The organism is Candidatus Uhrbacteria bacterium, assembly GCA_016187485.1.
Taxonomy (GTDB): Bacteria; Patescibacteriota; Patescibacteriia; order UBA9934; family UBA10169; genus JACPJO01.
In genome coordinates this window covers 1-56,277 of the sequence record JACPJO010000001.1, presented here as the reverse complement: position 1 = coordinate 56,277, position 56,277 = coordinate 1, and the positions used below count along the sequence as shown (strand labels likewise).

At 54.9% G+C, this 56,277-nt stretch carries 59 protein-coding genes and 4 tRNA genes (1 of these 63 only partly in view); 15 read left to right on the top strand and 48 right to left on the bottom strand.

The genetic code is table 11. The features are described 5' to 3' along the window. On the top strand, positions 1-380 hold the end of the coding sequence (locus HYW18_00315; protein MBI2484593.1) for a hypothetical protein. 583 nt of this gene lie to the left of the window's left edge; 380 of the gene's 963 nt are visible here — the last part of the coding sequence; its start codon lies beyond the left edge, outside the window; the stop codon is at positions 378-380. A 321-nt stretch (positions 381-701) separates the two neighbouring features. Here HYW18_00315 and HYW18_00310 read toward each other — a convergent pair whose 3' ends face one another. From HYW18_00310 to HYW18_00290, 5 genes are all read right to left on the bottom strand, one after another. Beyond that, a complete protein-coding gene (locus HYW18_00310) occupies positions 702-1,274 on the bottom strand; it encodes a nucleoside monophosphate kinase (GenBank protein MBI2484592.1) in 573 nt (190 codons plus the stop codon). A 143-nt stretch (positions 1,275-1,417) separates the two neighbouring features. Further along, positions 1,418-1,984, bottom strand: coding sequence for an MFS transporter (locus HYW18_00305; GenBank protein MBI2484591.1), 567 nt, complete (start codon positions 1,982-1,984; stop codon positions 1,418-1,420). A gap of 125 nt (positions 1,985-2,109) precedes the next feature. Beyond that, the gene (locus HYW18_00300; GenBank protein ID MBI2484590.1) at positions 2,110-2,460 is read right to left on the bottom strand and encodes an inorganic diphosphatase; all 351 of its coding nucleotides are present in this window, start codon (positions 2,458-2,460) and stop codon (positions 2,110-2,112) included. After that, complete coding sequence (locus tag HYW18_00295; GenBank protein MBI2484589.1) at positions 2,457-3,074, bottom strand: class I SAM-dependent methyltransferase; 618 nt, start codon at positions 3,072-3,074, stop codon at positions 2,457-2,459. Before HYW18_00295 ends, HYW18_00300 begins: the two co-directional genes overlap by 4 nt. 49 nt (positions 3,075-3,123) lie before the next feature. Continuing rightward, positions 3,124-3,197 (bottom strand) — tRNA-Trp (locus HYW18_00290). 347 nt (positions 3,198-3,544) lie between these two features. On the opposite strand from HYW18_00290, the gene HYW18_00285 reads away from it, so the two are divergent. After that, the gene (locus HYW18_00285; GenBank protein MBI2484588.1) at positions 3,545-4,264 is read left to right on the top strand and encodes an aspartate/glutamate racemase family protein; all 720 of its coding nucleotides are present in this window, start codon (positions 3,545-3,547) and stop codon (positions 4,262-4,264) included. Here the strand turns inward: HYW18_00285 and HYW18_00280 are convergent. Both HYW18_00280 and typA read right to left on the bottom strand, forming a co-directional pair. Next, on the bottom strand, positions 4,221-4,919 hold the full coding sequence (locus HYW18_00280; GenBank protein MBI2484587.1) for an rRNA pseudouridine synthase: 699 nt from the start codon (positions 4,917-4,919) through the stop codon (positions 4,221-4,223). The two genes, HYW18_00285 and HYW18_00280, sit on opposite strands and share 44 nt — an antisense overlap. A 4-nt stretch (positions 4,920-4,923) precedes the next feature. Next, positions 4,924-6,744, bottom strand: coding sequence for a translational GTPase TypA (typA, locus tag HYW18_00275; protein ID MBI2484586.1), 1,821 nt, complete (start codon positions 6,742-6,744; stop codon positions 4,924-4,926). A gap of 70 nt (positions 6,745-6,814) precedes the next feature. Here typA and HYW18_00270 point away from each other — a divergent pair, with 70 nt between their 5' ends. Together HYW18_00270 and HYW18_00265 are read left to right on the top strand one after the other, a co-directional pair. Continuing rightward, positions 6,815-7,216, top strand: a complete 402-nt coding sequence (locus HYW18_00270) for a hypothetical protein (protein ID MBI2484585.1) — start codon at positions 6,815-6,817, stop codon at positions 7,214-7,216. An 8-nt stretch (positions 7,217-7,224) separates the two neighbouring features. After that, the gene (locus HYW18_00265) at positions 7,225-7,989 is read left to right on the top strand and encodes an SIMPL domain-containing protein (GenBank protein MBI2484584.1); all 765 of its coding nucleotides are present in this window, start codon (positions 7,225-7,227) and stop codon (positions 7,987-7,989) included. 42 nt (positions 7,990-8,031) lie between these two features. On the opposite strand, the gene HYW18_00260 is transcribed toward HYW18_00265, so the two are convergent. From HYW18_00260 to HYW18_00245, 4 genes are all read right to left on the bottom strand, one after another. Next, positions 8,032-8,871 (bottom strand): hypothetical protein, encoded by an 840-nt coding sequence (locus HYW18_00260; GenBank protein ID MBI2484583.1) that lies wholly within the window; start codon positions 8,869-8,871, stop codon positions 8,032-8,034. A 92-nt stretch (positions 8,872-8,963) separates the two neighbouring features. Beyond that, positions 8,964-9,710: a hypothetical protein gene (locus tag HYW18_00255; protein ID MBI2484582.1), complete on the bottom strand. Its 747-nt coding sequence runs from the start codon at positions 9,708-9,710 to the stop codon at positions 8,964-8,966. 73 nt (positions 9,711-9,783) lie between these two features. Next, positions 9,784-11,532, bottom strand: a complete 1,749-nt coding sequence (locus HYW18_00250) for an ABC transporter ATP-binding protein (GenBank protein MBI2484581.1) — start codon at positions 11,530-11,532, stop codon at positions 9,784-9,786. A 33-nt stretch (positions 11,533-11,565) separates the two neighbouring features. Then, a complete protein-coding gene (locus tag HYW18_00245) occupies positions 11,566-12,849 on the bottom strand; it encodes a hypothetical protein (GenBank protein ID MBI2484580.1) in 1,284 nt (427 codons plus the stop codon). 94 nt (positions 12,850-12,943) lie between these two features. On the opposite strand from HYW18_00245, the gene HYW18_00240 reads away from it, so the two are divergent. The 5 genes from HYW18_00240 (at position 12,944) to pilB (ending at position 17,556) form a co-directional block, all read left to right on the top strand. Next, on the top strand, positions 12,944-13,228 hold the full coding sequence (locus tag HYW18_00240; protein MBI2484579.1) for an HU family DNA-binding protein: 285 nt from the start codon (positions 12,944-12,946) through the stop codon (positions 13,226-13,228). 52 nt (positions 13,229-13,280) lie between these two features. Further along, positions 13,281-14,375: a GTPase HflX gene (hflX, locus tag HYW18_00235; protein MBI2484578.1), complete on the top strand. Its 1,095-nt coding sequence runs from the start codon at positions 13,281-13,283 to the stop codon at positions 14,373-14,375. Positions 14,376-14,449: 74 nt separating this feature from the next. Beyond that, the gene (locus HYW18_00230) at positions 14,450-15,118 is read left to right on the top strand and encodes a TIGR00730 family Rossman fold protein (protein ID MBI2484577.1); all 669 of its coding nucleotides are present in this window, start codon (positions 14,450-14,452) and stop codon (positions 15,116-15,118) included. Between the two features lies 1 nt (position 15,119). Further along, positions 15,120-15,782, top strand: a complete 663-nt coding sequence (locus tag HYW18_00225) for a hypothetical protein (protein ID MBI2484576.1) — start codon at positions 15,120-15,122, stop codon at positions 15,780-15,782. A gap of 58 nt (positions 15,783-15,840) precedes the next feature. Next, positions 15,841-17,556 (top strand): type IV-A pilus assembly ATPase PilB, encoded by a 1,716-nt coding sequence (gene pilB, locus HYW18_00220; GenBank protein MBI2484575.1) that lies wholly within the window; start codon positions 15,841-15,843, stop codon positions 17,554-17,556. A gap of 210 nt (positions 17,557-17,766) precedes the next feature. Here pilB and HYW18_00215 read toward each other — a convergent pair. The 10 genes from HYW18_00215 to HYW18_00170 all read right to left on the bottom strand — a co-directional run bounded on the left by HYW18_00215 (position 17,767) and on the right by HYW18_00170 (position 24,961). Continuing rightward, positions 17,767-17,842, bottom strand: a tRNA-Thr gene (locus HYW18_00215). Between the two features lie 248 nt (positions 17,843-18,090). After that, a tRNA-Tyr gene (locus HYW18_00210) sits at positions 18,091-18,175 on the bottom strand. Positions 18,176-18,242: 67 nt separating this feature from the next. Beyond that, positions 18,243-18,318, bottom strand: a tRNA-Thr gene (locus HYW18_00205). Positions 18,319-18,340: 22 nt separating this feature from the next. Continuing rightward, on the bottom strand, positions 18,341-19,135 hold the full coding sequence (locus HYW18_00200; protein MBI2484574.1) for a tetratricopeptide repeat protein: 795 nt from the start codon (positions 19,133-19,135) through the stop codon (positions 18,341-18,343). Continuing rightward, complete coding sequence (gene tpiA / locus HYW18_00195) at positions 19,132-19,875, bottom strand: triose-phosphate isomerase (GenBank protein ID MBI2484573.1); 744 nt, start codon at positions 19,873-19,875, stop codon at positions 19,132-19,134. Before tpiA ends, HYW18_00200 begins: the two co-directional genes overlap by 4 nt. Continuing rightward, a complete protein-coding gene (locus HYW18_00190; GenBank protein MBI2484572.1) occupies positions 19,872-21,137 on the bottom strand; it encodes an insulinase family protein in 1,266 nt (421 codons plus the stop codon). Before HYW18_00190 ends, tpiA begins: the two co-directional genes overlap by 4 nt. After that, a complete protein-coding gene (locus HYW18_00185; GenBank protein MBI2484571.1) occupies positions 21,134-22,459 on the bottom strand; it encodes a glycine--tRNA ligase in 1,326 nt (441 codons plus the stop codon). The genes HYW18_00190 and HYW18_00185 overlap by 4 nt, the downstream gene beginning before the upstream one ends. Before the next feature lie 2 nt (positions 22,460-22,461). Next, entirely contained in the window at positions 22,462-23,016 is a 555-nt protein-coding gene (frr, locus tag HYW18_00180; GenBank protein MBI2484570.1) for a ribosome recycling factor, read from the bottom strand. A 5-nt stretch (positions 23,017-23,021) separates the two neighbouring features. Then, positions 23,022-24,071, bottom strand: a complete 1,050-nt coding sequence (locus HYW18_00175) for an exo-alpha-sialidase (protein ID MBI2484569.1) — start codon at positions 24,069-24,071, stop codon at positions 23,022-23,024. Positions 24,072-24,073: 2 nt separating this feature from the next. Further along, on the bottom strand, positions 24,074-24,961 hold the full coding sequence (locus tag HYW18_00170; GenBank protein ID MBI2484568.1) for an AAA family ATPase: 888 nt from the start codon (positions 24,959-24,961) through the stop codon (positions 24,074-24,076). 122 nt (positions 24,962-25,083) lie between these two features. Between HYW18_00170 and HYW18_00165 the strand changes: the two genes are divergently transcribed. From HYW18_00165 to HYW18_00155, 3 genes are all read left to right on the top strand, one after another. Beyond that, on the top strand, positions 25,084-25,524 hold the full coding sequence (locus HYW18_00165; protein ID MBI2484567.1) for a hypothetical protein: 441 nt from the start codon (positions 25,084-25,086) through the stop codon (positions 25,522-25,524). Between the two features lie 449 nt (positions 25,525-25,973). Continuing rightward, a complete protein-coding gene (locus tag HYW18_00160; GenBank protein MBI2484566.1) occupies positions 25,974-27,257 on the top strand; it encodes a hypothetical protein in 1,284 nt (427 codons plus the stop codon). 343 nt (positions 27,258-27,600) lie between these two features. Next, a complete protein-coding gene (locus HYW18_00155; GenBank protein MBI2484565.1) occupies positions 27,601-28,392 on the top strand; it encodes a hypothetical protein in 792 nt (263 codons plus the stop codon). A 158-nt stretch (positions 28,393-28,550) separates the two neighbouring features. On the opposite strand, the gene HYW18_00150 is transcribed toward HYW18_00155, so the two are convergent. The 10 genes from HYW18_00150 to HYW18_00105 all read right to left on the bottom strand — a co-directional run bounded on the left by HYW18_00150 (position 28,551) and on the right by HYW18_00105 (position 38,775). After that, positions 28,551-29,390 carry a helix-turn-helix domain-containing protein gene (locus HYW18_00150; GenBank protein MBI2484564.1) on the bottom strand — a complete coding sequence of 280 codons (840 nt, stop codon included), beginning with the start codon at positions 29,388-29,390 and terminating at the stop codon, positions 28,551-28,553. Positions 29,391-29,393: 3 nt separating this feature from the next. After that, positions 29,394-30,545, bottom strand: a complete 1,152-nt coding sequence (locus HYW18_00145; protein MBI2484563.1) for a glycosyltransferase family 4 protein — start codon at positions 30,543-30,545, stop codon at positions 29,394-29,396. Positions 30,546-30,562: 17 nt separating this feature from the next. Continuing rightward, positions 30,563-31,579, bottom strand: coding sequence for a rod shape-determining protein (locus HYW18_00140; GenBank protein MBI2484562.1), 1,017 nt, complete (start codon positions 31,577-31,579; stop codon positions 30,563-30,565). Continuing rightward, a complete protein-coding gene (locus HYW18_00135) occupies positions 31,542-33,554 on the bottom strand; it encodes a DUF4012 domain-containing protein (GenBank protein MBI2484561.1) in 2,013 nt (670 codons plus the stop codon). Before HYW18_00135 ends, HYW18_00140 begins: the two co-directional genes overlap by 38 nt. A gap of 29 nt (positions 33,555-33,583) precedes the next feature. Then, the gene (locus HYW18_00130; GenBank protein ID MBI2484560.1) at positions 33,584-34,387 is read right to left on the bottom strand and encodes a glycosyltransferase family 2 protein; all 804 of its coding nucleotides are present in this window, start codon (positions 34,385-34,387) and stop codon (positions 33,584-33,586) included. Between the two features lie 6 nt (positions 34,388-34,393). Then, a complete protein-coding gene (locus tag HYW18_00125) occupies positions 34,394-35,443 on the bottom strand; it encodes a glycosyltransferase family 2 protein (GenBank protein ID MBI2484559.1) in 1,050 nt (349 codons plus the stop codon). Further along, on the bottom strand, positions 35,440-36,918 hold the full coding sequence (locus tag HYW18_00120; protein ID MBI2484558.1) for a glycosyltransferase family 2 protein: 1,479 nt from the start codon (positions 36,916-36,918) through the stop codon (positions 35,440-35,442). The genes HYW18_00125 and HYW18_00120 overlap by 4 nt, the downstream gene beginning before the upstream one ends. A gap of 95 nt (positions 36,919-37,013) precedes the next feature. Then, on the bottom strand, positions 37,014-37,697 hold the full coding sequence (locus HYW18_00115) for a hypothetical protein (protein ID MBI2484557.1): 684 nt from the start codon (positions 37,695-37,697) through the stop codon (positions 37,014-37,016). Positions 37,698-37,774: 77 nt separating this feature from the next. Beyond that, positions 37,775-38,137: a hypothetical protein gene (locus HYW18_00110; GenBank protein ID MBI2484556.1), complete on the bottom strand. Its 363-nt coding sequence runs from the start codon at positions 38,135-38,137 to the stop codon at positions 37,775-37,777. Further along, positions 38,134-38,775: a hypothetical protein gene (locus HYW18_00105; protein ID MBI2484555.1), complete on the bottom strand. Its 642-nt coding sequence runs from the start codon at positions 38,773-38,775 to the stop codon at positions 38,134-38,136. Before HYW18_00105 ends, HYW18_00110 begins: the two co-directional genes overlap by 4 nt. Before the next feature lie 55 nt (positions 38,776-38,830). On the opposite strand from HYW18_00105, the gene HYW18_00100 reads away from it, so the two are divergent. Further along, the gene (locus HYW18_00100) at positions 38,831-40,933 is read left to right on the top strand and encodes a hypothetical protein (protein ID MBI2484554.1); all 2,103 of its coding nucleotides are present in this window, start codon (positions 38,831-38,833) and stop codon (positions 40,931-40,933) included. Between the two features lie 34 nt (positions 40,934-40,967). Here HYW18_00100 and rplL read toward each other — a convergent pair whose 3' ends face one another. Both rplL and HYW18_00090 read right to left on the bottom strand, forming a co-directional pair. Continuing rightward, the gene (gene rplL / locus HYW18_00095) at positions 40,968-41,369 is read right to left on the bottom strand and encodes a 50S ribosomal protein L7/L12 (protein MBI2484553.1); all 402 of its coding nucleotides are present in this window, start codon (positions 41,367-41,369) and stop codon (positions 40,968-40,970) included. 3 nt (positions 41,370-41,372) lie between these two features. Continuing rightward, positions 41,373-41,891 carry a 50S ribosomal protein L10 gene (locus HYW18_00090; GenBank protein ID MBI2484552.1) on the bottom strand — a complete coding sequence of 173 codons (519 nt, stop codon included), beginning with the start codon at positions 41,889-41,891 and terminating at the stop codon, positions 41,373-41,375. Between the two features lie 270 nt (positions 41,892-42,161). Here HYW18_00090 and HYW18_00085 point away from each other — a divergent pair, with 270 nt between their 5' ends. Continuing rightward, complete coding sequence (locus tag HYW18_00085) at positions 42,162-42,926, top strand: hypothetical protein (protein ID MBI2484551.1); 765 nt, start codon at positions 42,162-42,164, stop codon at positions 42,924-42,926. An 854-nt stretch (positions 42,927-43,780) separates the two neighbouring features. Here HYW18_00085 and HYW18_00080 read toward each other — a convergent pair. The 12 genes from HYW18_00080 to HYW18_00025 form a co-directional block, all read right to left on the bottom strand. Next, a complete protein-coding gene (locus tag HYW18_00080) occupies positions 43,781-44,425 on the bottom strand; it encodes a hypothetical protein (protein ID MBI2484550.1) in 645 nt (214 codons plus the stop codon). Positions 44,426-44,468: 43 nt separating this feature from the next. After that, positions 44,469-44,888 carry an NUDIX domain-containing protein gene (locus HYW18_00075; protein ID MBI2484549.1) on the bottom strand — a complete coding sequence of 140 codons (420 nt, stop codon included), beginning with the start codon at positions 44,886-44,888 and terminating at the stop codon, positions 44,469-44,471. Between the two features lie 2 nt (positions 44,889-44,890). Then, positions 44,891-45,571: a UMP kinase gene (locus tag HYW18_00070; protein MBI2484548.1), complete on the bottom strand. Its 681-nt coding sequence runs from the start codon at positions 45,569-45,571 to the stop codon at positions 44,891-44,893. A 2-nt stretch (positions 45,572-45,573) separates the two neighbouring features. Continuing rightward, complete coding sequence (locus HYW18_00065) at positions 45,574-45,924, bottom strand: phage holin family protein (protein MBI2484547.1); 351 nt, start codon at positions 45,922-45,924, stop codon at positions 45,574-45,576. After that, positions 45,896-46,114, bottom strand: a complete 219-nt coding sequence (xseB, locus tag HYW18_00060) for an exodeoxyribonuclease VII small subunit (GenBank protein ID MBI2484546.1) — start codon at positions 46,112-46,114, stop codon at positions 45,896-45,898. Before xseB ends, HYW18_00065 begins: the two co-directional genes overlap by 29 nt. Further along, positions 46,111-47,286, bottom strand: a complete 1,176-nt coding sequence (gene xseA, locus HYW18_00055; GenBank protein ID MBI2484545.1) for an exodeoxyribonuclease VII large subunit — start codon at positions 47,284-47,286, stop codon at positions 46,111-46,113. Before xseA ends, xseB begins: the two co-directional genes overlap by 4 nt. A 6-nt stretch (positions 47,287-47,292) precedes the next feature. Then, positions 47,293-48,804 (bottom strand): hypothetical protein, encoded by a 1,512-nt coding sequence (locus tag HYW18_00050; protein ID MBI2484544.1) that lies wholly within the window; start codon positions 48,802-48,804, stop codon positions 47,293-47,295. A gap of 16 nt (positions 48,805-48,820) precedes the next feature. Further along, positions 48,821-49,294: a hypothetical protein gene (locus HYW18_00045; protein ID MBI2484543.1), complete on the bottom strand. Its 474-nt coding sequence runs from the start codon at positions 49,292-49,294 to the stop codon at positions 48,821-48,823. Next, positions 49,281-50,102, bottom strand: a complete 822-nt coding sequence (locus tag HYW18_00040; GenBank protein ID MBI2484542.1) for a C39 family peptidase — start codon at positions 50,100-50,102, stop codon at positions 49,281-49,283. The genes HYW18_00045 and HYW18_00040 overlap by 14 nt, the downstream gene beginning before the upstream one ends. Further along, positions 50,099-51,484, bottom strand: coding sequence for a TM0106 family RecB-like putative nuclease (locus HYW18_00035; GenBank protein ID MBI2484541.1), 1,386 nt, complete (start codon positions 51,482-51,484; stop codon positions 50,099-50,101). The genes HYW18_00040 and HYW18_00035 overlap by 4 nt, the downstream gene beginning before the upstream one ends. Positions 51,485-51,488: 4 nt before the next feature. After that, positions 51,489-51,974, bottom strand: a complete 486-nt coding sequence (locus HYW18_00030; GenBank protein ID MBI2484540.1) for a peptidylprolyl isomerase — start codon at positions 51,972-51,974, stop codon at positions 51,489-51,491. A gap of 109 nt (positions 51,975-52,083) precedes the next feature. Further along, a complete protein-coding gene (locus tag HYW18_00025) occupies positions 52,084-52,386 on the bottom strand; it encodes a hypothetical protein (GenBank protein MBI2484539.1) in 303 nt (100 codons plus the stop codon). A gap of 172 nt (positions 52,387-52,558) precedes the next feature. Between HYW18_00025 and HYW18_00020 the strand changes: the two genes are divergently transcribed. Further along, positions 52,559-53,578 (top strand): MFS transporter, encoded by a 1,020-nt coding sequence (locus HYW18_00020; GenBank protein ID MBI2484538.1) that lies wholly within the window; start codon positions 52,559-52,561, stop codon positions 53,576-53,578. Here the strand turns inward: HYW18_00020 and HYW18_00015 are convergent. From HYW18_00015 to HYW18_00005, 3 genes are all read right to left on the bottom strand, one after another. Next, positions 53,568-54,290 carry a hypothetical protein gene (locus HYW18_00015; GenBank protein ID MBI2484537.1) on the bottom strand — a complete coding sequence of 241 codons (723 nt, stop codon included), beginning with the start codon at positions 54,288-54,290 and terminating at the stop codon, positions 53,568-53,570. The two genes, HYW18_00020 and HYW18_00015, sit on opposite strands and share 11 nt — an antisense overlap. 30 nt (positions 54,291-54,320) lie before the next feature. After that, positions 54,321-55,367 (bottom strand): methionine adenosyltransferase domain-containing protein, encoded by a 1,047-nt coding sequence (locus HYW18_00010; GenBank protein MBI2484536.1) that lies wholly within the window; start codon positions 55,365-55,367, stop codon positions 54,321-54,323. A gap of 234 nt (positions 55,368-55,601) precedes the next feature. Continuing rightward, positions 55,602-56,277: hypothetical protein (locus tag HYW18_00005; GenBank protein MBI2484535.1), on the bottom strand; the 676-nt coding region annotated here is incomplete at its 5' end.

The following is a 56,277-nucleotide window of genomic DNA, read 5'->3' as shown; positions in this document are numbered from 1 at the left end:
ATCACGTTCGGTGGACTCAAGCACCCTTCATTCGATTCAGCAGGGAACGTGCGCCGTATTTCGAACCAAATGTCGTGGAGGAGCGCATTTCCATACAAAACCAAGAAAACGGCGTTGTTGCTCTCGGTATAGATCTCAAGAATCTCCCGGAACAGGTAATCACGGACGTAGACATCAATGGGAAAGGCGCGGGAAATTCCGACTGGTTGTGCGAACCGTTCGGTGGGTATCTTGTCTGTCGAAGTATTTCTGGGTCAGATCCCCTTCGTGCGGGAAAAACAAGCACATTTTCCCTTTTGTTTCATTTGCACGAGCTGGAAGTACAAAGATTCCTGCTTACTAAATCGGGGACACGCCGTCTCTACTACCTCCTCCCTTGACTCTCGTCTTTGATGAATGAAGAGTATAATGGTTCTTATTCCACTCTCTTATTCATTTTTTCACATCTCTATGATGAGTTTTTATTCAAACATGATGGGCTTTGGTTCCGGGTTCGGTTCACTCACGATTCTCTTGCTTTGGATCCTCGTCGTCCTCGGCATCATTGCACTGGTGAAGTATATTGGGAAGAAGTAACTTGGCCTCAAACATCTCATTTCATTAAACAAGAGACTCTGGCAACAGAGTCTCTTGTTTAACATGCCCTCTACTACACACATACCAACGTTTGCACAGATGACCAGCTCCTGGACGTTTTAAAATTACTCTTTGGTAAACGATTCGGAGACCATCTCAAGGATTGTCTTGTGCACGTGTTTCACAGACAAGGCACCATTGACCTCAAACACCGGAATAGCGGTATGTGTTTTGGCCCACGCAATGGTCTGCTCGTCTACTTCTCGAAACAATTCTAAGCGTTTGTTGATTGCCTCCTCGTAATCATCGTGTCGCCTGCGAGCGATCAGTCGATCGCGTGCGACTTCGTCGGGCACGTGTAATACGACGAGTGCCGTGGGCGCATCAAACGCCAGGTAAGTTTGGAAGCTGTCCAATGTGCGTGGAAAACCCGACACAACATATCCGGACCGCTGCGTGGTCTCTTCCAACACATGGGACCTCATCAATCGCGGGCCGATATCATGAGGAATGATCTCACCTCGCTCCAAGTAGTGCGCGATTTTCTTGCCGGTCTTCGATCCGCCTGCCACTTCGGCGCGCAAAATGCCTCCCATGGAGAGATTGACTAACCCAAGCCGCGCGGCCAACAAATCTGCCTGCGTGTCTTTGCCTGACCCTGCTTTGCCGAACAAGAGTATTTTGTGTGTGGTAGCCATACACGAGGTTAAATCCAATCGAAGGGTAGCAACCTGAAAACAAAAACACCAGACTGGTTGAGCTGATGCTTTCGTGGCAGGGGTTCGCAAGCGAGGTGAGAACCATCGCCATGTCTTCACAGAGTGATGTAATCGGTTTCCATCTATACATCTTTCCGGATTTTCGAGTAATAAAAAATGATCATCCCAAGAGAAACAGTCGCTGTCGCAACCATGAGATAAATCAAAACCTGAAAACTAAATAAAGAAACGATGAGTCCTCCAATTACAGCGGCTACCCCTTGAATGATCGATTGGCTACCTTCAAAAACTCCCCATTCAAATTCTTCATTTTTATGGTCGGTGTGGCGAGCTAATTCTTTGTCGAATATCGGATCGGCAATGGCGTTTCCTAGGGCGATAAATATTTGGGCAATAAACAAAGTCAAGACGTTGGAAACCATGAGGTACATAGCAATCCCGGATACCCACACCGCCCAGCCGCCGACCATCACGGGAATGCTGTGCCGATGAACCCAGAAAAAACGATGGGTAACAATCGTGAATAATCCTTGTGTAATCAAAAAAACAGCCATCGCCCCGGCTGCATCCAAAATATCACCGCCAATGCCCTGCACAAACACCGCATAAATGGGTAAAATAACCGCCTCTGAAAATATTGAAAATGAGTAACCTGTTATCAAGATTTTATACAATAGGTTGGTTCGCATAGACGGGAACATTCAGATAGGAAACTTTGCAGCTATGCTAACACAAAACCGCCCGTTTGAAACGGCCGGCTTCGTAGCGGGCTACGTCGGTCGCGACCAACGTGACAGGGGCTTAGTGAGTGAGGCTAGAACTCTTGCGTGCGAATAATTTCGGAGTGGAAGTACTGTTCTTGAAAATGAGTCGCCTGACGGATTTGGTCATCGGTGATCGTCATGTCGCTCGGTACGACGATCAGCTTGTCGTCATCGTCGTTGGTTCGGTGGATAATAGCGACACACCGACCACGGAAGTTTTGAAGTGGCTTATCGATACCCAAAAGATACGCATCGAGTTCCTCTCCATCGGGCGATTGCGTCCCTGGGACGAAGCCGTAATTCACTAGGTACGTAAAGTCGTGCGTTGGGTGTTTTGATCCGAGAGGACGGTCGACTATGACGTCGACTATATTACCGAGGAGATCTTTTGCGCTGGTCATGTCGCTATGATCAACAACTTGTTATAAGCAAATTCCATTGCATACATGGGTTTTTTTCTTTTCACTTCAACAACGGTAAAGCCATGCCTTTCCAAAATCTGTCTGAGACTTTCTTCTGTATACAGGTGAATGTAAATTTTTGCTCCTCGAAGAAGTGGTTCGTCCGCTTCCAGCTGTCCCTCGCCTTCCTGCATCACAAGGCCGAATACACCTCCCGGTTTTAGGTAGGATCGAATGTTAGCGAGCGTTTTTTCAAAGTCGTCTTGTTCAAGATGAAAAAGGCAGTACCCGGCCCAGACTGCGTTGACAGATTTTTTCGGCATCCAGAGTCTTAGATCTTGAACCGAAAAAGAAATCTCTGGATAATTTCTTTTTGCAATGGCAATCATGCTGGAGGACAAGTCAATGCCCTCGGCGCTCATTCCATGCTTGGTGAAGTATCCAGTTGAGTAGCCAGTTCCACAACCGATATCGGCAACATAAGAGCCGGGTTTCAGATGGTCTAAGAATGTTTTTAGAAAGACAAGGTCCTCTTCGGATTCAATCGGATCGTATCTCCGCGCATATTCTTCCGCGATCTTGTCGTAGATTTGGATCACCCGCTCATTGTTCATACAGGAAACAGTCTATCATAAAACTCCGAGTCAAGGACTCGGAGTTTTCTGGCAGGGGCGCTGGGGCTCGAACCCAGAATAAAGGTTTTGGAGACCTTCGTGATACCATTTCACTACACCCCTATGCGTGTTTGCGCAAGAAAGGTAACATAAGAAAGTATGCAATGTCCAACCTGCAGTCGCACTATGGCTTTCGACCGCCAAGATACGAGCACGGGCGGCGGGAATACATATGATCGCGTCGTGTATAAATGTGCGGAAGATGATACGTGGGTAACGGTGGAGACGCCAAAAGAGAAATGACAGCGCTCCTGGCTTGGAGTTTTTAAAGTGTTTGTGTTAAAGTCCATGTAGTATGTTCGTAAATTGTCACCAAATATTCTATACCTCGCCCTGATTGGGCGTTGTTTGCGTTCCTGCAAGCCAGCGCCCAATTGGGGCGTTTTTGTTTTGCATGAACATCATTACCTATGAAAAAACCTATCGTTGGCGTCTTAGGAGGCCTCGGCCCAGAAACAACCGCCAAGTTCTACCAATCTCTCATCCATAAAGCTACTACGACGTCGCGTCCCGCCGTGTGTATTTGGAGTTTGCCGCTCAACCTTCAAAAAGAAAAAGAATACATCGCGAGCGGACAACACACGTCCTACTATTTTCATCGCCTCTCTCAAGGACAAGAACGGCTTGCACGTGCTGGCTGCACGCACATTGTTATTCCTTGCAACACGGTGCACGAGTTCTACGAATCGCTGCAAGCGACAAGTCCCATCCCTCTCACGAATATCATTGAGCTGACCGCCGCCGAAGTTGCGCGGCGCGGGTGGACATCGTGTACCGTTCTTATGACCAGCCGCACCAGAGCGACCGGATTGTACCAACATGCCTTAGCCAAACATCACGTCGCGGTGTCTCTTCCCCACCCGGCCGATCAGTGTCTGTTGGATCAGGCAATCATGGGACTACTCGGCAAGCATGGAGGGGGTATGTGTGGAGAATTTCTGCAAAATATGCTTGCGCGTATCGGTAACACGCACATAGTCTTGGGATGCACGGATCTCCAACTCGCCTGCATGTCCGGGGAGAACATCGTTGACAGTATGGATGTCCTCGCGAGCCATACGGCAGGCCTCGCAAAAGCCACTCACGCTAGACCACGCGCGCGAGGAGTTTTTGGCGCTCTTCATCGGTGAGCATGCGCCACTTGCCGGGCGGGAGGTTGTCGAGCGTGATGTGCATCACACGGATGCGCTTAAGAGACACGGTCTTGAATCCAAGCGCTTCGCACATGCGGCGGATTTGGCGATTGCGTCCCTCCACAAGCGTGAGAGAAAAAATATCCGCTCCCATACGCGCAACCTTTGCGGGAAGCGTCTTCTGCCCATCGAGCATCACCCCTTTCTGCATCCGCTCCACAAACGCAGCCGTGATCGGGCGTTCCACGCGCACGATGTATTCTTTTTCATGCTTCCCTTCCGCGCGCAAGATTTTATTCACAATTCCCCCATCATTGGTGAGAAGGATGAGTCCAGATGAGGCCACGTCCAAACGTCCGATATGAAATACACGATCGGGATACCCCACGGCCTCAATAATATTGTCACGCGCGGTGGGATCGCTTGTGCAAATCACCCCTACAGGTTTGTGATACGCCAAATACACGCGCTCTCTTTTTATGTGCGCCGTCCGCCCAAGCACGCGTACGTGGTCGGTCGGGAGAACTTTTTGCCCAAGAACAGCCGGTGCGCCATTCACCTTTACTTTGCCAGCCTCAATCAGCCGGTCGGCCTCGCGCCGCGAGCACACGCCCGCATCTACCAAAAATTTGTTCAGCCGAACAGTGTCCATGACGTTACAGAGCCGCCGCATTCGCGCGGCGGCGAAGGTGAGATACAAGGATGGCCTTTCGCATACGAATATTTTTCGGGGTCACCTCGACCAGTTCATCGTCTCCAATATACTCCAAGCATTGCTCGAGCGTCATATCGCGGTACGGCGCGAGGCCGACGGACACGCCGTCCCCTTTGCTGCGCATATTGCTCAGTTTTTTTTCTTTACAGGGATTGACCTCAATATCTTCAGGACGCGAGTGTTCCCCCACAACCATGCCTTCGTATACCTCAACCCCCGGCCCCAAGAAGAGCATCCCGCGCTCTTGCAAATTCGTCAGCGCATACCCCATCGTAGCTCCATTCTCCATCGAAATCATGGACCCGTGCACCCCCGTCGCCACCTCGCCCGTCCGTGGACGGTACCCCAACAGCAGACTGTTCATGATCCCCTGCCCCTTCGTGTCGGTAAGAAACTCATTACGAAATCCGATGAGCCCGCGCGTAGGAATTTCAAATTCAAGAAACGCGGTTGGACCCTCAACCTTCATGTCATTCATCTCTCCCCGGCGCTTGCCCATATGCTCAATCACAATGCCCGCCATGTTTTCTGGCACCTCGATGGAAACCTGCTCGAATGGCTCCATCTCCACCTTATTTACGGTCTTCATGATGACTTGAGGACGCGATACCTGCAGTTCATATCCTTCCCGACGCATTTTTTCTATCAAGATCGCCAAGTGAAGTTCCCCGCGGCCGGAAACAATAAAAGCTCCTTCGCCGCTTCCTTCCTCCACACGGAGCGCTACATCATTCTGCAACTCACGGTCGAGCCGCGCCTTCAAGTGACGTGAAGTCGCAAACTCCCCTTCGCGCCCCGCAAACGGCGACGTATTGACGGCAAACGTCATCTTCACGGTAGGTTCTTCAATTTCCAGTACCGGCAGTGCCTCGGGCGCCTCCGCATCGGCGAGTGTTTCCCCAATCCCCACATCTTCGATGCCCGCAACTGCCAAAATATCCCCGGCGTGGACTTCCTCTGCCGACGTGCGTGCCAATCCGGCAAACACCTCGATCGTTGTCACCCTCCCTGCGGCTTGTGTGCCATCACGGTGGATGTGCGTCACGCTTTGTCCTGTCTGCATCGTGCCGCGCACCAGTCGTCCTACCGCAAGCCGGCCCTTATACGCATCATATTGGACGTTCACCACCGACATCTGCATGGGGCCGTCTGCATCCACAGTGGGCCCAGGAATGTCCGACACGATCGTTTCGTAAATCGCCGTCACATCTTTCATGAGAGAGAGCTCCGGTGTGCGCCCCGCAAGTCCCTGGATAGCCGAGGCATAAATAACCGGAAAGTTCGCTTGCTCATCGGTCGCTCCCAAATCTACAAACAGATCAAACGTCTTGTTCAGAACCCATTCGGGCCGCGCATCCTTCTTATCAATCTTGTTGATAACCACCACCACTTTGTGTCCGGCTGCAATGGCTTTTTTCAACACGAATTTTGTCTGCGGCATCGGCCCCTCCTTCGCGTCAACAAGCAGAAGACACCCGTCCACCATGCTCATAATGCGCTCCACCTCGCCACCGAAATCCGCGTGCCCCGGCGTATCTACAATATTGATCTTCACGCCATTCCACACGATGGCGGCATTCTTGCTGAAAATCGTAATCCCGCGCTCGCGCTCGAGCTCGTTTGAGTCCATGATCGTCGTTCCCATGGCCTCGGCGTTGCGGAAAGTGTTGGACTGTTTCAGAAGCGCGTCCACCAGCGTCGTCTTGCCGTGGTCCACATGGGCAATGATTGCCACGTTTCGGATGTCTGTGCGTTTTTCCATAGAAATACGCGCGGATGATAGCGGTTTGGGCCCTTCGTGTCAATGATTCGTGCTATACTGTAGTTCTTCTATGCCCTTTCGATTCGCTTTTCTTACCATCGCCCTCGTTCTTGTCACCCATGTCATCGCGATCACCACAGGTCTGTATTTCTCCGTGTTTGAGTTCGATAGCCTCATGCACTTTTCCGGCGGCTTTGCCATAGGTATGCTAGGGCTTGCCATCCACCACCACATGACCGACAAGCACCACTTGGCGGGACACCCCTGGTGGTACCACACACTGTTTGTGGTCGGTTTCACCCTTCTTATTGCCGTGGCGTGGGAATTCCATGAGTACATTCTCGACAACACCGTGGGCGCGCGTTTTGACTGGCCCAAGTCGCAAGTCTCGATTGGCGACACGATGCTCGACCTGTTCTTGGGCGGCATCGGCGGTTTTGTGGCTCTTTGTCTCTTCCGTAAAAAACTTTAATTTTCTTTATGAATTTCTCCGACCAACCACGCATGGAGCGTGCGCTCTACGCGGCCATTATCCTGCTCGCGCTCTTTCTTGCAGTCTCATCCCTCTTGAGCCTTCTTAAGGCCAGAGAGATCGGTAAGCCTGTTCCCTATGAGCACCAAATCACCGTGACCGGCGAGGCGCGGGTGGGTCAGGTGCCCGACATTGCCACCGTTACGCTTGGCGTAGAGACAAAAGAAAAAGATGTCGCTGCGGCGCAAGAGAAAAACACACAGATCGGTAACACTCTCTTGCAGAAGATCAAGGAGCTTGGCATTCCCGAGGCCGATGTGCAAACTAGCCAATACAACGTGTACGAAGATAACCGCTGGAATCAAGAGAAGAATGAGTTGGAATCCGTTGGTTGGATAGTAAGTCAAACTATTACGGTGAAGGTGCGCGACACAGGCAAAGTCTCGCCGCTTCTTGCGATGGCTGGCAAAAACGGGGCCACGAGCATCTCCGGACCAAACTTAACCGTAGACGATTCAACCGATGCCAAAGATGTCGCGCGTAAAGAGGCGATCGAAAAAGCCAAAGAGCAAGCCGAGATCATCCGCACAAGCCTCGAACTCAAAAACATGAAAATCGTGGGCTATAGTGAGGGGTTCAATGAGGGCGTGCCGCCGATGTACTACGCGAGGGAAAGTCTTGGGATGGGAGGCGGCGGTGCGGCGCCTGATATTGCACCGGGAACGATTGAGGGGACTATGATTGTGTATCTCACCTACTCTATAGATAAATAGAAAGAGCGCGTATACGCGCGCCCCGGGAAGAAAGAACATCGACTAGCGTGCCAGGAGCGGGATGAGCTTCGAGAGGATCGGTGTGATCCTCTCTTTGCTTTCCGCCACGTGACGCTGGTTGTGCTCGAGATTGAACGGGTTGTTGATGCCGTTCGTGACAAGTGCCAGAGGAAGAACGGCCGTGTCCGGATGCAAAGCCCACACCGCGAGGTCGGGCAGCACCGACATACTGATGAGCTCAGCCGCCGTCAGCTGCCGGATGATGCGCTTGTCGTCCTCCGTCTCGATGCCAGGCCCGTGCCAGTACACATGCTTGCCCATCTTGAGATCCACGTCCGCTTGAATGGATGCCTGCGTGGCGACCAATGCCAGTTCCCGGGAAAGCGCCCGGTCAGGCTGGCAGGCCTCCCCCTGGTACATCGGCCAGTCGCGCATGAAGATGGTGGAGACGCTCCGCACGGTGACGAGATCGCCCGGGATGAATGCATTGATGCTTCCCGCCTCCGTGAGGATGACAAGCCGCGTGCACCCTGCGAAGACAAGGGTGTCGTTGAGGAGTCGCACCCAGTTGCGCGCGTCACCGCGACCCGTCACGGGATTGCGCTCGTGAAGCGAGATGCGAGGAGTCACCAGGACCGGAATGTCCCAGGGCAGGAAGCCGTAGGAAATTGCGCGCGGCGGGTCCAACTCGGGAAGGTCATGGAGTCCCGAGAAGGTCTCCCGAAGGGGGAAGGACTGCACCTGCTTGAACTCGGAGAGTTCGAACCCGTCACCGAGTTGAATCGCGAGACGGGGGCACGGAAGCCCCGCCTTCTCGAGACGGCGCGTGACCGTATTGGCGTGTTCACGTCCGACACTGTCGCAGATTTCTTGTCGTGTCATCCGACATAACCTCCGTGCAAGACAGTACGCGAGCAAAAAGAGGAAGTCAAACAGAAACCAGGCCTTAGGCCTGGCAGAGAAGAGAAGATGTCCTAGCGAGCGGTGAACCAGGGCTCGATGACACGATGTGTCACGTCGCTCATCGCCGATGTGAGGATTGTCCCGTGTGTCCAGTCAGGCATGACCTTGCACGTCACGTCCACGCCTCCCTGGTAGTTGGCGCCAGCGCTGAAGACGTCCTGTCTGTCTGGCGCGCGCAGAGCGAGCACACGGAAGATCGGCGATTCAGCCCGTATCTGCTGCGGTCCCGGCAGAAGCTGCAGGATCGCAGAGGTGCGCTCGGGATGCATATGCGCGAGAACCTCCCCCTCGAGTCCGTCATCTGGAACGACCCCGGGGAAGAAGCATCGGTGGACCTCCTGCGTGCTGCGCAGGGCGAAGGAGCCTCCCAGCGCCGCGAAGAGACAGCTGGGTGCCGCTCGTGCAAAACGCAGGGTGTTGCAGAGCCCGAACCCGATGTGCGGCATCCCCGAGATGAAGACGGCACGCCGGATGATTCCGGGCTGGAGCGTGCCGACCATGCAGGCCAAGTACGCCCCCCACGAGTAGGCGATGACGTCCACGCCGGATCGGATCTCGAACACGCCGACACTGCGCCGAATGCCCTCGATGAGGTGCCGAACGACCTGCTTCTGCGTGCGCGCATCGCGATCGTAGCCCATCGGAATGAACGAGTGCAAAGCAGGAGGTGAAAGCCCTTCGCGGATGCGTCGCGTCCAGTATCCGATGGCTTGATCTCGGTTGCCCCAGGCCCCGGGGAGAAAAACGATAGGCCTCATGGATGAACCCTCCATTCTTTAAAGCGGCATCGCCTCAAAGAAGAGCGTAGATTTGCACATCGTGAAGAACACGTCAATGTACAAAACCGCCCGCTTGAATTTCCCAAAGCTTTTTGTAGGTTCCGTGACGTTTGAGAAGCTCGGCATGCGTCCCCTCGTCCGCCATCTTTCCCCCCTCCATAACCACAATCCTGTCCATCTGCATGATGGTGGAAAGGCGGTGGGCAATAACCATCGTCGTTTTTCCCTTCATGAGCGCGCGCAAAGCCTCCTGAATCATCGCTTCCGATTCCGAGTCGAGACTCGACGTCGCTTCATCAAGCACGAGAATCGGTGCGTCTTTGAGAATCGCTCGCGCAATGGCAACGCGCTGGCGCTCCCCGCCGGAGAGTTTCACTCCGCGCTCGCCCACAAAGGTGCCGTACCCATTCGGCAGAGCTACAATAAATTCGTGGCATCGTGCCTTCTTCGCCGCCTGGACGACCTCCTCGTCCGTGGCCGTACGCCGTCCATAGCGAATATTCTCCATGAGCGTCCTGTGGAAAAGAATCGGTTCTTGCGGCACCAAACCGATATGCTCCCACAAACTCTCGAGCGTCACATCCGCCACAGATTGTCCATCGATGCGAATGGCGCCCGCATCCAGATCGAAGAATCGGAACATGAGTTTCGTAACCGTAGACTTCCCTGCTCCCGACGGTCCCACAAGCGCCACTTTCTCACCGGCCTTGATCGTTAAGTCTAGGTCATTCAAAATCGGCCGCGTCTTCCTGTAGCTGAAGACTACGTGATCAAACTGGATTTCCCCGTGCCGCACCGCAAGAGCCTTAGCTCTGGGTTTGTCCCCTACTTCCGGCGTCGTATCAATGATCTCCGCCATTTCGGACGCATCAGCAACTTGCTCGTAGATGTCACGGAATACGTGTCCCAAGTCCCACATCGTATCAATGATGCGGATAAGATATGCCTGCAAAAGCGCAAAGTCGCCGGCTGTCAGTAGGCCCTTTGTCCACAGTGATACCGCCATCCACATCATGCCAAGTTCAAGCAGAATCATGAGAAACGTCTGCACAGCCATGTTGATCTCGGCCAAATTCCAGCAAAACTTCCAGATGCGCCGAAAGCGCTCCAGAATATTCTGAAATAATCTTTCCTCATATGTATACCCCGCGAAAGTCTTGACCGTAATACTGTTGGTGAGCGCATCCGCGAGCGCCCCGGTCACTTCCGAGTCAATCGCCGATCGTTCCTTATCGTAGCGAAGCTTCCAGTTGGAAATAACGGCGTTCATCAGAATAAAGACCACCAGCCAACCGAAGAGGATCCACGCAAGAGTCGGGTGACGGAGGAACAATGCAATAAAAACACCGATCGTCGTGACGGTAATCGGGATCAGCTTCCACTGTAGTTGATCGGCAAGATTATGGAACGCATGCGTGAAACGCCCGACCTTGCGGACCAACGACCCACCAAAGTGATTTGCAAAGAACCGGTACGAGTGGTGCAAGAGGTAACGGAACGCCGTTTCGTAAAGATCTTTGGTGATCTTCGGGTGAAGGACGGCGGTGAGAAATCCAGACGCACGCCACAAAAACCATCCGCCAAGTGTTAAGAAAAAGACAGAGAAAAGAATCTGGATAAGCTGCGGGGCAAGGACGGCGGGCGTTGCGCCGGAAAAAAGAAGATCAAAGAAGCGTTTGTAGAGCCACGGAACCAGTAAGTGAAGCGCTTGCGCAGCAACAATGACAAACAAAAGAGCCGTCACGCTCCAGGGGTAGCGCAGAGCATGCGCAACATAAATTTGCAGAACTCGTTTGTTCATACAGAACCACTCGGCAACAAGGTAACTCAGCAACTAATTAAACAGATTCACCAGCCACGAAAATGCACTTTGCACTGAAACGGCGATGGACAGATCGGCCAACTTTTTACACCGGCTCACCGTCCCCGCGTCCGATGTCACCGTAAGACAGCCGAGCGCGCACGTGCGCGGACGGGCATTATCATTTTCCGGATTTCCGTCGTTGAAGTTCGCATTGCAGGTGTACTCCATGATTTTGTTGTTCGATGTGCACGTGTCAAACACAGGCGACGGAAGCGTGGCCAAGTCGTGCGTCATGCGTCCGAAGATGAATTTTTTGTCTCCGCCGTCGTCATCCTGACACATATTCGTAAGACACTTCCCATCGTTACAGCCGCCGGGACACGTATACGAAACCGTCTGCACTTCCCCCGCATGAGCATTGCACGCGTACTCGGTAAGCGTATCTCCACTACAAATATCCACGTACGTTTGCGGTAGAGCGCGATCATACTCGGCACTCACCGAACCAGCTTGATGCGGCGAAACGCCCCCATCGGAGTCGGTGCAGGAAACGAAGGGACCAAGATCTTCTTCTGGGTCCGGTTCGGCAAGCGCCACATCCGCATCGGTGAGACATCGTCCCGCGGCACATCCGTTGGCGCATGTGATTGTTGAGACATGTGAGCCGTTCACTTCGTTGGGCGTACAATAATATTCACGGAGGATGTTCGCGTTAAGACAGAAGTCCGCTGCAGGATTGGGCACCCCCGCAAACGTCGCGTTGCCCGAGTGCGTGATGGCTCCCGCCACATAGCGTTCACTCCCGCCGTCCGTATCTGCGCATGTTGTAATTTCTTGAGACACCTCTTCGGGCTCGTCTTCGCTCTCTGGCTCACTCACCGGCGGCGCCTCTTCCGGCTCGTTTGGAGCAGCGGGCGCCCCATCCACCGGTCCCAAAGTAGTAAAGTTATAGCCCACGTGACAGCGCGGAACCGTCGTGTTCGTATTGATCTCGAAAATCCCGATCTGGATAGAGCTTAACTCGATAACCGTGCCAAGCGCGATATACTCGGCCGGAGATGCTATCCCGCTTGAAACATGCGTCAAATGGACGGTACACCCGGCTGCATCCGCGTCGCCAACAAAGATTGTATAGAGGCTGGCACCCGCATTTATCGGGTCTAAAATTAGCGTAATATCGTCATTTTCGTAGACCCAGATAGCATCGAATTGCACATCTTCTTCCAACCCCACAAACGAGCCGACAACCGTCGCAAAGACCGGTCGAGCAAAGAGGAATAGACCAAGAACCATGAAGGAAAAAAGATGCTTCATAGAAGACCAGTATAGCATAGCTATCCACAAACCCCTTGTTTTTTGGGGAAATGTGCTATACTAGGCCGGTACTTATTACTTTTAACTTAGGTCTATGGCTAAAATGACCAAGTCTCAAATGCTCGCTGCCATCGCGGAAAAGAGCGGCGTGGCAAAGAAAGATGTCGCCGCGGTACTTGCCGCAATGGTGGACGTCGCATACGCAGAGGTAAAGCACAGTGGAGAGTGTTCGTTTGCTGGACTGGGCAAACTCGTGAAGAAACGCCGTGAAGCTCGCATGGGCCGCAACCCTGCAACGGGCGAGCAGATTCAAATCCCTGCAAAGACCGTGCTCAAATTCCGCGTCGCGAAGGCTGCAAAAGACGCGCTTCTCGCCTAGCAAATCAGAACAGAGGGTTCGCCCCTCTGTTTTTGTTTGATACGATACGGGTATGCATAGGCCTCGCGCCATCCTCATAGACCTGGTGCTTCCTACCATGAAGAAATACCAAGCGCTCGAGCGATTGGAGGAGTTGGAATCGCTCGTGCACACCTACGGCGGAGTGGTCGTCGTAAAAAAGCTCCAACGGCGCGGCACTCCCGATCACCATACGTACATCGGTAAGGGAAAGGTGGAGGAAATCGCGAACGAGGCTCGCGAGCTTCGCGCCCAACTTCTCATCGTCAACGGGATGCTGAAGCCCAGGCAAGTCTACGAACTTCAAGAACTCCTGCGCAAAGAACATTTGCAGGTGTGGGATCGCGTGGATTTGATTTTGAAGATTTTTGAGAAACACGCCACAAGCCAAGAAGCAAAGCTGCAGATTGAGCTGGCGCGTTTGCGCCATATGGGGCCAAGAATTTTCGGCATGGGCCACGAGTTGTCTCGGCAAACCGGCGGCATCGGCACACGCGGCATCGGGGAAACGAACACGGAGATCATGAAGCGCCACTTGCGCGAACGCGAGCGGAAACTCACGGCTGATATTGAGCATGCGGCGCAAATGCGTGCGGGGCAACGCGCTTACCGCCGGCGGCAGGATTTGCAAACCGTGTCCATCGTCGGTTATACGAACGCAGGGAAAACGACGCTTCTCAACGCTCTCACGGGACGGCGGGAATATGCCGCCGACAAACTGTTTGCCACCCTCGATACGCGTATTGGACAACTCTATCTCCCCCATGCGCAAAAGATCGCCCTTCTTTCAGACACCATCGGGTTTATCCAATCACTTCCGCCAGACCTCATTGAGGCTTTCCGCTCCACACTTGCCGAAACAGTAAACGCTGACGTGATTTTGCATGTAGTGGACGCGTGCGATCCGCATCGCGACGAGAAAATGGTCGTGGTCGAGGACATCCTCCGCCAACTTGGCATAAGTCAGGCGCCGATGCTTTTTGTCTTCGCCAAAATGGATGGCGTGCGGCGGGCAGAGCGCGCCCGCATGCGCGCAGCCTATCGTGAACTTCACCCTGCTTTTGTTTCTGCGCAAAGCGGCGAGGGCGTAGATACTCTCCTCCGACGTATTGAAAGTATGCTAAAATAGCTTCCACTATGCTTAAACGCAAAAAGGAGGCGTCGGCAAGCTTGTGCCGATTTCCCAATTGTCCGGTAGATGTCATGGTGAATCCGAAAGACGCTGAACACGCACACAGCATGAACGAGATCACGTGGCGGATATTCCGCATCATGGCGGAGTTCGTGGACGGATTTCAATTTCTCTCCACATCCAAAAAAGAGGTCACGGTGTTTGGATCGGCAAAATTGCCGCGCGGGTCGCATTGGTACAAAGAGGCGGAGCGGTTTGGACAGCTCGCGGCGCGGGGCGGGTTTACGGTAATCACCGGTGGGGGACCCGGACTTATGGAAGCGGCAAACAAAGGGGCGTTCGAGGCCGGCGGCGAATCGCTTGGACTAAATATTGAGCTGCCGCTGGAGCAGCGCGCAAACGACTACCTTACACGCGGTAAAGGCTTCCATTACTTTTTTACGAGAAAGGTAATGCTCTCCGCCTCTGCTCAGGCCTACATTTTCTTCCCCGGCGGGTTTGGCACGCTCGATGAACTCTTCGAGATGCTCGTGCTCATTGAAACAAAAAAGGCGCAGGTGATTCCCGTTGTCCTTGTGGGAAAATCATTTTGGGCGCCTCTTCTTGAATGGATCTCACGCACATTGGTGAAGGAATACGAAACCCTGCACCCAATAAGCCTCAAGATCATGAGCGCTGTAGATACGGCAGAAGAAGCGTGGGAGATTGTGCGACATTCAAAGGAGCGGCATATTTTTTAGTGTGTTGAGTCAGACGCAGGAAAAATTGGTGCGCGCGACGCACACGAAAAAGGGTCGGCGGGAATCCGGCCTTGTGTTGGTCGAGGGACAACACCTTGTAAAAGAAGCGGGGCGTTCGTTGCTTTTTTCGTTTACGCCGTACGACACGCCAAACTTTCAAAAACTCGTAACAACGGAAACGCCGCAAGAAATTGCCGGCGTGGCACGACTTCCTGTGTGGACAAAAAAAGATGTTGAGGCAAAGAACACTCTTGTCGTGCTCGACCATGTCCAAGACCCGGGAAATCTCGGGACGATTTTTCGAAGCGCACTCGCCTTTAATGCCGCGCTCCTCCTCGTCGAGTGCGCTGACTCAGGAAACCCCAAAGTGATTCGCTCGAGCGCGGGTGCTCTCTTTCATGTGCCGTGGATGGAGAAAACGTGTGAGGAGGCACTCGCTCTCCTTCCACACCTGAAACGTCCGCTCTACCGTCTGGAAATCACTCCAGGCGCCATGGATATCAAGAGTCTCCCGGGAGACTCCATTGCCGTCATCGCCGGATCGGAGGGACAAGGCATCCTCCTCCCCGTCTCCGCGCCGAGCGTTAAAATCTCGCACGAGAGAACGCTGGAATCATTAAACGTCGCCGTAGCCGTCTCGCTCCTCCTTCACGCACGGTATTGAAAGCCGACACAGCATCTGCCATAGTGTTTAAGGGTCTCACACCCCCCATGGAGAAACCATGATATCAGCTTCTGATACCCGTCTTGGCGAGTTGCTCGTGCACAACAAGGACATCTCTCCTCTTCAGCTCCAGGAAGCCCTGGACCGCGTCAAGCAGACCGGCGGACCTCTGAGCTACGAGCTCGTGCGCTACGGCGTGATCGACGAGAACGCAATCGTCCACGCGTTGAGGAGGCAGTTCGACGTCCAGCCCGTAGACCTCTCGGAGGCTTCACCGGATTCCAAGGTGTTGAAGCTCATTCCGCGCATGCTCGTGGACCGTTACCGCATGGTGCCCCTGAGTCTGTCGGGCAACACTTTGACCGTTGTCATGGTCGACCCAGGGGATCTCGTCGCGCGACGCGACATCGAGGTCAAGACCGGCCACAAGCTCGAAGTCGTGGTGGCTCCCGAAAGCCAGATCAACGCTCTCATCGATCGTTGCTACCTCTCCGCCAAGACGTTCAAGAACGCTCTGGAAGAACTGGGGCTGTCAGACGACGGACTGGAAGTGGAGAAGGATGCCGAGGAAGATGTCACCGCGGCAGAACTTGAAGAAGTCGCCGGCGAAGCACCGGTTATCAGGCTCGTCAACTTCATCCTGGCAAGCGCGATCAAGAACCGCGCGAGCGACATCCACATCGAGCCCTTCGAGCGCCAGGTGCGCGTCCGGTTCCGCATCGACGGAGTGCTCTACGACGTGCTCAAGCCTCCGTTCAAATACCGCAACGCGATCATCTCACGCGTGAAGATCTTGGCGCGCCTGGACATCTCCGAGCGCCGGAAGCCCCAGGATGGCCGGATCAAGCTCAAGCTCGGCGGCAGGAGAAACATCGACCTGCGCGTGGGAGTTATTCCCACCCAGCACGGCGAGTACGTGGTCATCCGGATTCTCGACCAGAGCAAGCTCCAGCTCGACATGACCAAGCTCGGATTGGAGTCCTCAGAGCTCGAGGGGTTCCGTGCCGCCCTGCATGCTCCAAGTGGCATGGTCCTCGTGACGGGTCCGACGGGGTCGGGCAAGACGACCACGCTCTACTCCGCGCTCTCCGACATCAACGTCGTAGGGACGAACATCCTCACCGTGGAACAGCCGGTCGAGTACGACATCTTCGGAATCAAGCAGACGGAAGTGAACGTGGAGGCAGGACTCACGTTCGCCGCCGCACTGCGGTCGTTCCTGCGTCTGGATCCGGACGTGATCCTCGTGGGTGAGATCCGGGACTTCGAGACGGCGGAGACGGCCGTGCAGGCCGCGATGACCGGGCATCTGGTCCTCTCCACCCTGCACACCAACGATGCGCCGAGCACGATCGCGCGTCTGACGGAGATGGGTGTGCCCGCCTTCGAGATCGCCGCGTGCGTGCGGATGATCATCGCCCAGCGTCTCGTGCGGCGTCTGTGCGAGACCTGCCGCGAGCCCCAAGACGTTCCGCGCCAGACCCTGCTCGACCTGGGAGTGCCGTCTGACGAGTCAGACGAGTACACCTGCCTGCGCGCCGTTGGCTGCCCCGCCTGCAACGAGACCGGGTACATGGGCCGCATCGCCATCTACGAGATCATGGCGCTCACCTCCGACCTGTGCGAGCAGATCGCCGCCGGTGCCACGACCGAGCAGCTTCGCCGTGAAGCCGTTCGCGGTGGCATGAAGACGTTGCGTGTGAGCGCGCTCGCCAAATTGCGCGATGGTGTCACCTCGCTCGAGGAAGTGATGCGTGTAACTGGCCACGATTAGTCCTCGACGTCAGGCACTCTGTCTGACGCCACCCTTCAACCGCACCCACAGAAGCCGCTCTCGTGCGCTTCACTCTCGGGTGCGGTCTTCTGTTTTCCTTCGTCCCTGAGTTGATGAGTTAGTTGAAACTGACCAAAGAAACAATGAACGGCATGCTGTCGAAACAAAAAACACTCCGGCTTGACCGGATGTTTTTCTGTGAAGCGCGTCTGGAGCCGAGAACGGGACTCGAACCCGTGACCTACGGTTTACAAAACCGTTGCTCTACCAGCTGAGCTATCTCGGCACGTGCTAACTAGCCCACAAAACCGTTGCTCCCCGCCGCACAGCCCTCCGGGCGTGCCGGCGGGCCCGCCTGTCCTGCAGCTTTGCTGCTGGACGGCGGGTACCAGCTGAGCTAAGGCGGCGTTTAGCAATTCCGACCCAATTCTTTTCTTTCCTCGCCAAGCAGAGCTTGGCGAAAGCGACCGGCCGACAGACGAAAGTGAAGGCGACAAGGAGAAGCCTGAACGAAAGTCTGTCGGGAAAGGAAGCTGGTGGGTAGGGAAGGATTCGAACCTTCGAAGGCGGAGCCAGCAGATTTACAGTCTGCCCTCGTTGACCACTTGAGTACCTACCCGTATGTTGTCTCCCTTCACCCTTCGGGTCTCGTTAGGAATACTCCTAACGAAGCTCAAAGAGCGGAGTGGAGCCGTTGACCGGGATCGAACCGGTGACCTCGTCCTTACCATGGACGTGCTCTACCAACTGAGCTACAACGGCCTGCGGGGCGGATAGTAGCAAATTACATCGTGCCCTGCAACGCGGCTAAACGCGCATCAAACTCCCCCAATTTTTGGTTTTCTTTGTTGGTCTTTCGCAACAGCGCAATTCCCCTTGCCGCCTCCTCTGGCCGCTTGGCAATGAGCGCACTTTCAATATACAAGTCGAGATAGCGCGGATTCCCAGGACGCTTCGCCACGGCACGCTCAAACTCGGCAAGCGCGCGCGCCCACTCTTCTTTTTTCCCATACACCTCGCCAAGTGACACATGCACGCTTGCGTCGTTCGGTGCAAGCTGAAGCGCAAATGCAAGCGTCTCCACCGCCTGGTCCAAATTTCCCATCTTTGTATACAAACGCCCCAAAAATTCATACGCCGCCACATGCCGCGGGCGCAAAGAAATCACCTCAATGTATTTTTTCTCCGCCTCCGCATACTGTTCATCGTGCACGAGTGCTGCCGCTTCCTCCATTGCCCGCTTCACTGCCTCGCCACTTCGGCGCAGGGGGGCCTGTGCGCGCTCACGTACATGCGCATAATGTTTTTCCAGAGTACGAAGCTCTTGCACCGTGCGCCGCCCAACACGGCGGAGAAATGTAACCACGCGCGGGAGCACACGGAGGAAAAACCGCGCGGGAGCAAACGTGCGCGTCACGCGTTCCAAAATAATATCTTCTTTCACTCGTGCATGTTGCGCCTTGTCATCCGTGTGGATGTTCACCACACGTACTTGCGCCATGTGCCGAAAAGCAACCCACACAAGTGCAGCAAGCGAAACAATAAGGAGAACAAGCGCTATCCAAAAAAGAATCATCATATATGAGAAGCTTTGCACGTGGCCGCAAGCATATCGCCAAGCTGGTGCGTCTTCACCGACGCGTACCCCACCAGCACTCCATCAACCACATCCTCGCGTAAGTAGCTATAGGCGTTAGCCCCATCCACACTCCCGCCATAAAGAAGGATCGCGTCCTCTCCCGCTTCCTCTTTGAGGCCGCCAAAAATTTCGCGCAGAGCTTCCGGGGATTCCGGTTCCCCTTTCCCATACAATGAAATCGCCCAAAGAGGCTCGTAGACAATGCCTACACGTCCGTGCGCACGGCCCGCAAGCGCTTGGCGCACTTGAGCGCGGACGACCAACAATGTCTCGCCCGCCTCATGCGCCTCTTTCGTTTCCCCAACGCATACCAAAGGTGTGAGTCCCGCTGCCAAAGCTGCCGAGACTTTTTTTGCCACCATCACGTCCGTCTCGCCAAGTTCCCGCCGTCTCTCCGAGTGTCCGATAATCGCAAATGCGCACCCAGCCGCATGAAGAGCCTGCGGGCTGATTCCCCCTGTATGCGGCCCGTCATTTTCCCAAAAAACATCTTGCGCCCCCAGATGAATGCGGCTATGGCCAAGAACTTTCTGCACTTCCGGGATGGCCAGAAAGCTTGGGCAAAGCACAATTTCGGGAAGCTTTTCTTTTCCGCGTGTCCAACGTAAAACCTCGCGCGCCAGCGCCACCGCACCGCGTGTATCCACGTACATCTTCCAGTTGGCAACGAGATACTTCACAAAAAGTATTTTGATAATTCCCCTTCGCGACGAAACGGACCAATACCGGCCAACCCCATGCGGCGCGTGTCTAGGGCCCACGCTGCGGCGTCCTGAATCTGTGCTGGAGTCACTTTACGCAGACGCGCCAGCTTTTCGTGGGGTGTAAGAACCGTCCCTGTATGCAATTCCTGTTTGGCATACCATTCGGCCACGGTGGACGAATCCTCAAGAGCAAGAATGGTTTTGCCAGCAAGATATTCTTTTGCCCGTGTCAATTCTGCCCCACCCACGCGCTCTTTTACCATTTTGCGTAGTTCCTGCATGATGATTTTTCCGGCCAGCCCCAGCCGACCTCGATCCAGTCCAGATTGAACCATAAAGAGTCCTGTGTCTTCAAACGACGCGTGGCTCGCGCGCACAAAGTAACAAAGGCCGCGCTTTTCGCGCACCGAAGTGAACAGACGCGATGACATAGGGCCGCCCAAAATTGTGGCGAGAAGCCGTATGGCATCCGCACGCCTATCCATGTGTGAAACGCCGGGAAACCCCACGGCCACCTGTACTTGCTTTGTCTCTTTATACTGGATCGCCACACGCGGGCGCCGCGAGGTCAGAAATCCCAAGAATGGATCGTAGGTCATGTCTGCCGGCGCTGTCAGCTTCCTTCCAAATGATTTCTCAAGTCGCGCCTTTGTATCTTTGGGGAACGCCCCAGCCACAGCAATCACCATGCGACGAGGCTGATACGCACGGCGCCAAAACGCCATGACATCCGCACGCGGCATCTCCGTCATCGTCTTGTGCGTTCCGGCAATCTCCCATCCAAGCGTGGAGCCAGCAAACATTACCGACTCCAACATCTCATCCACATGCATCATCGGGTTGTCGTGATACATGTTAATCTCTTCCATGATAACGTGACGCTCGCGCGCAAGTTCCGGCGCGGAAAATTTCGACGATGTAAGCATGTCGTGGAGCAGATCAACCGCCAGCGGGACATGTGTCCGATTCACCTTCACCCAATATCCTGTCTCATCTTTGGCAGTGAATGCATTATAGTCGGCGCCGACCGCATCAAGCGTGCGTGAAATATCTTGCGGAGTCTTCCGCCTGGGCGTGCCCTTAAACAGCATGTGCTCAATGAAATGGCTCACCCCGTTTAGTGCTGGCGTTTCGTAACGCGAGCCAACTTTCACCATAACAAGCACCGTTGCCGCTTCCGTGCCGCTTGATGGAACAAGAAAAACCGGAATGCCGTTGGACAAATGTGTCTTCTTCATACAAGAAGCGGGGTGAGATACGTTACAAGGTCCGTGATGGGGACACGCTCTTGCTTCATGGAGTCACGGTCGCGCACCGTGACAGCATGGTCGTTTAACGAGTCAAAATCCACCGTCACGCAATAGGGCGTGCCGATCTCGTCTTGCCGGCGATAGCGTCGTCCGATGGACTGCGTCTCGTCATAGTCACAAGCAAAATACGGGGTCAGGAGATCGAGAACACCTTTAGAGACAACCGAGAGCTCTTCTTTTTTGGAAAGCGGAAGCACGGCTACCTTAAACGGCGCAAGCGACTTGGGAAATTTGAGCACGACGCGCGTGGCAGACTCCCCTTCCTCGGCGGTCGGCGCCTCTTCTTCGTGATACGCCTCAAGCATAGTGACAAGAACCGTACGGTCAATACCAAAAGTAGGCTCAATCACATGCGGCAAATATTTTTCGCCACTCACGGGATCGGTATAACGTAGATCTTTTCCCGATTTCTCCATGTGGTTTTTCAAATCAAAGTCTGTGCGGTAGGCAAGACCGTACAACTCCTTCACGCCAAACGGGTACTGATACTCAATGTCCACTGTACGCATGGAGTAGTGGGCACGTTCGCCGTCGGGAATCTCGTGAAACACAAGATGCTCCTCTTTAACGCCGAGAAATCCAAGCCACGCCTTCATTTCGCTAAGCCAATAGGCAAAAGACTTCTCCCATTCGGACGGATGCACAAAATACTCAAACTCCATTAAATTGAATTCGCGCATGCGGAAAATGAAATTTCCCGGCGTAATCTCATTTCGGAAGCACTTCCCTATTTGCGCAATGCCAAAGGGCACGCGCTTGCGAGACATCTGCACCACAGAGGGAAAATCTACAAACATCGCCTGCGCCAGCTCGCCGCGCAGATACGCCACTGCCGCGTCGTCATCGGTAGAGCCGAGAAACGTTTTGAACATCAAATTGAAATTCTTGGACTCGGTAAATTCTCCTTTCGTGCCGCAATGCGCGCACGCGGCGGCCGTATCGATTTGGTCCGCGCGAAAACGCGTATGGCACTTCTTGCACTCCACCAGCGGGTCTGTAAACTCCGCCAGGTGTCCCGACGCCTCCCACACTTTTGGATTCATGATAACGGCGGCATCAATCCCCACCATATCGCGGCGTGACGTCACAAACCGTTTCCACCACGCGTCCACGATATTTTTTTTGAGTGCAACCCCGAGCGGACCGTAGTCCCAGCTATTCGCAAGCCCCCCATAAATCTCGGAGCCGGGAAAAACAAACCCGCGGCTCTTGGCCAAATGTACCAATGTCTCCATCGAAACAGATGCCATAGTTAGACCGTCATGATCTCCCGTTCCTTTTCCTCGCTGATTTTTTCCACCATATCGGTAAATTCCTTCGTCATACGGTCGAGCTCATCGAATATTTTAAACCGTTCATCTTCCGATATTTTTTTGTCTTTCTCCATTGCCGAAACTTCTTTACGGATGTCTTCCCGCGATTGGCGGAGCGACACGCGCGCCGATTCCACCTTTTCTTTCATGAGCCTTACCATCTTCTTGCGCGTTTCCTCCGTCATCGTTGGAAGAACAAGTCGGATAATTTTCCCATCCATGTGCGGCGACGCGCCAAGGTCGGCTGCAGAAAGTGCGCGCTCGATGTCTTTCACAATACCCGCATCCCATGCCTCAATCTGCAGAGTGCGCGATTCGGGAATGCTCACCATCGCAAGCGCCTTCAGTGGCGACTGCGTGCCGTACGCCTCCACCACCACATGCTCGACCAGCCCCGGATGCGCGCGTCCTGTCCGAAGCCCGGCCATTTCATCGCGCAGATGCGCTATGGCGTCCTCGAACCCGCTTTTTTTTCCTACAAGAAATTGATGCATACATTTTATTGTTGAACAGCGCGCATGCCAATGTAAATCGTCTCGGAGTTGGATGAGTCAAAAAGAATCGTGCGGATCAGTCGGGACGTCGCAAGTTTTTGCACCGCCCAGTGCTCCCCCGCATCGCGCGTTTCGTAGAGTGCATTGCCGACCGCGTAGAGCATGTGGTCCTTCTCTGCCGGATCAATCCCCACAGCATTCACCATCACCTCGCCCGGCGCCGACAAGAGCTTGAGCGGCCGCCAGCTATCCCCCTGGTCCTCCGATGTCAGAACACCATAGCCTGTTGCGGCCATCATGCGCTCGCCCTGTGCATCCTGCACCAGGCCAAAGACGCGATTCGCATCCCGATAGGGCTTCAGTTGATCAAGAATCGGCGCCCATGTCAATCCGCCGTCAGTCGAGCGCGCAAATCCCCCGCCCAACATGCCCAGAACGACAACGCGGCTATCGAGATTGCTTATAAGCAAGCGCGTAATCGCTTGCCGTCCGCGGAAGACCGTTGTCCAATTCGCGCCGTAGTCGCTCGTTTTCAAAAGGCGGCCGTCGGAGAGCGCCGCATACACGGACTCGCCCGAAAACCAATCCACCGCAAGGCCCGTTACAAAAACTCCGGCCTTTCCTTCCACATAAATCTCCTCACCAAATGTTCGGTTGCAATCATCCGTGCGGAAAATACGATCGCTCTTGGCTACATACACGCGGCACTTTTCCGTAGGATCCACGGCCACGGCAGTAACAGCCCCCGTGCGGAGCACTCCCTCACGAGGTTGTTGCCAGCTGGCCGCGCCGTCATACGAAAAGATAAGCCCCTGCCCTTCTGTTCCTGCATAGAGGGTAAAGGGGTCGGACGGATCCGCGACAAGCGAGAGAATATTCGCTCCGGCCGCCGAGCCAACGCCGCGCGCAGAGAGCACCGCAACGGCCTGTGACCACGAGGCACCTGCGTCGCTCGATTTAAAGACGCCACCATCTGCCCCTCGCGCCCCGCCGCGCGAACAGCCGATGCCGGCTAACAGTACAATAAGGCCGACGCCAAAAAAAAGTTTACGCATAGTCATACGAAAAAAAGAGTGTGTTCAAGAGCAAGAACAGGCGGCGCGTTTCTCTGTAGAGCTTCGCGCGTTTGAAAGAGGCGTTGGAGCACAGCCGTTTGCGGCGCGCCAAATCCGCTTGCGTGCCAGCGCGCGCGGAGCACATCTTCCCAAAGTTCCACAAGCTCCAGGGCCTTTGCCCGAGGCTGGCCCTTTGGAAGAGCGCGCGATAAATAGAGCGACCGGCCGGCAAGCGGCAAAGCAAGCACTTCCTCAAACTGCGCACGATCGCGGGCGCGCGCTTCGTGATCGGCCGGATGCAGAAGAAGCGTGCGCGCGAGACCGGGACACCCATGAGACGCACCGGCAAACTCTTGTGCTTCTTTTTTCGACGCGCCAAGACGCACAAGCATGCTTGCAATGGCTTCTGCGGAAACCAGTGAAAGCCGGACGCGCTGCACGCGAGAGAGAATCGTCTTAGGGAGATCGCTTTCATGCGTTGTACGCAAAAAAATCACCACACGAGACATCGGCTCCTCGAGCGTTTTCAGGAGCGCATTCGCGCCTGTCTTATTAAGGAGAGCCGCTTCCTCGATAAACGCGACACGATGGGGCGCAAGAACAGGGCGTGTCGCAAGGGCACTCTGCAGAGCGTGGATCTGACCCACCACAATGTCCGTTCGCTCTTTCCCTGTTTTCTCATCCACTCCTCGACGGACCCGCACAAAGTCCGGGTGTGCGTCCAAGTGATCGGACGGCGTGTGAAGGATCTGGCCAATCACCCGCTCAATAAGCACCGTTTTCCCCACATGATCCGGCCCAAACACGGCATAGGCATGATGTAGTTTTGCCGCAGAAATAGCACGATCAAAAAAAGAACAGGCTTGTGAATGGCCAACAATTTCATCCATAGTGCGGGGATTATAGCACGACTTTGACTTGACAAAAAGCCGTTTTTTTAGTATTCTCCGGCGTTTAGATCCTTGTGTCGATAACCCCCAACGCCGACCATGCGTCGGAGAAAGATCACGTGATGCTCACGCTCTGGTATTGGTACGCGGGTTTCTGGATGGCTGGCTTCGACATCCTCGAGTACAGCCACACGAACAAGATGCTGTGGCTCGGATGGTGCTCGTTCGCTTGGGCGCATTGGGCGATCCCGGGCGCCATCGCCCGGTGGCTCGCGAGCGCTCTGCACGCAGAGGGCATCGCCCGCGGGCTCGACCGTAGTGCCCACCCCGTGCTCGTCGCCTACGCCCTCACCGTACTGGTGGGATGGCACTGGTGGGTGTGGGTGATCGGTATCCTCGGCATCGTGGGTGCCGTGCTCACTGCGCAGGCCATGCGCCGTGCGGGCCGTGTGCACGGCGCAGGCGCGCGTGCTCTGCAGGCTGCCCGTCACGGCACGGGACACGGTCACGACAACCACGACGCCAATCACGGCCCCGCTGCTGGCGGCGGCCACGGGCACTAGCCCACCCCTTCTCGCGGCTCACTCTGCCGCACCCCCCACAGAAGATCTCTCCGAGACCTCCTGCGGGGGCAAAACAACCCGATCTGGGTTGTTTTGTTTAAATTCTCTCTTAGTGATCACTAAGTGATCTCTTAGTGACAAAGAAAAGTTGGCTTATTTAAGCGAATTGATGAAGGTCGGCCATTGACAAAAGCCCCAAAAAGTGATACATTTCGCCGTTAGTTTGATCCTTCCAATTGGGGGTCTGACGAGAGCTTGGGGAAGCCCGCGTCATCAAAAAAATAAAAATTCGTCTTTTGAGGATAAAGTGTTTCTCCCCAAAGGACGGCTTTTTTTGTTAAAGTAAAGAAGCCGAAGATCTTCGACAACAACCGAGTTGTTCCGTGCGGGAATGGTCCCAAGCGGAAAAAGTCGGAACCATGCGATAACATCGCAGGAGGCTAGAGACCATGGGACGCACCAGCAGTTCCCGGCGCGGCAACGTGCCACAGACGGCCAGCGAGAAGCAGGGGTGGGAAGAGATCCGTCCCCTGACCCGTGGCGTGGCGAACATCGTCTGCCACCCCAACGAGGAGTCGTGGGACACCGACCGCGGAGTGGGCAGCGGGCCAACCGCAGCCCTCCTCCTCGAACGTCAGGGCTTCGAGGAATGGCTGGCGGCCAGCTCGTACTACGAGGAGAAGGTCGCAATCAAGGTCGGCGAGTCCATCCAGAGCGAGCGCGTGGAGGGCACGAAGGTGACGGGCCGAGCGTCCTGCAAGGGCACGCGCGTCATCTTCACCCCCGTGGACCCCCACAACGACCAGCCGACGGAGGACCAGCCGCAGTGGTGGGAGACGAAATACCCGCCCCTGGCGGATGAGGATCCGCGCGAGCGACTGGCGTCACTCCAGCCCGTGGCGTGGTGGAAGAACCACCGCATCACGAGCGGCTGGAGGACACGCCGGATCGTGGAGCTGCGAAAGCGGCACCCCGAGCTCCGCAACGCGCTTCGCACGCTCCTCCTCGAGGCCGCCATGCAGACGGACGCCGGCGACGGCCGTCCGATCTGGATTGGCGCCCCGACCGCGCAAGTCTCCACCCTCCAGCTCTACTGGGCCATCGCGGAGACCATGACCCGGCAGGTCGTGAGCGGCAACGGCGACTGGTCCTGCCTCAACAACCTCGAAGAGGAGGCCATGAAGGCCCTCGGTGAGGACACGAAGCGCAGGAACAAGGCACGCGAAGAGCGACGGGCGCAGAAGGCCGAGCAGCGTGGACGCGAAGAAGAGAGGACGACGTACGTGGACGGCGCCGACCAGGACCCCCTGTGGGGCTGGCTGCGCAAGTGGCAGGTCGCGGTCGGACGGACCGAGGACAGCCTCGACCGCATCCGCGGCTACCAACCGCGGGACGTGGAGCGGATCCTCGAAAGTCGGATCCGTCACTACACCGAGAGCCGCCACCCCAACGCACACATGGACATGCTCGACGCCAAGAACGCGTTGAGTGAGTTCGTGCGGGAGCGGCGGGAGCACTCGGAAGCCCACCGGAGTGCGAGTGCCGGCAGCACGGTCATGGGTGACATCGCCCGCCGCGCCGCCGCCCGCCGCGCCGCCGGCACCCCCGTGGCAGAGCCCACCCCCACGCCCACGGTCGACGAAGAGATGAAGCGCGAGATCGAGGCAGCGCTTGCCAAGCGCAACGCCCCGGGTCCGCGCCGCGCCGCTCCCCGCGCGCTGCGTGACGAGTAGTTCCTTCCATCAGTTTCTTTCTCGGGGCCCCATGGTGAAAACCTTGCGCCGGCCCCAATCCCCCCGTGCGCGTGAGTCCCCACTCGCGCTCACAGGCCAGATTGTTCCTCCCACCATTCTTAGGAGGAGAGAGAGCCCACCTCCCGAACTGCCATATGACAGAACGAGAGGTGTGAAACCCAAGTGCTTCAACCGGGATTTCTCGCTTGATGCACATGCCCGGGTTTCATGGGTCCATACTGCTTCGGCATGTCACTGGACCCCTCAACCCCCTAAGAATGGTGTGAGGAACCCCAAACCCCCGGCGTTCATCCCACGCGGATGCGCCACACTGGAGACGAACATGTCCGACAGCACCCGTTCCCCCCGGCCCTCGTTCCGCGAGCTCGCCGAGACCGCCCGCAAGCTCGTCATGTGCAGCGACTCGCTGCACATGACGAGGATCGAAGGGCTGCTCCGGCGGTTCGCGGCGGCCAACGGCGGCGGCGCCGAGATGACGACCTGGTCGCCGCTTCAGATCCTCAACGAGAGCATCGAGCACTTCCGCCAGGTGAACCCCTCGCTCGCGGCGCGGCTCTGCGAGCGCGTCGCGGAGGAGCACGCGCAGGTGGACGCCGAGATCAAGGCGGCCGCCGAGCGGCTCGAGAGCGAGGCGCACCGCAAGAAGATCGTCGAGGAGAAGATCGCCGCGGCCGGCGACGACCGCATGGAGCAGCTGCGCATCACCTACTGCACGCGGGTGGCCCGCGACGGCGAGTCCCTCGAGCAGGTCTTCGGCCGCTCGTTCGAGAACATGGAGGCCCTGCTGCGCAGCCGCAAGCGGGACGCGCTCCGAGCGCTGCGGGAAAATCCGTGCCGCGAGAACGCGCAGTGGGTGGAGGAGACCGACCGGCGCCTCGAGATTTTCCTCGCCGACAAGAGCGAGACCGAAGCGACCGTCAAGGGTATGGCCCCGATGGTCACCAAGACCGCCGAGTCCGCGTCCCCGGTCGCGCAGGACGAGAACAACGGCCGCCGCCGGAACCGTCGGCACGGGCACAAGAAGCCCGAGGCCGCCGTGGCCCCCGTCGCGTCCGACCCCGACCGTCAGCCCATCGGGCTCGACCACCTGGTGACGAGCCTCGTCCTTCACTAGGCACCCAGGCGCCCCGTTCCTTCTCCCTCCGTTCGTGACCTGAAGCACACTCTTCTTCAGGACCCCCTCGTGTGGCCGAGCGCTGCTCGACCACAGGAGCCGGATCTCCCACCCCTTAAACGACAAAACTAAACAACACTAAGTTTCGACAACGAAACTTAGTTTTGTTTTGGGAAAGTTTGGTCGGAGAGAGGTTTAGTAAAGCCAGCCAGACGCTCTTGAGAAGAGAGGCCTGGATATATACGCGCACCGCTCCACGCAAGTTCGAAGACACTCCGCAACGTGTCCGCCATCGTCTTACTCCGTATGATCGTCACGAACGTCTGTCCGCGGAATGAATAGAGGAGAATCGTGTCCTCTCGTACCGTCACCTCTCCATGAATCGGAAAATTTTCAAACGGGAGAAAGCGCAGATCCACGGGCATGGGAAGAAGCTGTAGTTCTTCAAGAGACTTAGACGTAACAACCAGCGTCCGTCCGCCCACTTCCTGCTCTTTCAATTGCTGTTTATGCTCCTTGCGGCGTTGTTCTCGACCCTTAAACGCCTCTGCCGCGTCGTCAATATTGGTGATCTGGATAAAGGGCCCGACAAGTTTTTCAAAAACATCCAACTGGCTCATGAGTCCCTCCTGCCCCTCCATGAATAGAACTTGCGGCTTTTGTCCCTCCACGTTGTAAAGAGCAGTAAGACGCGGCAGCGCAGAGGCAAGTTTCTCCTCCTTCTGCACAATCGCCTCGCGTTTTGCTCTCACTGTAGAGAGCACGTGGTCCGGCGGAGCAGCAACAAACACTTTGCGGCCGGCTGCCTCTGCGCCAGAGATAAACCCCTCTTTCTCCAGCGTCTCAAGACAGACATAGACTGTCGTGCGCTGGATACCAGACTTGTTCGCAATTTCTTGCACACCCGCGGGACCAAGTTCGCACGCCGCAAGATAGATAGCCGCCTCTTTCGGACTTAGTCCTGACTCTACCAGAATATCCGTAAGCTCCTCGGACATATTTTAGAATGTGTGAAAAAGATTTTTTGGAGCCACAACGCCGCGGAGAGCCTCCCATGTGAGTGCCGCTGTCCTCTCCCACGAATACAATATAAGACGTTCACGCGCACGAGCCAAGACAGCCTCGCGACGTGTTGGCTCTTCGGCAAAGTGTTTGAGTGCGAGTGCAAACACTTCCGGATCACGCGGGTTGGCATACAACGCCCCGTCCCCCATGACCTCGCGATGCGCAGGGATGTCCGAGAGAAGAGCGGCCGTCCCACAGGCGGCAGCTTCAAGCGGCGTGAGACCGAATCCTTCATACCATGAGATATTCACATACCCAAGCGCACCGCTGTAGAGAGCAACCTTTTCTTCTTCCGACACGCCACCGAGAAGATGAATAGACGAACGAATAGAGGACGTCGCAATGCGTGCGCGGATGTCTTTCGCTCCAAATCCATCCGGCCCCACGATGACCAGTTCATGCGGGTCTCCAAATCCACGCTGGCTTTTAAAAATTTCAAATCCGCGGATAAGCGTTTCGATGTTTTTCTTTCGATCAAGCCGGCTTACACACAGCAGATAGTGCTGGCTTATGCGTGCTTTAACACGCATCCGCTCGATCGCTTCTGCCGGGTCTGGCGTAAAGCGCGGCGAGACAGCAAGAGGAATCACGACAATCTTTTCCGCCGGGACCCTAAACAGCTCCACAAGCTCTTGCTTTGTGAACGCAGAAATTGTCAGAAGTAGATCTGCACGACGCAGAGCTCGGCGGAGAGCGCTTTTTTGTCGCTGTCGATCACGGCGCTCATAGAGTTCTGGGAAGCGCATAAAGCCGATGTCCTGAATCGTTGCGGCAGTTTTATGAAGTCCTCCGCGAGGAGTCCAGAGCGGCAAACGAGAAGAGGGAGCAAACAAAACATCTGGTGGATGCCAAAGAAGCTCAGAAGATAAACGAACCGTCGCCCACCCAGGCAATTTCCACGGAAGCACACGTGCCTGCCAGTTCGGGGGAATATCTGCCCATGCCTGAACTAATGGTTTGTTCAGATACAGCGATACGCGATCTCCCCCCGTTGCTGCCATCATCGCGCGGAGTAATTCAAACGCATACACACCCGGACCCGTGCGGAGTTCTTCATTTGCCGCAATAGCATCTATGCCAATATGCATACTCCTCCAAAAGTACCCTAATGAGTAAAGACGCTGCGTTTGTACGCATCAAGATTTTCTAGAGCAACACCCGTTCCTTTTGCCACGCATTGCTGCGGATCGTCCGCTACATAGGTCGGCACGCCCGTTGCCTGTGCAATGAGCTGATCAAGATTACGCAATTGTGAGGAGCCGCCGGAAAGTGTGATGCCTTTATCCATGACATCAGCAGAAAGCTCTGGGGGCGTCTTGTGAAGCACTTCTTTCACTGCCGCAATAATCCCCTCAAGCTCCGGCTGTATCGCCGACGTAACATCATCGCTCGTAACCTCCACAATTTTTGGAAGACCGGTAATCATGTCACGGCCCTTTACCTCCATAGAAAGCTTATCCTGCAAAAACACCGCCGAACCAATTTGAATTTTGATGTCCTCCGCCGTTCGCTCCCCCACCGCAAGCCCGTATTTTCGGCGGATATAATCCATAATAGCCATATCAAACTTCACGCCGCCGATACGCACAGACTCCGAGGCCACGATACCGCCAAGCGAGATCACCGCCATCTCGGCCGTGCCGCCGCCAATATCAATCATCATGTGGCCAGATGGTGATCCAATGGGAATGTTCGCCCCAATGGCCGCAACAATCGGCTCGGAGATCACATAGGCCTCGCGTGCGCCGGCCGCGCGTGTGGCGTCAATCACGGCACGCCGTTCCGTTGACGTAATCCCGCCCGGTACTGCCACCATTACTTCGGGGCGAAACAAGCGGAATCCGCCGATCGCCTTGTTAATGAAGTACCGAAGCATGGCCTCCGTGATCCGATAATCGGCAATAACACCGTCCTTGAGCGGCCGGCGCGCGACAATCGTATCGGGTGTACGGCCCAACATATCTTTTGCCTCTTTCCCCACTGCAAGAACCTTCTTATCAATAAGGGAGATCGCGACAACGGACGGTTCCTGAATGATAATGCCACGGCGCGGGACATACACAAGCACCGTGGTTGTTCCAAGGTCAATCCCGATCTTCTTTGGCAGAAAGCTCCACGACATAGGCACGATCTTGATCTACATTTGTGTTCAGGCGATAACGCCGATCACCCCACTCCCCCTGCTCCTCTGGTGGGTTAGCATGCACGAGCGTTGTATCAAAGGAAAGGTCGAGCGTCAAACCATACGTCGGAGTACCTGGCTGCTTTAACACAGACAAACGGTAACCTTCTCCTTTCTCCATACGCTCCACGAGAGGCGCGGGAAGTTTATAGCGGACAGTCAGCACTTTCTCGGAGAGAGGTTCAACGGAGGTGAAGAAACCAAAGACGCGATACCCTAGCTCGTCGGAAATCTCTGGCGTATCGGGCGTGCCACCGGGGTTTTTCAGCTTATCGTCACGCAAAGACCCCTCGACCTGCACAAGCTCTGATCCCGCAGGCACATAAAACCTCGTGAATGTCCGGTACCGCGTGATGGTTTTTGAGAACGTTTGCGTATGGCGATATTGCATGCGCGCGATTGCATGTATCTCCCCGTTCGGTTGAGGTTCGATCGTGTAGGTAAGGTGCCGCTCAATCGCCGGATCGGTCTTGAGCGCCGCCAGGTTCGCATCTACCACCATAAGCGCGTCTTCGCCCACTGCCGGTGGAGAAAGGGTTCCCGTCAATCCATAACGTGCAAACAAATCTTGACGCTTTGCGTCTTCGCTGTAAAGCATAAGGTGCTTTTGCGCCACCCGTTCTTTTGCTACAGACAAGACGTAATTCCATCCGTCCGGGGAAAGCTCCGCCACGCGATCAGCCACTTCCCGAAGCATGCTCCCAATAATATTCTTTCGTTCTGCCGGTGTTTGTCCGCGAGACACAAAGCCAAACTCCACCGATTCATTCAAATCTTCCGGAATATTCTCGGCGGTAAAGGTTTCCCCTTCCACCGTCACAGGACCCACGACGCGCAGAAGATCCTGCGCAAACGTCACCGTCACGCCAAGCACGGCGGTAAAGGGGCCGGTCGGAATAGATACGGCGCGCGCCCCGCCCGCATTCTGTTCACCCATATAAAACGCCAGAGCTTTCGCAAACGATGTCGGTACGTCCGGCGACCAGTTCGCATCGCGGAGATACCATGCAGGAACGCCGAGATACTCCGCAAGCGGGCCTGGGGGAGCCGCGTTCCATACGGGAGTCGCGGCGCCATCGAGCGCCATCACGTCAAAATGTTGAAGCTCCGTCAAAAGACCCGCACGCAATGTCGCCACCGCAAACGACCCCATGAAGCCCCCGCCCGGCCGCAGTTCAGAATTGTTAAGGAGAAAAATAAGCACACGGCTCTCTCCGTCTGCCCCCGCCAATTCAGGCCCAATCGCCGCCCATCCCACCGCCTCTTCGAGGACAGACGAAAGCGTCTCGATAGCCTCTGCGAGCTTCTCTTTGGAATTTTCAAGCGGCCCTAAAAAAAGAGGAGTCGTCTCTTCTTCAAAAATGCGTTTGACCACAGCGATGTCGGCCTTCGCAAGCTCAAGCGACGGCACGAGAGCACGCAAGCGTGAAAGAAGAAGCCCGCGCGTGGCCTCATCAATGTCCGGCCACAGGGCAAGAAGGCTTCCCACGCGTCCCTGCCACGGCCAGAGATCCTTCGCTTCAGGGACAAGACGAAAGACTTCAAGGATTTCCCCAAGAGCGTCCGCAAACACGCCAGATACATCGGCCCCCGTCTTTATCATCACGCGAAGCGGACGGACGGAATCCCCGACCAGGGGGAGATACGCAAGCGGGGAGAGAAATCGGCTTGCCCCATACGCCCGGTCGAAAGACTTTTTGGCATGCGACAACTCTTCCTGCGCCCGAAGAATGTCTGCGTTTTCAAAAGCGGTGCGGGCGCGCGCCCAGGCATCGCGTCCATCAAGAACCGCGTTGCCCGTCACACTTACAAGAATAAGTGCGCCGCCTACGAGCACGCCGACAAATACAACGAGCGCCATCGGCACCCACGTGGGAACACGCCGGCGGTGCGGCAGGTTTGATGCCTCGTGCATAGCGGACACAGGCGTCGAAGAAGAAAAATCTACCGACATGGCGATTTCGTCCGAAAATATTTATGGAGATACTTCGCCCAACTCGCCAAGTGGATCCAGTTGGCGCGCGAGCACAATTGGGAAAAGAAGGATCCGCCCGACCCCTCGCGTTGATAATAGTGTAGCATAACAGACAAGGGATGATAGACGACATGGCGGCCCATGTGCCACACGCGCCGGCAAAAATCCACCTCTTCAAAATACAGAAGAAAGCGCTCGTCAAACCCCCCAAGACGATTCCACAAATCCCGCGGCACGCATAAACAGGCGCCGAGAACCCAATCCACACTCATCGTCTCGTCATGCGACACATCAAGCATGCGGTGAAAGTCCATGCGTTTCTTCACCCACGGAAGATTTGCAAACGGGGTGCGGCCAAGAAGCTTAAGGCCCGTATGGCGGAAACGAAAACACGAATATTGGATGTGTCCATTGGGAAAATGCAGACGCGGAGCGACAAGCCCGGCTTCTGGATGCGATTTTGCGTACTTGAGAAGTTCTTCCAACGATCCCTGGACCACCATGATGTCAGGATTGAGAATAATGAGAAAGTCTCCGTTCGCTTTCTTTGACGCAAAGTTGTGCCCGCCTCCGAAACCTAAATGGCGCGAAGCAGCGAGCACGCGCGCTTCCGGAAACTCCTCGGCAAATGACGCAGGGAGGCGTTGCCGCGGATTATTATCCACCACGATCACTTCATACGTAAGCCGTGGGACGGCACGCCGGAGACTTCGCAGGGTCTCGCGCAAAAGCCCAAGCGAATGGTAGTGGACAATTTGAATCGTCGCGTCCATAGAAAGCTATCGAAACAGGCGGCGCAGGGCCGAAGACCGGCGTTTAGCAGAACGGAATGTGGCTCTGCGCATACGCACAACATGCGGGAGGAGCCGCGTCGACAAGCAAAGCTCCACACACACCCACGGTTCAAAGAACAGCGAGTACAGAACCTGCCGAAGAACCATAAAAAGTATCCACGGCCAAGCCAGAATCATATTAAGAAACGACTCGTTCTTGAGGATGGAGAGGAAGAGGTTACGGGTCGAGTAGGCAGCAAGACGACGATGTTTTGCGCGTCGGCGCGCAATGCGCTCCAGCCATCCGGAAGATGCTGGAGCAAAAAGCCCGCGATGGTGATAGGCAACCGCCTCTGGCACGAACAGGCTGTCCCACCCCGCCCACTGAAGCCGCCAAGCCAGATCCACATCCTCCCGGTACATGAAGAAGGTCGGATCAAACACCGTCTCGTCCACACGCACGTCAAGCAGCGCACGGGCTCGATAAAGCGCGCACGCTCCCGTGGGTCCAAAAATCTCGCGCTTTTCATCAAACTGCCCTTCGTCAAGCGCACCTGCACCGCGATCGAAAAACTCCCGACCGTGTGTCGCCTTTATGCCCGTCGAATCAATTCTTTCCGCACACACCGTGTGGGCAAATACGTCATCCCCGGCGTGCTCGATATATGCGCGAAGAAGTTTCGGCTGAACACTTCCCACGTGGGGATGTGCCTCCATCGCTTCCACGAGTTTCTCCAGAGTTGTGGGAGTGAGAATAACATCTTGATTCACGACGGCGACATAGACGTGCGTCGGATCTTGTTCGCCTAGCTTATCAAGGAAGAGACGGAAAGCCTGATTGTGGCCTCCCGCAAATCCAAGATTGCGAATATGGCGAATCATCGTCGCTCCTCCCCCGTATGCCTCAAGAAGAGACCGTGTGCGATCCGTTGAAGCATTGTCTACGAATCGTACCGTCGTGGGAGCCAACGTTTGTGTACGGAGAGAATCCAAGAGTTCGGGAATGTAACGCTCCCCATTCCACGTGACGACATGAAACGCAACGAGGGGTTTCATAGGCGTTGTTTTTTCGTTACCTGAAAGCCGAGGTAGCGACCACACATCAGCCGCGTCTGTGCATCAATCGCGGGAAACGCCCCGAAAATCATAAAGGTCACCGGCAAAAGGATCCACTGAAGCAACATAACCACCCACCCCCACCATCCCACCGTGCGCGGCCGTGACGGAAGTACGATCATAGAAAGGATTGCGGTGAGTATCACGCCGAGGGTAGCAAAACGCATAATGAGCGCCAATGTTCCCGGAGCGGCTTGGACCAGCAGCGTGGGGTCTTGGCGCGCCAAAAGGAGCGGGAGCCACCCCATAAGGAAAATGAGTACCGGAGCTGTCGCCCACGTGTACATGCCTTCCATGTGAAAGAAGAGGTAACGAAGTTTCCGCCACCGCGGGAACAGTGGATCGCGCCGAAACGCTTCGACCATCTCCATAAGATGCTCAACCCCCCACGCCCACCGGCGCTGTTGGCGATACAAGTTGCGCAAGCTCTCAAGATACGTCGCCCCCGTCACCGTATCCATGCTCACCCCTATATAGAGCGGGGTAACACGATAGTTCCCATGATAGCGAATCAACCCCTGCAAAAAAATGCGCGAGTCTTCCGACACAATGTCTTTCTGCCAAAACCCAACATCCAGAAGCATTTTCCACGGCATGGAATGCGAAGAGAACGTCCAAAGCCGGTCGGGGCGGGAGAGCTCGGTCAATAACCAAAACGTCGTGCCGAAAGCGGCTACACGAACCGGCGCCGTCGCGTGCCAAATATTGTTTGTGAAGAGCGTAAGCGGCTGGTAGCTGGAGTGAAGTCCATCGGGAGTTGTAAGGAAACGATGCGCCAGATAAGAAAAGTAGACGGGTGGCACAAGGGTGTCTACGTCAAGCGCACTCACAAGAATATGCTCGGGAGCAACATCGGGAAATTCTTTCTCGAGCATTTCTTGTGCTCGATGTCCCGACCAATTTAAGTTAGAACCTTTCCCCGGAATTTCATCGGGAAGACCCGTGGGGTGAATGGTGAAAAAAAGTTTACGGAAGACACCGCCGAATTCCTTTTCCAGCTGATGAAAAACGCCGCGGATTCTCGCCTCTTCGCGGCCTTCCCCCGCAAGCACGATAACCATGCGATCCTTTGGCCAGTCTGTCTCTCGAATGGCCTTGAGAGTGCGGCGGACAATGCTGACATCCTCACCGTAAATCGGGAGAAAGACCATGTGCCAGAGCGACTCCCACCCGGGAATCTTTTCCACTTCTTTACGCCAATCTACGCGCTCTGTATAGCGGTAACGTCGCCACGAAGCCAGAAGATAGACAATAAAGTAAAGAACGCGGAACAACCAGTACAGATCAAAAGTGATAATGCAGACGACAGCGACAAGCGGGGCGAAAAAAGAAAGAAGGACGGCTAAAGCAAATGATCCCCAGACAATAAGCCCGGGGAGCATTTCAAGGCCTCGATATTGACCATAATGGGCCATAATCTAGGCCGGATCGTAGCGGATTAGAGAAGAAACTTCAAGCGACACGGGGGGCGCCGTGTAACCGCTGCGCCACCCCATCCACAAGAGCACCCCTACCGGTCAGAGGAGATGTCTCGGTGCAAACGATTCAAGAAGCGCGTCGCGTGATCACGGCCACCAAGACCGAAGGCAAGACCGCCCGAAAGCGCCAGCATAGCGACAAGTCCCGTGAAGAGAACCTTAATGAGGTCCTGCGCAATGCCAAGCTGCACGAGAGCCGCCATGAAACTAAAGATAAGAATAGCCCACTTAGAAAGCCCGGCAAGAAATGCCGCCGCGGTGATATTCGCCGCCTCCACCGCCGTGCGTACGACGCGATGCACAAACGTGGCAAGCAACACTCCCACAAGAAGAATAACCACGGCAATCAAGACGTTCGGCAGATAGACGACAACATCACGCAAGAATCCGGTCACCTCGCTCCACTGCAAGATATCAGCCGCCGCCACGAGAAAGACGACAATGAAAAACCATTTCACAATCCACCCAAGCAGGCGTCCTACATGCAAAGACATGCCCGCCTGTGCAAAAAATTTCTTCACTTCAAGCTTTGTGGCTAATTCATCAATCTTCAAGAGATCCAACACCTTCACCACCAAGCTCTGCAAAAGCTTGGCAATAAAAATGCCGACGATGAGGACAACGACAGCACCTACAAAACGCGGCAAGAAGAGCAGCAACGACGCCCAAAGGTCCGCAAACGCGGTTTGGACGATACTAATGGATTCGTATGGCATAATGAGAAAAATTAGAAATTTCATTCATCATACCGGGTTTTAGAGGATTGAACAGCAAATTTATCCACACCGCATTTTCAGGACTTCGGAATAGTGATATTGGGCTCGCGCCCATATTCAGGTACCAAAGACTCCCGAGCCACCATCGGACTTCGTGCATCAAAAAGAGGAATACCGAGAGCAAAGCCTAACGTATTGGCAATAGCTATGCCGGTGCGCAATGCGGTAGGCGACCCCGGTCCTGTTTCTACGACAAGCCCGTCGATATCATCCCAAGATAACCCCCTCCGCGCTCGATACTCCTCTATCGCCGCCAGTTGCCGCTCTGGGGCCACCTCAAGACGCTCTTCTTCCTCTGTCACGCCGTTCCCCCACAGTCCAAGACGGATATACGCAATATCCACAGGCGAAAAAAAGAGCCTTCTTTTTAACATCGTCATAACGCGTCTGCCAAACGATCAATCATGACAATTTTGTTGGCATCCAAAATGGAGGAGAGAAACTTATCCGTAATTTGTTTCCGATACATATACTCATCTTTCGGCATGAAAGTATAATTCACCTCTTCCCCAAGCTCTTGCTCAAAACGACGGACAATTCCCTGTAAATCCTTCTGGTCCATCGTACCGACAACGATCAAGTCCACGGGCACATCGGGCTCTTGAACAAACTTTCCCGTAAGTGCGACATACAAAAGTTTTCCTTTTTGATCAATCTCAGATACCAAATTCTTCTTGAGAAGCACCTGTACCTTCTGCAAAAGCGCACGCAGATCGTGGTACAAAAGGGAGTCCGCGTTTGCTTGAAAAAACTTTTTGTTCTCGCTTGTCTTCTTCCCGTTTTGATCTTGTCCACTCTCTTTAACAAGCCCGAGCTCGACAAGATTCTGAATCTCTCGGCGCACAGAGTTAAGCTGGGCATCAATTTTCCTGGTTAACTCGCGGACAAAGAACCTTTTGTCCGCATTATTCAAGAAAACGCCGAGCAACCGTGCCCGTGTTTTTGAACCAAAAAGCTGTTCAAGCCGAAAAGCGTGTTGTGTCCCCATTGTGGATGAATGCTTTGCTTGCACACCCATAGTCGTCAGGTATAATGGTACACAAGCTTCTGTGACCACGCAATCGGGACCTGGTATGCCAAAGAATTTGCTCAAAGCAACCTACCTAAATGAGGCAAAAAATCCCACCAAAGAGGGGATGTGGAGTTTCCTTTTCCCTCTTGAGGGGTCGGGGGGGTTCTTGTTTGGGCTTCTCGACCTACGGGCAACCCAAGAGGACCCGTCCCCTCTGCGGGACCTGTTTGAAGAGCACCTTACACGCAGTGCCCAAACAACAGGGGTAGGGTCCCATACTCAGCATCGATTTGAACAAATGGTGCAAGGAATCAATGAGCGCATAGCCACCTCGGCGGCGGAGCCCGAATGGCTTCTGTCGCCAAAAGATGTCTACGCCATCATTGGCATGGCCGGCGACGATGCTATGTACCTTACCGGCACCGGAGACCTGGTCGCCACATTTCTCCACAAAACTCCCGATCAGCGTTACAAGGTATTTAACTTGTCGCGCAGTATTCAAACCGAGAGCCATAAGCCTACATGGGAAAAACTATTTTCTGTCGTACTCGACGGAGAACTGAATCCGGGAGATGCCTTTCTGGTCGCCAACCGAGAACTCTCCCAGCAGATCGACGCCGAAGATTTGCATGAGGTCCTCTCCTCTCTTCCCCCGCGAAGTTCCGCCGAAAGAATCCGCCAGTACTTCCCCATCTCCGCAGACATAAGCTGTATCGTTCTACGCGCCGAGGAAGGAGAAAGCCCCGCCTCCATGGACATCCACGATGCAGCCTCTTCTTTGGACCACTTGGTGCGCACACGCGACACGACGACGCGCATGCTCGAAAGCCAGCGTCCCCGCCGGCAGGATTGGCCCGTGGTTGCCAGAAGCATCATCAAGACGTTTGGGAAAATCATTGGAGCATCTTTTGCGGTTGCCGCCATGCTCCTTATGGGCATAATAAAAGACGCGTTCTTTGCGGTTGGGAGACTCCGCCATGGAGATCGAAAATTTGCGTGGGGGACACTCCGTGGCCGTGCAGGCGAGCGACTGCGCCAAGCAAAGAATTCTGTCCGTATTCTCCCAAGAGGTAATCGCCGTTTGGCATGGACCATCGGGGTATTCGTGCTTGTGCTCGCCGTTGCTATAGGTGCATTCTCCATTGTGCGTTCGCGTGAGCGGAGCCGTATTTCCTATAAAGCACTCGTGGAAGAGGTCGAACAAAAACGTGACTTGGCTCAAGCAAGTTTGATCTACAAGGATGAAGAGCAGGCACGCACACTGATTCGCGAAGCCCTTGCGTTGGTAGAAACCATGCCGGTAAAGCCTTCGGAGCGTGCAGAAAGACAAACGACTCTGCGGGGGGAGCTGACGGCGCTTTCACAGACGCTCCGGCACGCGCGCTCTGTGGACGAGCTCACGACGTTGGGAAGCCTCCCCGAAGGCGAGACGGCGGTACTGTTCGCCTTTGATGCACAGAGTGCCTACGCATTCACCGAAAGCCGGAACGTGTATCGCTTTGATGCGGCTATCTCTTCGTTTGTTCTCCTGCTTCCACTCCCTGAGGGCTTTGGAGTACCTCAACGCACACGCTTTGATGACCTCAACGGATTGGTGTATGTGTTTGATGGATACCGTGTCGGCCGGCTCAATCCTCCCGAAAAAACGTTTGAGATTGTTCCTGTCTCTGGCCTTCATGCATCAGCAAAAGACATGGAATACTACGCCAGACGCGTATACATCTTGGCGCCGGAAGACGAGCAGGTTTATAAACATGACCGTGTGGGAGACGGGTTCGGCCCCCCGTCCGGATGGATTGCGGCGCGCACCGTACCCCTGCGGGACGCCTTGTCGTTCTCCATTGACGGCTCCGTGTGGGTGCTGAAGGCTGACGGACAAATGGTGCGCTATCAAAATGGCTTGGAGGAATCATGGAACACCCCTTCCCTGGACCCCACTTTGGGAAGTGGCGCGGTGCTGTGGACAACCGAGCAGACGGACTATGTCTATCTTGTGGATGCAGCGAACGCCCGTGTCGTGATGATCGAAAAATCTTCCGGAACACTCACGGCCCAATGGGAACACCCCGCCTTTGCACAGACGCGGGGGATATGGGAACGCGAGGGAAAAATTTGGGTCGCTACCTCGACGGGACTGCACGAGTTCCCGCTCGCAACGGAATAACAAAAACAGGGCGTGAACCCTGTTTTGTTGTTTCTTATTTCAGCGCGGCTTTGGCTCCTGCGTCAGTGAGAGATTTCACGAGCGCTTCCGCATCGGCTTTTGCGAGCCCAGACTTCACAACTTTCGGCGCGCCATCCACGATGTCTTTGGCTTCCTTGAGCCCAAGACCCGTGACCTCGCGCACGACTTTGATTACGTTGATCTTCTGGTCACCTGCCGCGGTAAGTTCCACGTCAAAGGCGGACTTTTCCTCAGCAACAGCACCTCCGGCGGCTGGCGCGGCCATCATCATGGCCGGAGCAGAGGCAGAGACACCAAACTTTTCTTCAAGCACTTTCACGAGCTCCGAGAGGTCCAGGACGGACATCTTCTCGATGCTCTCCACAAGGCCCTTAAATTTTTCGGGGACCTCGATCACTTTTGTTTCATCGGACATAGGTTAGGTTGAAGGTTGAATCTTAGAGAGAACCGTCACAAGCCCACGCAAGTTGCCCGCCAAGACATTGACGAAGCCGCTTACGGGCGCGTTTATAGACCCTACCATCTTCGCCAGGAGTTCCTCGCGTGACGGTAGCGCGGCATAACGCTTCACCACATCGGCACCCACGAACTTGCCTTCCACAATGCCAGACGCAAGTTTGATAGACTCACGCTTCTTGGCAAATTGGGCAAGGACGCGCGCGGGGGCGACCTGATCGCTCTGGCTCCATGCGGCAAGGATCGATCCCGGAAGAACGTCGCGAGAAAGCTCAAGCCCGGCCTGTTTGGCCGCCAGAGAGAGAAGGGTTTTCTTTGTTATAGCAACCTCCACACCGTCTTTGCGCCCCGCTTGGCGAAGCGCATTGGCGTCCTCCATGGTGTAGCCGCTTACGGTGGCAAACACCACGGCTTTCGCGCCAGTGAGTCTACTTGTAAGCTCTGCGACGGTTGCTTCTTTTTGTCCACGTGTTTTTGGCATAGGTTTCGACCTTTAATCCTCCTTCGCTCCTCTGGAGCTATGGAGGGGTGATAAAAAATAAACTGCGGACTTGACCGCAGAGACACGACTGACCCCAAGAAAAATCTCGGGGGTCGCCTCGACGGGACTTACGAATGTCCTCCTTCGCTCAAGCTCTGGAGGATCTTCGACCCGTTGTCTCCGGCAAATCTGGAAGAAGAGTGCCACAGCTGTAAAAAAAGGTCAACCTTCGGGGCTAAGTCACGAAAGATGTATAATGCCTGGGAATATATGAAGCTCATAAAATGGCTCAAAGATATCGGAAAGGATGATGTGGCGGAGGCGGGGGGAAAGGGGGCCTCGCTTGGAGAAATGACGCGGGCGGGATTTCCGGTACCGGCGGGTTTTGTGATTCTTGCTCCGGCGTGCGGAGTCATGACAGACGAACTCGCGGATGACATCCTCAAGAACTTTGATGCACTCGGAGCTGAACACGTCGCCGTCCGATCAAGCGCGACGGCAGAAGATGGAAAGACGGCGGCGTGGGCCGGACAGCTTGAGACGTACCTCAACACAGAGCGAGATACTCTTAGAGAAAATGTGGAGCGCTGCTGGGTGTCCATCGGGTCCGCTCGTGCCACGGCATACCGCTCGGCACAAGGAATTGACCATGCTACGCGTATTCCTGTTGCCGTTGTCGTCCAGGCAATGGTTCCCGCAGAAGTCTCTGGTGTTGCCTTCTCCGCGCATCCCGTTACCGGCAATCGCGATACCATGATCATTGAGGCCGCGAAGGGGCTTGGAGAGGCACTGGTGTCCGGAGAAGTCACACCAGACCAATATGTCGTGGGCAAACGCGCTCGCGCCGTCACGGAAAGCATTGTCCCTCCACAAGAAATGCAAAAACTTTCTCCCGAACGTATCCTCGCTCTCGCCGACATGGTCTGTAACATTGAAAAACACTATGGCTTCCCCGTGGATGTAGAGTGGAGCTTGGCCAACGGCGAGTTTTTCATCCTCCAATCCCGCCCGATCACCGGCCTACCAACACCATAAACTTTATCTCCATTGAATCAGGGGCACTCCGTATAAGTGTCGATCGGCACTTATACGGAGTTTAGCGCGAGGTAAACAGGTGCCAGGCACCTTTTCGGTTTGGCTCCCTCTATTGACCTGGAGGATTTTTCGGGCTATGTTTAACCATCCTCCACTCGGAGGAAGGAGGTCGTTCCGATCTCCCAGAACCTTGAAGGAAAGCCATGCGATCCGCACACATCGCCCTCCTCTTCTGCATCCTCGTCCCCCTCCTCACGGCGGCCAAGGAGCAGGGTGAGACGCCTGCTGAAACATCGCCAGCCGAAAAACCAGAGACGACGCGCAGCCCCAACGCGGACACGGACAACGACGGGGTACCCAACGAACGCGACGTCTGCCCGGATGCTCCGGGACAACCCGAGGCCGGCGGATGCCCACGAGAAGACCGGAACGCGGAGCTGTGGCTCGGGCACCTGATGCGCCCTGTCATCTTCCGTGCTGGTGAGACAAAGTTCGTCTCGACGGAGCGGCTGGAGGCCACCATCGTGACCCTGACCGATATCGCAGCCACTCCCGTTGAGCCGCGAGCACGCCGGTGGTTCATCGTCGTCTACACCGCAGTGGCCGAGTATGAACAGACCTCACGGCTAGAACTGCATAGGAAGGAAGTGCCAAAAGACTCCGTCGTGCGCGTCCTTGCAGAGTGCCGTGCCCAGGCACTACGCAACGCTCTTCTCCCACATCTCCCACCATGGCTGGTCGAGAGAACGGCGTTCCTTCTTTCACATCCTGCCCTCGGCAGGATTTCGCTTTTCAAAAAAAGGAAAAGAGCCCGTGGGGCTCTCAAGAAAGAAGGTAGACGCAGGAGGACGAGATCAGTTTACGGCAAGGGGGTCTCTCGAGATCTTCTCTGCCTTGCTGCTGTCAAACACGCGCCCTTCCTGCATGCGCGCACTCACCATGCCCACGATCGCCATGTAGGCCACAACTCCCCCAATCCTCCTCACCCGGCCACGTCCCCGAGGAAGCGCCTCACACGTGCGCTGAACATCCAGATGAAAGCGTAGATCCAGCGGACTGAACCTCTGCCCCTCCCGGATCAGCGAGCGACCGGACGCGCTCACGAGAAGGTACACAAAGGCCCCGTACACGACCCCAATCATGCCAAGCGGCGAGAGGCCAGACGAAGAAACACGGATGAAGAGCGAGTACAGCGGGACGGTCAGACGGTCACGCTCAGACGGATCAATGACCTCAAAGAGAATGCACAACTCCTCTGCAAGCCGGCCGTGATAGTGAATGATGCGTTCGTCACACTCGCTCGCATCCAGGGGAAGCGTGGACGAGTGGATATCCGACGCCAGTTCATTCACCTCAAAGTCCTCCACGTCCAATCCAGCGATAATACGCAGGCCCTGCTCCTTCGTGTGAAACTGGATCACGTGGGCATCTCCGCGATCGATGTACGCCAGGAGCCCTTGACCAAGATCATTGTTCACGTGGGAGAGAACGTGACGCACGGTGCACCTCCGGCAAGCATCCTAAAGGAAAAGGGGGTAGATTTCAAGTCGCCCTTCGCTTAAGAACCGTGGTTGAATTCTTCGTGTTTTCATTCAAATTCTCTGGCAGCGCAGAGAGGGAGAACCAGCGAATCTCCTCACACTTCTCCGGCTCCATGTTTTTTAGCTCGCCAGAGATAATCCGGCACAGATACGCTGGGGCAATCCAATGCGCTCCATCAATCATGTGGTCATTTACATTCAGCAACTCCAGAAGTTCCACCTCAACCCCAATTTCCTCCACCGCTTCACGTTTGATCGCTTGTTCTATTGTCTCTCCAAACTCCACCGCCCCACCCGGCTGACTCCACAAATTACGATCGTTGCGAATACTTGCGTTACGCAACATGAGCAACACCTCCTGTTTATCGTTCACCACAAGAAGTCCGCAACCAACGCCAATATAATCTTTGCCCGGTGTCACATTTATTGAATCACGCTCCCCTTAAATGGCTTGCCTTTGAGTACTTTACCGATATTGGCAACGTCCCGGCCGCCGACCAGGACGACGCGGATGTGAGAGGTTTGCGCCAACTTTGAGGCAACAGGGTCAAAGGGAGCGCTTAAACCCGGACTCCATTTGTTCCCTACCATCCTGCGGTACTCCTTCCATGACATCTCTTTTACCGGCTTCGCGTCTTTATGCGTCCGCGGATCCTTGTCGTAGAGTACGTCCACGTTGCTGATGTTGACGACCGTGCGCGCACCAAACCGGCGCGCTAAACGCGTGGCCACGTCGTCCGTCGATCGGCCGGGCTTTTCCCCGGCAGCAACCAACACCGGCTTCTTCCACCCGCGGATAGATTCTGTCGTAGATTTTACGACAACCGGATACGCAACATCCCGCAAAATCGTCCGCACTAAATGTGCATTGAGGCGCGTCGCGTGAATACCAAGCCAGTCTAAATCCTCGTGGGAAATTTTCGTCACACGAGATCCCGCTTCAATATAATGACGCGCTGTTGAACCCCCGCCCGTGACAATGACAAACCGGTCGCCCCGTTTCACAGAACGGCGGACAAGTGCAGAAAAAGATTTTAAAAAACGCACGTCAATCCCTCCGCTGGGAACAATCATGGAGCCGCCCACCGACAGCACATGCAACATAATCAGCTTTCGCTTGCCTCCCGAATAAGCGTGTTCGCCGCCCAGCCGCCGATCCACATCACGAGCCCCACAAGGATCGCGGGTACGAGTCCATCCAATTCTACGCCCTTCACCACCGTGGACATAAGAAGCACCATGAGGCCATTGAGCACAAACGTGAATAGACCCAGCGTGAGAATCGTCACGGGAAGCGTGAGGAGAAAAAGGAGTGGGCGAATGATGGCGTTGATGAGGCCAAGCACAAGCGCCGCAATGAGCGCCGCGTACAATCCGTTCACTTCAAATCCCGGCACAAACGATGCCGCAAGCAAAAGAAGAACCGCACTAATCACCCACCGAAGTATCAGCATCATATTTTTTCTTGATAGTTTTTACTTTCACGTCTACCTCGTCCAAAAACTCTTTGCACTGTTTGGCGAGCACAAGCCCACGCTCAAACTTCTTAAGTCCTTCTTCTACATCCACATCGGCACGCTCAAACCACGCCGTAATGTCTTCTAGTTCGGCAAATAACTTTCCAAAATCCGCGGCCTTTTTTGTCATAGAGAGGTCACCTCTGCGTCGAACGATCCGTGCGCCAATTGTACCTGAACGGCTTCCCCTTTCACAAGCGCGCGCGCGTCTTTAAGCACACCCCCATGAAGTCGTACGATGCTGTAGCCACGCGCAAGAATGCGTTTTGGGCTGCTTTGCTTAAGGATACGCTCTAAATGTTCCACTCGTTCTCGCGCCCGCGCCATCACGGGCCAAAACACGTGCCCAAGACGTTTCGTGTTATGCAGGAGACGGGAGGAGAGCTGTTCAAAGAAAACCGTGGTGGCAGATCCGGCGCGAGCCAATACAACATGGCGCTCCTCCACCCATCGGTGAAGTCGGCTGTCCCATACACGCACAGACGATTCTATCTCGGCGGCGACCGCTCTTCGATCGGGAAAGACCATCTCGGCAGCGTTCGAAGGCGTTGAAGCGCGCACGTCAGCCACAAAGTCACATAAAGATTCGTCACGTTCGTGCCCCACACCCACGACAACAGCAACGGGAGAACCGAACACGGCGCGCGCTACGCGTTCATCATTGAATGCGTGTAAGTCCTCGAACGATCCGCCGCCGCGTGTTAAGACAAGAATGTCGGGACGCTCCTTTACAGAGAGCGTCTGGAAATACGCAAACGCCTCCAAAATGTTCTCCACCGCCCGCGCTCCTTGCACGTGTACCGGATACAGTTCAATCACGGAGCCGGCCCAACGATTCTTCGCAATACGCACAAAGTCCGTATACGCCGCCGCTTCCGGTGAGGTAAGCAAGCCAACGGTACGAGGAAAGCGCGGGGGCTCCCGCTTGCGTCCCACATCAAACAGCCCCTCTTCTTCAAGTTTCTTTTTCAGAAGTTCATACGCCTTTCGCAGCGCCCCCTCTCCCACGGGAGTCACCTGGCGGACGTTCAGACTGAACTTCCCAAACCGTTCAAAAATTCTGGCATACCCTGCCACCTGCACGCGCATACCGTCCTCGAGCGGCACCGACAGCTGATAGGTCGTCGCAAAGCACGGCACGCATGCCTCCTTCTTTTCGTCCTTGAGTAAAAAATGTATCCACTTCTGTTGAGACACGCGGTACTCGGCCACCTCACCCTCCACCAAAAACTCCGTTGTGGGAATAAGCGAAAGCGTCTCATTTACAAGTTCCAGATACTCCGCAACTGAAAGCGTTTTCATACCACTTTATTCTTTTGATTCCTCCCCGTTCATAAACACCCCTTTTTGTCGACTCGAGAATGTCGCATTGAACCGAAAGCGACTTTCGCCTCTTTTTTTACTCGCGTGAAGCGATTGTAAAGCGGACGATTCTTTGGGTGCAATCACCTTAGCCTTAAGGATCCGTGAAAGCGCCTGTCCAATGCCTCCCTCTGTTCCTGTCGAACATGACGAAAGAATGATCGTCGGATTATCTGCGAAGAATTTTTCTCGTACTTTTTGCACTCCATGCCCCGCAAGATCCTCAATAAAGAGATGGCTTCCTTTTCCGTAGCCAAACTGAATGCTGTCTTCTGTCCCATGCCCACCAATAATCGCAAGCTCAATTTTGTGTCCGACACCCTCCGACGGATGATACTTCCGATCTGCTTTGATAAGCGCTTTTACGACGCCTATTCTCCCTTCACATTCAAAGACACGCAAAAGAAGCTCTCCTTTCAGTTGTTCCGTAAGCGATTCAAAGAGGATGTCCTTATTATAGAAAGCCCCGTTCCAATCTTCACGCGGGAAGATGACAACCCCGTATGGCTTAGAGAGATCGTCATGTTCTCGAACCTGCGCCACAAGCGTTTCTTTGGGATAACGCCCAAAGTCCATAATCCCAAACTCTTTATACAGAAAGGCGCTTGCTCCAGGCTCCTCTTTTTCGATTTCCATCAGCCTTTTAAGGTTGCTAAAAATCATTTCTGACCATCTCTCCCTTTTTGTACTGGCATACCAGGCTTTCAAAAACTTGCTCTCTGGCAATTGGTATGTTCTTAAAACCGGCGATATAAATTCCTCGCCATAGGCACACAGTTCTGGTCCAAACGGAGAGTCGCCAAAGAATCGTGACACTGCCTGTGCAAACATTTCCCCGCCTTGAGTTTTGGCAAACTTTTTTAAAACCTGCGCCGCCGCGTTGATCTGCCACGGATTTCCTTCCGAAAATATCGTCCTAAAGAACTCCAGGGAGAACATGGGACTTCTCTGAAGGTCCTCTTCTATTTCCTTGAGGTATTCTATCAAAACCCCGCAGGCAACATCCTTTTGTTTTACATCTGAAGAAATGTCCGCGATCATCTTAAACGCGCCCAAACCCGAAAGAGTATTCACGCGACCGTCCCGCATAGCACAGGATACTTCTTCACGAAGTTCCAAGAGAATTTCTATGGCAAAATCCTTGAATCTGTCTCTTTCCTTTGAGTCTTCCGGTTTGCTGTAATCCGTAGCATAGAGAAGATCCTTCATCCCATTGAATGCCTCAATAAAAGCGATGGATTCTTTCTCCTGGAGTGTAGCTACGATAAGGCCCCGATACTCCTTTAGACGAAGGAGGAGGGCGTCTGTCTGTGTGGAGGAGAGCTCGTAAATCGAGTACTTAAACTCCGTGATGACCGGCTGTACCTTTTCTCGATATTCTTGCAGCTGTGCCCGACCACGCTCAAGAGAAGAAACAGACGGTTCTGGTTCCCATCCTTTCGAGTTTCTCCACTCCATACCCATCTCTCCCATATCATGAAAAATACGCGGGCGTAAGCCACTGAATAATTCCCCACATCCCAAGACCGATCAGAAGCTGCGTGACAAAGATCTCTGCCCATACAGCCGGCCCCTCACGGCGTCCAAATAGGCCGAACCCGACCGCCGGGAAAATGAGAATGCCCACCACCAACCATGCTCCTACGGCATAAATCACAAGCGAGAGCAGCGTATAGGGAGCGTGTGTCACAAACAACCACCCTTGTTCTACAAAGATGACGTAGATCAATCCAAATAACGTCGCCAAAACGAAGTGAAGAAGAAGTGCCACAAGGAAAAGCTCACGATAAGTAAGCGACCGCCCCCACTTTGGTTTGATGTCCACAAGAATAGGAAGCGGGTGCTGCTCTTTCTTTTCGCGCCACTCCACAACTATGGCGGGAACGGCAAGGACAAACCCCACCAAGAGCCCAAGCGCGGCGCCGAGCGTGTAATCATTCAGTATCATAAATGACAATGGCTACCTTCTTTTCTTTGGGAATATCCGCCGGGTGATTCTCGATTCCTTCTGGCACCTCCCAATCGTGGATCGAGCGCATCAAGTGATCGGTGTCGTAAAGCCAATCGGCGCCGCGCTTCGTCCCCGGATCGTTCACAATAAATCCGTCCTCGGTATACCCTTTCACCACAATCATATGGTACTTGGGGCCGGCGCCGGAAAAATAGGGATTGGCAAGAATGCGGCCAGCCGTGGGAAGCACCACGGGTCGCCCGGCACGCACGTGGGCCTTGATGTCCTCTGCTGTTGGCTCGACAATCAACTCGACCTTCGGGTATTGATAAAAGAGCCTCACGAGCTCCGCCGTCTCGCGCGCCGTGGTGTCCTCAAAAAACCCAAACGTCTTATTCTCAAACGCCACAAGCGCCTGCAGTTCTTTCTCGACACCCTCCGCATCCAGCGTACCACGCTCCCCTTTGTAGTAGCGGTCCACCATAAGGATCGCCGCTTCTTCACAGGTGTCTTCGTGCACCTCATCCCACACACCATAAGGAGCCTGGGATGCAAACGGGACGGCGAGATTAACCTGTGCGGGGACACGCTGCAGATCTTCTTCCTCGTCTGCTTTTACCGCCTCCTTCGGTTCCTCCGCTTCATTCACTTCTTCCACCTTCTCCGCCTCCACTGGCACATCCACATACGGTTTCTGTCCGTCTCCAGGGAGGCCAATCTCATAGACGTTACCACTTTCGTACGCCCAATACCCCCCGCCAAGCAGGCCCACGAGAAGAATCACTTTAGTTAAAAGCATCTTCATACATTCTGGACGGCGAGCCAATCATAGACAAGCTTCGTGGCCCGCACGTCATCTTCATTATACTCCAAAAGGGCGTGCAATTTTTTCTCGTCTCCAAAAGCAAGCCAGTCCTCGTACCACAGAATAGCGTTGGTACCGGCAGCTTCGGGAGTACGGTAGTGGAACCCCAGATATGCGCTGATGTCTTTGAGAGAGTAGAACGAGAGGGGGAAAATAACCGAGGTACGAATGACAGGGAGCAGATCGCGCATGCGAGCGAGCAACGCGTCACGTTCTTCAACGGAGAGGTGGTAGGTGTCCGCCATACGGCGTACCGTGTCAGACTCGTACCACCCATAGTGATAAATCGGCACACGGGGATACTGCCGCGTAAACTCCACGAAGGCGTTCCACGCCTCTTCTTCTGCCGCAGGCTTGCGCGCCAGAAATCCGTGGTACGCACCGTCGGGATCAAGCACACCAAACAAAAACTCAACATCGCGCAACGGATCGCTCTCGATATCAAAATAGATTACGCGCTCGCCAGGCGTAAGCTCTGGTGTCGCCAAAAGTATGTGCCTGCCGCTTACAAGGGCCTGCGCTTGTTGATGAAGAAACCCGAGGCGCTCTGGCGATACATTCTTTACCCGCGAACGAAGGAGAGAATGGGGGGTCTTCGCAAATACCTCCACCGACAAAAACCCCGCCGCCGTAATGGCCTCTGACTCCTCTTGCCATATACGGTTGATGCGCGAAAGAGCGTCGCATTCTTCTGTCACACGTCGGCATTCCGGAAACCACGGGGATTGCTTACAACGTGACGAAAGAAACTCACTCGGTTCTTCCCCCGCTAAAATACGTTCAATGTGGTGCAGGGAGAGATGGTATTCTTTTTCAAACGGCGCCAGGGGGAAAGAACGTACGTGCCCTTCTGGTGTCATTTGGTAGCCCGATGTGGGTTTGGCTCCCTGCAAAAGAAGCAGCACGTCAGCATAAAACGCGGCAGCGAGCATGCTGTTGCGCTCAAGCTTGCGCGCACGGCGTATATCGCCCGCGACATAATAATAGTCCCCAAACCGTGACCGCCCCTGCACCCGCACAAGCACATCCGGCCGCGCCGCGAAATGCCCATGCACAAGGGCACCGCGAAAAATCCCCGCCACACCTTGCTCCATGAGTCGTACCGTCTTCACTGCCGCTTCATCCACGTCTTCTTCCTCCACTTCCTCACCTTCTATCTTCGCGCGCTCCATCACCCGCCGTTTCACTTCAGGCAGCAGCCCCTCTGTATGCAACGTCTGAAGCAAGGGCGCCAGTTCCCGCTCCCCAAGTCGCACATCACGCGCTACCCACAACGGGCAGGCGGCGTAGGCATAAAAATGTTTCTCTGAAAGATAGGCCATCCAGCTACGTTCGTTCTTCGATCGTGACCTTTTTCATGATATCGCCAACCTGTATTTTGTCTACCACATCCATTCCCGAGAGTACGCGGCCGAAGATGCTATAAGACTTAGGAAGGGGGTTGTCGGCCAGCATGATGAAAAACTGCGATCCGTTTGTATTCGGTCCGCGATTCGCCATGGCGACAATGCCACGCGTATAAGCATACGTGTCGTTCAGCTCATCTTCAAACGTATAGCCGGGACCGCCAGAACCGTTGCCGTTGGGGTCTCCCCCCTGAATAACAAAGTTCTCCACACGGCGATGGAACGTGAGGCCATTGTAGAAACCGTCATTCGCCAGCCGCACGAAGTTTGAGACGGTCTTTGGCGCCGTGTCTGCGAAAAGTTCAAAGACGATCTCCCCCTTCGCCGTTTCTATTCGCACAATCTCATTAGTTATCTCTTGTGCCGGCAGAACACCACCGAATGCGCTGTAGGTTTTTGGAGTCATAGAAGTTTCAGATACGGGAGTGTTGTCCGACTCTGTTTGAGAGTTCGGCGTGGGGGTTGGCGCTTGAACACAACCGGCGCCAACAAAAAGGAGAGCGAGAAAAAACCACTTAGCGTTGCGCATAAACAGTCGTTTTTACTTTTTCGAGTGCCGCGATCACGGCTTGCTGATCTTCAATCAACTGAACGGACGTAAGCAGCACAGCAGAGAGAGAAAAGACGAGGCAGAGAAAGACCACTACCAATTCGTAGGCAGAGGCGGGAAGCAGGTGGCAATGGGCACAAATCCCCGGCTCAAGAGGTTTGGGAGGCTCGGGCATCGTGGGAAGCAGAGGCGCCAGAGGATCTGTATGCATATGCGGTACGTCCGGATAGGTCATGAGCGGCTTCTTCACTTTTTTCTTTGCGGGCATAGTTCCTCCTTATGAATATGCGCGAATTATACAAAAGCCATCCTGCAGACGCAATCCCTGTCAAGAGCCTCCGACACGTTTTCCGTATAAAACCAACACGAAACTGATACGTGTCAGCACTCTCCGACAAATCTCTTTCCAAAATATGCCACACGTGGATCCTTAGAGAGTTATGCGCACCCCATCGACCACTCTTTTCATGCACTTCCTCCTTGCTGCCATCGTTCTGCCTATTCTCCCCGCGTTGAGCCGAGATTATCACTTGACGGGAGGTTTCATCGTCCTTCTTGAGTCCGCGTTTCCTCTCGGAGCTGTTTTAGGATATACCGTTTTTGGGCGAGTAGTGGAAACACGAGGGGTAAACATCATCGTACGCATGTCCTGGGTTTCACAAACGCTTGCCATGTTGGCTCTCTTATTGGGTTTGGGCGGCGGATTTTTCCTTTCACGTTTCTTTGGGGGCTTCGCCACAGGTATTCTCCCCGCACTCATCAGCACCACACGGGGATCTTTTGAAACACGCGGCTCTCTTCCTCGTGTTTCCACTCTTATCGCCGCCGTCACCGCCGGCAGTGCTTTGGGACCCCTTCTCGTTCCCTTTCTTGTGCCAAATATCCACCTTGTCGCCCTCATAGGGGTAGGGGTCTGCATAGCAGGATACGCAGCAAGCCCGCGCGTGAACGCTCCTCCGGTCGCGCTGCCCGCCCACACACTCCGTAAGACGCGATGGGTTCCCCTTCTTTGTGTCGTGGGCATCATGGGAGGCCTCGGAATTATTTACCAGACCTCCCGTCTCGTCCTGCCCTTCTACGACCAGTCCTACCTCGCACTTGGCCCGCGCGGCGTTGCCCTGGCGCTTGCGCTCCTGTCTTGGGGCGCCTGGGGGACACAAAGACTTCTGGCAAAGTTTTCCACGAACATTCCGCCCCACACGTCTTATCTCGGTGCCGCCGCGCTCATCCTTACCGCCGTGGCTGTCATGTTCTCCGGCCACACCTTCTTTCTTTTTTTGGGTGTACTCGCGATGGCTGTGGGAATCGGGCTGGCTGATCCGCTTGGAAGTCTGTTGTGCCTCCGATATACAAAAGAGGGCGCGAGCGGGCGCACGATCGGAACGGTATTCACCTTTTTAGCCGGAGCAAAAATGATCGCTCCTCTCCTTGCCGCATGGCTTGTACGGCCTATGGGGTAGCAAGAACAAGACCGCTCGCGCATCCTGCTTCGCCTACATGCCACCGAGCAATGAGGCTGTACGCGCCGGAAAATGATCTCTCTCCTATCGTGACATTCTGGACAAGTGTATTTGTTTGCAGAACAAGACCAGGAAGCGCCGCAGTATTTTCTTCACAGGAGAGGACTTTTTTGTAAGAAGGAATTAACACAAAATCATCGGGAGCCAGACTATAAGCCATGAACACCTCGCCCGAGACGGCATTTTCGGGCGCCTCGGCGAGCAGTGTTTCAAGCATGAGCTGTTCCTTCGGTGGTGAATCCACCGATACGCTTTTTATAAGCGCGAAAGACCCGGTCCATGCCTCATCTCCCTGCAAGTCGGCAGAAAAGCGGTCAAGAAGGTGCCGCGTAGGAAGAGGCTCCCACGCGCCCACCTCCTCCCAAAATCGCGCAAGCACCACACCAGAGGGGGCCAGATCGGATTTGAGAGAAACGCGCGCAGAGGCCGGAAGCCCGATCGAAGGAGTAACAGAGTAGATAGGGCTCAACCGCGCCGTTGAAGGCCCGCCTTCCGTGCGATCAACCGACATGCGCGGGATTGAAGGCGCCGTCATAGCAGAAAAGCGGAAGAAGCCATCTGGACTTACAACCACTTGTTTGTCCGGATCGCGCACAAATAAAAGATAGGCGCTTCCAAGCGCCACAAGAAAAACGATCCAGCCGATGGACATGGCACGCATGCGCCCATTATAACAATCTCGTCACTTAGTGACGAGAGGGACTGCTTCTTCCCACGGCAAGCCGAAGCGCCCGAAGTGTCCATAGCACGAAAGTGCACGGTACATAGGTCGCGCAAGCCCGAGGTGCTCCACAATTGCTTCGGGACGGAAATCAAAATGTTTTTTTATGAGATCGGAAAAATCTTGTCCGTTTGCTCCAAGCGCTTGCACAAAAACTGGTTCGGCTTGCCCCAGAGTATAGCCCACGCTCACAAGCGTGTTTGGAGTGAACCCACCTTCCACAAGGCTCTTCGCCGCTTGTCTGGCAGCATAGGCGCCGGCGCGATTAGGGGAAAACGGGTCTTTGCCTGAGATGGAACTTAAGCCATGAGGAATAAGACCGCCGTACGTATCGTTGGCAATTTTCGAGCCCGTCGCCCCACTCGCGTGCACACACTCCCCACCGCGATAGCGGCCATAGGGATTCACGTGAAGCGCCACACCGGAAAGATCCCCGATAACCGGCTCCAGCACATCCCGTCGAACGGCTTCCCGCACATGCGTACCAGACGTCTCGTCTGAATGCTCAAGAAGGAGGGTAACAGAGACGAGCCGCTTTCCCTGACAAAGCACCTGGACTTTGCCGTGAGGGCGCAACCAGAAATACGCAGGATCCGTTTTGCGTACATCGTCCAGTCGTTTTGCAAGAGCCTGTGCCAGTACATAGGGGCGCGGCAGAAACTCGCGTGTTTCGCGCGTGGCATACCCATTCACCACTGTGGAGCCAGACGACATGAGAGCGGCGCTTGTAGGTGCTTCAAGTCCCATATTCACGAATACTTCTACATCATCATGGCCAGTGATTTCTTTGTGAATATTTTTGGCAACAATCGAGGTGTCAAAATCCGCTCGACTCACCGCCGAGCCACCCACAGCAAGCATACCGTGACTCGCGAACACCTCGATCGTGGCGCGCGTCGCCGGATCGCGGCGCAAAAATTCGTCCAAAAGCCCATCGGCTATCTGATCACAAATTTTATCCGGGTGCCCGGCCGTAAGCGCTTCAACCATTTTCCATTGCTCTGCCATAAGGAGAGGAAGAGTAGCACGAAAAGACTAGTTGGGCAAGACAAGTCACTAAGAGATCACTAAGTGAGACGAGTTTAGAAATTGGCTGTTTTTTTACTAAAAATAGCAAAGATCCTCGCTTTCTCTCATTTTTTGTCACTAAGAGATCACTAAGTGAGATCTTTCAAAAACGGTGTCGGGCACCATGTTTGGGCCAGACACCGCTTTGTTTTATTCACTTTTTCCTTCTACGTACTACCGCTGCAGCGAGAACAATGCATCCTCAAACCCGACAATAGCTGCGCCTGCGGGTTTTGAGATCCATGCGTTGCCGGTTGGGGCCACGATCACATACTTCTCTTGGAACATGTTGGCGCTCATGGCAGAGGAGCCAGAGAAAGCGCGTTTGTTTGTTCCGTCGAAGTAGTAGGTGGTGCCAGAGGCAGATTCACGGAGAACGGATCCTGCGGGGTGGAGGTTCCCCGAGAGGGTGGAGCCCATCGTGAAGCGACTCCAGTAGGTGGGCTCGATGTCGATGATCCTCTTGTTCCAGTTGGCCCCGTAGAGGGCGACCGCGGTTGCTTCATCTGCCACATGGCGGATGGTGTAGTTGCCGGGTTCCACCGCGAAGGTGCGGGCATCAGACTGGATCTTCACCATGACCGTGCCTGGACGAACAAGGACGGGGGTGCCAAGCGGGATGGCTGTGAGGGTGGAGGTATCAATGGTACGGACTTGGTCGAAGTTCTCATACCAGGAGAAGTAGACCTGGGAACCGGGGAAGGGATGACGTTTGGCATCCAGACCGATGTAGTAGACGGTGGTGTCGAAGTCTGTGGTGGGGTCTCCGTCATCGGGGACTTTCACCAGATAGTCTACGTCTATGGTCGTGGGGAGCGAGGCTTCGGCTTCCAGACGGCTCATGGTGCCC

What these genes read in the sequence shown, in the direction of transcription:
- pilB (MBI2484575.1), top strand. Translation starts at nt 15,841, where the DNA reads ATGATATCAGCTTCTGATACCCGTCTTGGCGAGTTGCTCGTGCACAAC.
- HYW18_00030 (MBI2484540.1), bottom strand. Translation starts at nt 51,974, where the DNA reads ATGACTCCAAAAACCTACAGCGCATTCGGTGGTGTTCTGCCGGCACAA.
- HYW18_00115 (MBI2484557.1), bottom strand. Translation starts at nt 37,697, where the DNA reads ATGCCATACGAATCCATTAGTATCGTCCAAACCGCGTTTGCGGACCTT.
- HYW18_00150 (MBI2484564.1), bottom strand. Translation starts at nt 29,390, where the DNA reads ATGTCCGAGGAGCTTACGGATATTCTGGTAGAGTCAGGACTAAGTCCG.
- HYW18_00230 (MBI2484577.1), top strand. Translation starts at nt 14,450, where the DNA reads ATGGTGAATCCGAAAGACGCTGAACACGCACACAGCATGAACGAGATC.
- HYW18_00145 (MBI2484563.1), bottom strand. Translation starts at nt 30,545, where the DNA reads ATGCATATTGGCATAGATGCTATTGCGGCAAATGAAGAACTCCGCACG.
- HYW18_00070 (MBI2484548.1), bottom strand. Translation starts at nt 45,571, where the DNA reads ATGTTGCATGTGCTGTCGGTGGGCGGCTCCATGATTGTTCCCAGCGGA.
- HYW18_00010 (MBI2484536.1), bottom strand. Translation starts at nt 55,367, where the DNA reads ATGGCAGAGCAATGGAAAATGGTTGAAGCGCTTACGGCCGGGCACCCG.
- HYW18_00170 (MBI2484568.1), bottom strand. Translation starts at nt 24,961, where the DNA reads ATGGATGAAATTGTTGGCCATTCACAAGCCTGTTCTTTTTTTGATCGT.
- HYW18_00165 (MBI2484567.1), top strand. Translation starts at nt 25,084, where the DNA reads ATGCTCACGCTCTGGTATTGGTACGCGGGTTTCTGGATGGCTGGCTTC.
- typA (MBI2484586.1), bottom strand. Translation starts at nt 6,744, where the DNA reads ATGGAAAAACGCACAGACATCCGAAACGTGGCAATCATTGCCCATGTG.
- HYW18_00280 (MBI2484587.1), bottom strand. Translation starts at nt 4,919, where the DNA reads ATGGACACTGTTCGGCTGAACAAATTTTTGGTAGATGCGGGCGTGTGC.
- HYW18_00285 (MBI2484588.1), top strand. Translation starts at nt 3,545, where the DNA reads ATGAAAAAACCTATCGTTGGCGTCTTAGGAGGCCTCGGCCCAGAAACA.
- HYW18_00050 (MBI2484544.1), bottom strand. Translation starts at nt 48,804, where the DNA reads ATGGAGTGGAGAAACTCGAAAGGATGGGAACCAGAACCGTCTGTTTCT.
- xseA (MBI2484545.1), bottom strand. Translation starts at nt 47,286, where the DNA reads ATGAAAACGCTTTCAGTTGCGGAGTATCTGGAACTTGTAAATGAGACG.
- HYW18_00040 (MBI2484542.1), bottom strand. Translation starts at nt 50,102, where the DNA reads ATGAAGATGCTTTTAACTAAAGTGATTCTTCTCGTGGGCCTGCTTGGC.
- HYW18_00015 (MBI2484537.1), bottom strand. Translation starts at nt 54,290, where the DNA reads ATGTCCATCGGCTGGATCGTTTTTCTTGTGGCGCTTGGAAGCGCCTAT.
- HYW18_00045 (MBI2484543.1), bottom strand. Translation starts at nt 49,294, where the DNA reads ATGATACTGAATGATTACACGCTCGGCGCCGCGCTTGGGCTCTTGGTG.
- HYW18_00200 (MBI2484574.1), bottom strand. Translation starts at nt 19,135, where the DNA reads ATGATGATTCTTTTTTGGATAGCGCTTGTTCTCCTTATTGTTTCGCTT.
- HYW18_00100 (MBI2484554.1), top strand. Translation starts at nt 38,831, where the DNA reads ATGCCAAAGAATTTGCTCAAAGCAACCTACCTAAATGAGGCAAAAAAT.
- HYW18_00245 (MBI2484580.1), bottom strand. Translation starts at nt 12,849, where the DNA reads ATGAAGCATCTTTTTTCCTTCATGGTTCTTGGTCTATTCCTCTTTGCT.
- HYW18_00125 (MBI2484559.1), bottom strand. Translation starts at nt 35,443, where the DNA reads ATGAAACCCCTCGTTGCGTTTCATGTCGTCACGTGGAATGGGGAGCGT.
- HYW18_00260 (MBI2484583.1), bottom strand. Translation starts at nt 8,871, where the DNA reads ATGACACGACAAGAAATCTGCGACAGTGTCGGACGTGAACACGCCAAT.
- HYW18_00265 (MBI2484584.1), top strand. Translation starts at nt 7,225, where the DNA reads ATGAATTTCTCCGACCAACCACGCATGGAGCGTGCGCTCTACGCGGCC.
- HYW18_00025 (MBI2484539.1), bottom strand. Translation starts at nt 52,386, where the DNA reads ATGCCCGCAAAGAAAAAAGTGAAGAAGCCGCTCATGACCTATCCGGAC.
- HYW18_00085 (MBI2484551.1), top strand. Translation starts at nt 42,162, where the DNA reads ATGAAGCTCATAAAATGGCTCAAAGATATCGGAAAGGATGATGTGGCG.
- HYW18_00130 (MBI2484560.1), bottom strand. Translation starts at nt 34,387, where the DNA reads ATGGACGCGACGATTCAAATTGTCCACTACCATTCGCTTGGGCTTTTG.
- HYW18_00270 (MBI2484585.1), top strand. Translation starts at nt 6,815, where the DNA reads ATGCCCTTTCGATTCGCTTTTCTTACCATCGCCCTCGTTCTTGTCACC.
- xseB (MBI2484546.1), bottom strand. Translation starts at nt 46,114, where the DNA reads ATGACAAAAAAGGCCGCGGATTTTGGAAAGTTATTTGCCGAACTAGAA.
- HYW18_00155 (MBI2484565.1), top strand. Translation starts at nt 27,601, where the DNA reads ATGTCCGACAGCACCCGTTCCCCCCGGCCCTCGTTCCGCGAGCTCGCC.
- HYW18_00240 (MBI2484579.1), top strand. Translation starts at nt 12,944, where the DNA reads ATGGCTAAAATGACCAAGTCTCAAATGCTCGCTGCCATCGCGGAAAAG.
- HYW18_00160 (MBI2484566.1), top strand. Translation starts at nt 25,974, where the DNA reads ATGGGACGCACCAGCAGTTCCCGGCGCGGCAACGTGCCACAGACGGCC.
- HYW18_00135 (MBI2484561.1), bottom strand. Translation starts at nt 33,554, where the DNA reads ATGCACGAGGCATCAAACCTGCCGCACCGCCGGCGTGTTCCCACGTGG.
- HYW18_00065 (MBI2484547.1), bottom strand. Translation starts at nt 45,924, where the DNA reads ATGATGCTGATACTTCGGTGGGTGATTAGTGCGGTTCTTCTTTTGCTT.
- HYW18_00105 (MBI2484555.1), bottom strand. Translation starts at nt 38,775, where the DNA reads ATGGGTGTGCAAGCAAAGCATTCATCCACAATGGGGACACAACACGCT.
- HYW18_00110 (MBI2484556.1), bottom strand. Translation starts at nt 38,137, where the DNA reads ATGACGATGTTAAAAAGAAGGCTCTTTTTTTCGCCTGTGGATATTGCG.
- HYW18_00300 (MBI2484590.1), bottom strand. Translation starts at nt 2,460, where the DNA reads ATGACCAGCGCAAAAGATCTCCTCGGTAATATAGTCGACGTCATAGTC.
- rplL (MBI2484553.1), bottom strand. Translation starts at nt 41,369, where the DNA reads ATGTCCGATGAAACAAAAGTGATCGAGGTCCCCGAAAAATTTAAGGGC.
- hflX (MBI2484578.1), top strand. Translation starts at nt 13,281, where the DNA reads ATGCATAGGCCTCGCGCCATCCTCATAGACCTGGTGCTTCCTACCATG.
- HYW18_00090 (MBI2484552.1), bottom strand. Translation starts at nt 41,891, where the DNA reads ATGCCAAAAACACGTGGACAAAAAGAAGCAACCGTCGCAGAGCTTACA.
- HYW18_00185 (MBI2484571.1), bottom strand. Translation starts at nt 22,459, where the DNA reads ATGGCATCTGTTTCGATGGAGACATTGGTACATTTGGCCAAGAGCCGC.
- HYW18_00140 (MBI2484562.1), bottom strand. Translation starts at nt 31,579, where the DNA reads ATGTCGTGGAGCTTTCTGCCAAAGAAGATCGGGATTGACCTTGGAACA.
- HYW18_00175 (MBI2484569.1), bottom strand. Translation starts at nt 24,071, where the DNA reads ATGCGTAAACTTTTTTTTGGCGTCGGCCTTATTGTACTGTTAGCCGGC.
- HYW18_00295 (MBI2484589.1), bottom strand. Translation starts at nt 3,074, where the DNA reads ATGAACAATGAGCGGGTGATCCAAATCTACGACAAGATCGCGGAAGAA.
- frr (MBI2484570.1), bottom strand. Translation starts at nt 23,016, where the DNA reads ATGCATCAATTTCTTGTAGGAAAAAAAAGCGGGTTCGAGGACGCCATA.
- HYW18_00310 (MBI2484592.1), bottom strand. Translation starts at nt 1,274, where the DNA reads ATGGCTACCACACACAAAATACTCTTGTTCGGCAAAGCAGGGTCAGGC.
- HYW18_00120 (MBI2484558.1), bottom strand. Translation starts at nt 36,918, where the DNA reads ATGGCCCATTATGGTCAATATCGAGGCCTTGAAATGCTCCCCGGGCTT.
- HYW18_00020 (MBI2484538.1), top strand. Translation starts at nt 52,559, where the DNA reads ATGCGCACCCCATCGACCACTCTTTTCATGCACTTCCTCCTTGCTGCC.
- HYW18_00035 (MBI2484541.1), bottom strand. Translation starts at nt 51,484, where the DNA reads ATGGCCTATCTTTCAGAGAAACATTTTTATGCCTACGCCGCCTGCCCG.
- HYW18_00305 (MBI2484591.1), bottom strand. Translation starts at nt 1,984, where the DNA reads ATGCGAACCAACCTATTGTATAAAATCTTGATAACAGGTTACTCATTT.
- HYW18_00190 (MBI2484572.1), bottom strand. Translation starts at nt 21,137, where the DNA reads ATGAAGAAGACACATTTGTCCAACGGCATTCCGGTTTTTCTTGTTCCA.
- HYW18_00255 (MBI2484582.1), bottom strand. Translation starts at nt 9,710, where the DNA reads ATGAGGCCTATCGTTTTTCTCCCCGGGGCCTGGGGCAACCGAGATCAA.
- HYW18_00250 (MBI2484581.1), bottom strand. Translation starts at nt 11,532, where the DNA reads ATGAACAAACGAGTTCTGCAAATTTATGTTGCGCATGCTCTGCGCTAC.